Source organism: Planobispora rosea, from assembly GCF_014648175.1.
GTDB classification, from domain to species: domain Bacteria; phylum Actinomycetota; class Actinomycetes; order Streptosporangiales; family Streptosporangiaceae; genus Planobispora; species Planobispora rosea.
The window spans coordinates 57,278-114,948 of the sequence record NZ_BMQP01000021.1 but is presented as its reverse complement, the minus strand read 5'-3'; the positions used below and the strand labels follow the sequence as shown (position 1 = coordinate 114,948).

47 protein-coding genes and 1 pseudogene (1 of these 48 cut by a window edge) are annotated in these 57,671 nt (G+C 71.9%); 21 read left to right on the top strand and 27 right to left on the bottom strand.

Annotated elements, in window-relative coordinates; all coding sequences use genetic code 11:
• Positions 1–45 precede the first annotated feature (45 nt).
• Positions 46–660, bottom strand: coding sequence for a MarR family winged helix-turn-helix transcriptional regulator (locus IEZ08_RS21480; RefSeq protein WP_203863437.1), 615 nt, complete (start codon positions 658–660; stop codon positions 46–48).
• A gap of 260 nt (positions 661–920) precedes the next feature.
• The gene (locus tag IEZ08_RS21475; protein ID WP_189242791.1) at positions 921–2,768 is read right to left on the bottom strand and encodes a gamma-glutamyltransferase family protein; all 1,848 of its coding nucleotides are present in this window, start codon (positions 2,766–2,768) and stop codon (positions 921–923) included.
• 162 nt (positions 2,769–2,930) lie between these two features.
• Between IEZ08_RS21475 and IEZ08_RS40790 the strand changes: the two genes are divergently transcribed.
• The 5 genes from IEZ08_RS40790 to IEZ08_RS21450 all read left to right on the top strand — a co-directional run bounded on the left by IEZ08_RS40790 (position 2,931) and on the right by IEZ08_RS21450 (position 8,195).
• Entirely contained in the window at positions 2,931–4,043 is a 1,113-nt protein-coding gene (locus tag IEZ08_RS40790) for a sensor histidine kinase (protein WP_084779595.1), read from the top strand.
• 79 nt (positions 4,044–4,122) lie between these two features.
• Positions 4,123–4,770 carry a response regulator gene (locus tag IEZ08_RS21465; RefSeq protein WP_189242790.1) on the top strand — a complete coding sequence of 216 codons (648 nt, stop codon included), beginning with the start codon at positions 4,123–4,125 and terminating at the stop codon, positions 4,768–4,770.
• A 76-nt stretch (positions 4,771–4,846) separates the two neighbouring features.
• Positions 4,847–5,470, top strand: a complete 624-nt coding sequence (locus IEZ08_RS21460; protein WP_229803375.1) for a Uma2 family endonuclease — start codon at positions 4,847–4,849, stop codon at positions 5,468–5,470.
• 124 nt (positions 5,471–5,594) lie between these two features.
• Complete coding sequence (locus IEZ08_RS21455) at positions 5,595–6,641, top strand: sulfite exporter TauE/SafE family protein (protein ID WP_068921534.1); 1,047 nt, start codon at positions 5,595–5,597, stop codon at positions 6,639–6,641.
• A gap of 84 nt (positions 6,642–6,725) precedes the next feature.
• Positions 6,726–8,195, top strand: coding sequence for a tetratricopeptide repeat protein (locus IEZ08_RS21450; protein ID WP_068921533.1), 1,470 nt, complete (start codon positions 6,726–6,728; stop codon positions 8,193–8,195).
• 76 nt (positions 8,196–8,271) lie between these two features.
• On the opposite strand, the gene ald is transcribed toward IEZ08_RS21450, so the two are convergent.
• Both ald and IEZ08_RS21440 read right to left on the bottom strand, forming a co-directional pair.
• Positions 8,272–9,387 (bottom strand): alanine dehydrogenase, encoded by a 1,116-nt coding sequence (gene ald / locus IEZ08_RS21445; protein WP_068921532.1) that lies wholly within the window; start codon positions 9,385–9,387, stop codon positions 8,272–8,274.
• A 67-nt stretch (positions 9,388–9,454) separates the two neighbouring features.
• On the bottom strand, positions 9,455–10,849 hold the full coding sequence (locus IEZ08_RS21440; RefSeq protein ID WP_068921531.1) for an aspartate aminotransferase family protein: 1,395 nt from the start codon (positions 10,847–10,849) through the stop codon (positions 9,455–9,457).
• A gap of 277 nt (positions 10,850–11,126) precedes the next feature.
• Here IEZ08_RS21440 and IEZ08_RS21435 point away from each other — a divergent pair, with 277 nt between their 5' ends.
• The 4 genes from IEZ08_RS21435 to IEZ08_RS21420 all read left to right on the top strand — a co-directional run bounded on the left by IEZ08_RS21435 (position 11,127) and on the right by IEZ08_RS21420 (position 14,096).
• A complete protein-coding gene (locus IEZ08_RS21435; RefSeq protein WP_141703621.1) occupies positions 11,127–12,476 on the top strand; it encodes a M20/M25/M40 family metallo-hydrolase in 1,350 nt (449 codons plus the stop codon).
• Between the two features lie 171 nt (positions 12,477–12,647).
• A complete protein-coding gene (locus tag IEZ08_RS21430) occupies positions 12,648–13,280 on the top strand; it encodes a TetR/AcrR family transcriptional regulator (RefSeq protein WP_189242778.1) in 633 nt (210 codons plus the stop codon).
• Between the two features lies 1 nt (position 13,281).
• Complete coding sequence (locus tag IEZ08_RS21425; protein ID WP_068921528.1) at positions 13,282–13,737, top strand: acyl-CoA thioesterase; 456 nt, start codon at positions 13,282–13,284, stop codon at positions 13,735–13,737.
• Positions 13,731–14,096, top strand: a complete 366-nt coding sequence (locus tag IEZ08_RS21420; protein ID WP_068921527.1) for a hypothetical protein — start codon at positions 13,731–13,733, stop codon at positions 14,094–14,096. The genes IEZ08_RS21425 and IEZ08_RS21420 overlap by 7 nt, the downstream gene beginning before the upstream one ends.
• 57 nt (positions 14,097–14,153) lie before the next feature.
• Here the strand turns inward: IEZ08_RS21420 and IEZ08_RS21415 are convergent, their stop codons facing one another.
• Entirely contained in the window at positions 14,154–14,669 is a 516-nt protein-coding gene (locus tag IEZ08_RS21415; protein WP_068928409.1) for a cysteine dioxygenase family protein, read from the bottom strand.
• Between the two features lie 84 nt (positions 14,670–14,753).
• On the opposite strand from IEZ08_RS21415, the gene IEZ08_RS21410 reads away from it, so the two are divergent.
• A complete protein-coding gene (locus tag IEZ08_RS21410; protein WP_068921526.1) occupies positions 14,754–15,680 on the top strand; it encodes a LysR family transcriptional regulator in 927 nt (308 codons plus the stop codon).
• A gap of 80 nt (positions 15,681–15,760) precedes the next feature.
• On the opposite strand, the gene IEZ08_RS21405 is transcribed toward IEZ08_RS21410, so the two are convergent.
• Positions 15,761–16,126, bottom strand: a complete 366-nt coding sequence (locus IEZ08_RS21405) for a PIN domain-containing protein (RefSeq protein ID WP_068921525.1) — start codon at positions 16,124–16,126, stop codon at positions 15,761–15,763.
• Positions 16,127–16,174: 48 nt separating this feature from the next.
• On the opposite strand from IEZ08_RS21405, the gene IEZ08_RS21400 reads away from it, so the two are divergent.
• Positions 16,175–16,855: a LysE family translocator gene (locus IEZ08_RS21400; RefSeq protein ID WP_068921524.1), complete on the top strand. Its 681-nt coding sequence runs from the start codon at positions 16,175–16,177 to the stop codon at positions 16,853–16,855.
• A 73-nt stretch (positions 16,856–16,928) separates the two neighbouring features.
• Here IEZ08_RS21400 and IEZ08_RS21395 read toward each other — a convergent pair whose 3' ends face one another.
• The 4 genes from IEZ08_RS21395 to IEZ08_RS21380 form a co-directional block, all read right to left on the bottom strand.
• Positions 16,929–17,237, bottom strand: coding sequence for a hypothetical protein (locus tag IEZ08_RS21395; protein ID WP_189242777.1), 309 nt, complete (start codon positions 17,235–17,237; stop codon positions 16,929–16,931).
• 129 nt (positions 17,238–17,366) lie between these two features.
• On the bottom strand, positions 17,367–18,524 hold the full coding sequence (locus tag IEZ08_RS21390) for a GDSL-type esterase/lipase family protein (protein ID WP_189242776.1): 1,158 nt from the start codon (positions 18,522–18,524) through the stop codon (positions 17,367–17,369).
• 127 nt (positions 18,525–18,651) lie between these two features.
• Complete coding sequence (locus IEZ08_RS21385; RefSeq protein WP_068921521.1) at positions 18,652–19,542, bottom strand: SRPBCC family protein; 891 nt, start codon at positions 19,540–19,542, stop codon at positions 18,652–18,654.
• Positions 19,535–20,101 (bottom strand): ArsR/SmtB family transcription factor, encoded by a 567-nt coding sequence (locus tag IEZ08_RS21380; protein WP_189242775.1) that lies wholly within the window; start codon positions 20,099–20,101, stop codon positions 19,535–19,537. Before IEZ08_RS21380 ends, IEZ08_RS21385 begins: the two co-directional genes overlap by 8 nt.
• A 96-nt stretch (positions 20,102–20,197) precedes the next feature.
• On the opposite strand from IEZ08_RS21380, the gene IEZ08_RS21375 reads away from it, so the two are divergent.
• On the top strand, positions 20,198–20,806 hold the full coding sequence (locus tag IEZ08_RS21375; RefSeq protein ID WP_068921519.1) for a hypothetical protein: 609 nt from the start codon (positions 20,198–20,200) through the stop codon (positions 20,804–20,806).
• A gap of 58 nt (positions 20,807–20,864) precedes the next feature.
• Here the strand turns inward: IEZ08_RS21375 and IEZ08_RS21370 are convergent, their stop codons facing one another.
• The 5 genes from IEZ08_RS21370 to IEZ08_RS21350 are packed head-to-tail and all read right to left on the bottom strand — an operon-like array spanning position 20,865 to position 27,124.
• Positions 20,865–22,451 (bottom strand): acyl-CoA synthetase, encoded by a 1,587-nt coding sequence (locus IEZ08_RS21370; protein ID WP_068921518.1) that lies wholly within the window; start codon positions 22,449–22,451, stop codon positions 20,865–20,867.
• Between the two features lie 55 nt (positions 22,452–22,506).
• A complete protein-coding gene (locus IEZ08_RS21365; RefSeq protein ID WP_068921517.1) occupies positions 22,507–23,655 on the bottom strand; it encodes a thiolase family protein in 1,149 nt (382 codons plus the stop codon).
• 3 nt (positions 23,656–23,658) lie between these two features.
• Positions 23,659–24,678 (bottom strand): thiolase family protein, encoded by a 1,020-nt coding sequence (locus IEZ08_RS21360; RefSeq protein ID WP_189242774.1) that lies wholly within the window; start codon positions 24,676–24,678, stop codon positions 23,659–23,661.
• 9 nt (positions 24,679–24,687) lie between these two features.
• Complete coding sequence (locus IEZ08_RS21355; protein ID WP_189242773.1) at positions 24,688–25,584, bottom strand: Zn-ribbon domain-containing OB-fold protein; 897 nt, start codon at positions 25,582–25,584, stop codon at positions 24,688–24,690.
• On the bottom strand, positions 25,574–27,124 hold the full coding sequence (locus IEZ08_RS21350) for an acyl-CoA synthetase (protein WP_189242772.1): 1,551 nt from the start codon (positions 27,122–27,124) through the stop codon (positions 25,574–25,576). Before IEZ08_RS21350 ends, IEZ08_RS21355 begins: the two co-directional genes overlap by 11 nt.
• Positions 27,125–27,500: 376 nt before the next feature.
• On the opposite strand from IEZ08_RS21350, the gene IEZ08_RS21345 reads away from it, so the two are divergent.
• The 4 genes from IEZ08_RS21345 (at position 27,501) to IEZ08_RS21330 (ending at position 34,235) form a co-directional block, all read left to right on the top strand.
• Positions 27,501–28,916: a hypothetical protein gene (locus tag IEZ08_RS21345; protein ID WP_189242771.1), complete on the top strand. Its 1,416-nt coding sequence runs from the start codon at positions 27,501–27,503 to the stop codon at positions 28,914–28,916.
• A gap of 7 nt (positions 28,917–28,923) precedes the next feature.
• Positions 28,924–29,583, top strand: a complete 660-nt coding sequence (locus IEZ08_RS21340) for a class F sortase (RefSeq protein ID WP_229803373.1) — start codon at positions 28,924–28,926, stop codon at positions 29,581–29,583.
• A 112-nt stretch (positions 29,584–29,695) separates the two neighbouring features.
• Entirely contained in the window at positions 29,696–30,511 is an 816-nt protein-coding gene (locus IEZ08_RS21335) for a crotonase/enoyl-CoA hydratase family protein (protein ID WP_229803371.1), read from the top strand.
• Positions 30,512–30,686: 175 nt separating this feature from the next.
• On the top strand, positions 30,687–34,235 hold the full coding sequence (locus IEZ08_RS21330; RefSeq protein ID WP_203863439.1) for an NIDO-like domain-containing protein: 3,549 nt from the start codon (positions 30,687–30,689) through the stop codon (positions 34,233–34,235).
• Between the two features lie 174 nt (positions 34,236–34,409).
• Here IEZ08_RS21330 and IEZ08_RS21325 read toward each other — a convergent pair whose 3' ends face one another.
• Complete coding sequence (locus IEZ08_RS21325) at positions 34,410–35,525, bottom strand: NAD(P)H-dependent flavin oxidoreductase (protein WP_068921510.1); 1,116 nt, start codon at positions 35,523–35,525, stop codon at positions 34,410–34,412.
• 190 nt (positions 35,526–35,715) lie between these two features.
• Positions 35,716–36,639, bottom strand: a complete 924-nt coding sequence (pgfA, locus tag IEZ08_RS21320) for a cell envelope lipid trafficking protein PgfA (RefSeq protein ID WP_068921509.1) — start codon at positions 36,637–36,639, stop codon at positions 35,716–35,718.
• Between the two features lie 143 nt (positions 36,640–36,782).
• Between pgfA (IEZ08_RS21320) and IEZ08_RS21315 the strand changes: the two genes are divergently transcribed.
• Both IEZ08_RS21315 and IEZ08_RS21310 read left to right on the top strand, forming a co-directional pair.
• Positions 36,783–37,988, top strand: coding sequence for an acyltransferase family protein (locus tag IEZ08_RS21315; protein WP_229803369.1), 1,206 nt, complete (start codon positions 36,783–36,785; stop codon positions 37,986–37,988).
• 73 nt (positions 37,989–38,061) lie between these two features.
• Positions 38,062–38,829 (top strand): class I SAM-dependent methyltransferase, encoded by a 768-nt coding sequence (locus IEZ08_RS21310; RefSeq protein ID WP_068921507.1) that lies wholly within the window; start codon positions 38,062–38,064, stop codon positions 38,827–38,829.
• 33 nt (positions 38,830–38,862) lie between these two features.
• Here IEZ08_RS21310 and pgfA (IEZ08_RS39700) read toward each other — a convergent pair.
• From pgfA (IEZ08_RS39700) to IEZ08_RS21280, 8 genes and pseudogenes are all read right to left on the bottom strand, one after another.
• Positions 38,863–39,747: pseudogene (gene pgfA, locus IEZ08_RS39700) on the bottom strand (cell envelope lipid trafficking protein PgfA); the annotation flags it as partial.
• Complete coding sequence (locus IEZ08_RS21305; RefSeq protein WP_068921506.1) at positions 39,744–41,546, bottom strand: glycosyltransferase family protein; 1,803 nt, start codon at positions 41,544–41,546, stop codon at positions 39,744–39,746. The pseudogene pgfA (IEZ08_RS39700) and the gene IEZ08_RS21305, both read right to left, overlap by 4 nt.
• Complete coding sequence (locus IEZ08_RS21300; protein WP_189242769.1) at positions 41,537–45,670, bottom strand: alpha-(1->3)-arabinofuranosyltransferase; 4,134 nt, start codon at positions 45,668–45,670, stop codon at positions 41,537–41,539. The genes IEZ08_RS21305 and IEZ08_RS21300 overlap by 10 nt, the downstream gene beginning before the upstream one ends.
• The gene (locus IEZ08_RS21295; RefSeq protein ID WP_229803365.1) at positions 45,667–46,920 is read right to left on the bottom strand and encodes a glycosyltransferase family 4 protein; all 1,254 of its coding nucleotides are present in this window, start codon (positions 46,918–46,920) and stop codon (positions 45,667–45,669) included. The genes IEZ08_RS21300 and IEZ08_RS21295 overlap by 4 nt, the downstream gene beginning before the upstream one ends.
• Positions 46,921–47,175: 255 nt before the next feature.
• A complete protein-coding gene (locus IEZ08_RS40305; protein WP_255529966.1) occupies positions 47,176–47,307 on the bottom strand; it encodes a hypothetical protein in 132 nt (43 codons plus the stop codon).
• 133 nt (positions 47,308–47,440) lie between these two features.
• Positions 47,441–49,084 (bottom strand): MmpA family trehalose lipid delivery protein, encoded by a 1,644-nt coding sequence (locus IEZ08_RS21290; RefSeq protein ID WP_229803364.1) that lies wholly within the window; start codon positions 49,082–49,084, stop codon positions 47,441–47,443.
• A gap of 82 nt (positions 49,085–49,166) precedes the next feature.
• Positions 49,167–51,425, bottom strand: a complete 2,259-nt coding sequence (locus IEZ08_RS21285; protein ID WP_068921504.1) for an acyl-CoA dehydrogenase family protein — start codon at positions 51,423–51,425, stop codon at positions 49,167–49,169.
• A 54-nt stretch (positions 51,426–51,479) separates the two neighbouring features.
• Positions 51,480–52,274 (bottom strand): hypothetical protein, encoded by a 795-nt coding sequence (locus tag IEZ08_RS21280; RefSeq protein WP_068921503.1) that lies wholly within the window; start codon positions 52,272–52,274, stop codon positions 51,480–51,482.
• Positions 52,275–52,331: 57 nt separating this feature from the next.
• On the opposite strand from IEZ08_RS21280, the gene IEZ08_RS21275 reads away from it, so the two are divergent.
• From IEZ08_RS21275 to IEZ08_RS21265, 3 genes are all read left to right on the top strand, one after another.
• On the top strand, positions 52,332–52,931 hold the full coding sequence (locus tag IEZ08_RS21275; RefSeq protein WP_189242768.1) for a hypothetical protein: 600 nt from the start codon (positions 52,332–52,334) through the stop codon (positions 52,929–52,931).
• An 85-nt stretch (positions 52,932–53,016) separates the two neighbouring features.
• Positions 53,017–54,567: an AMP-binding protein gene (locus IEZ08_RS21270; protein ID WP_084780885.1), complete on the top strand. Its 1,551-nt coding sequence runs from the start codon at positions 53,017–53,019 to the stop codon at positions 54,565–54,567.
• 18 nt (positions 54,568–54,585) lie between these two features.
• Positions 54,586–55,677: a S1C family serine protease gene (locus tag IEZ08_RS21265; protein WP_068921501.1), complete on the top strand. Its 1,092-nt coding sequence runs from the start codon at positions 54,586–54,588 to the stop codon at positions 55,675–55,677.
• Between the two features lie 15 nt (positions 55,678–55,692).
• Here IEZ08_RS21265 and IEZ08_RS21260 read toward each other — a convergent pair whose 3' ends face one another.
• Together IEZ08_RS21260 and IEZ08_RS21255 are read right to left on the bottom strand one after the other, a co-directional pair.
• Entirely contained in the window at positions 55,693–56,826 is a 1,134-nt protein-coding gene (locus tag IEZ08_RS21260) for a C45 family peptidase (RefSeq protein ID WP_189242767.1), read from the bottom strand.
• 187 nt (positions 56,827–57,013) lie between these two features.
• Positions 57,014–57,671, bottom strand: partial view of an isocitrate lyase/PEP mutase family protein gene (locus IEZ08_RS21255; protein WP_068921499.1) — the 3' portion only. Its footprint extends 179 nt past the window's final position; the window shows 658 of its 837 coding nt (coding positions 180–837); the start codon falls outside the window, past its right edge — the gene reads right to left on this strand; its stop codon occupies positions 57,014–57,016.

Sequence of the window (57,671 nt, the reverse complement as noted above, 5' to 3'; positions counted from 1 at the left end):
GCCGGGCTCATGGGCAGCCGGGCTCGCGGTCAGGCGGGCTCGCGGTCAGGCGGGCTCGTGGTCCGGGCAGTCGAGACGGAGTTCTCCGTCGCCGAAGGGCGCGTCCGCGAACATGCAGTGATGCGGCCGTTCCGGATCCTCCGGATGCGCGTCGGGACGGTAGAAACGGCAGGTCACACACATCCGGGAGATCGGGATCGCCCGGCGTTCCTGCAGCTCTCGCATCATCGTGGCCGCCCCGCGCAGCATCGCCGCGAGATCGCCGGGATCCAGCGCGGCCACGGCCGCCCGCAGCGGTTCCGGAACGACGCTCAGCCGAGCCGCCTCCTCCCGCCCCGCGTCGGTGAGAGTGAGCACGAAGGCCCGGGCGTCGGCCGCGTCCCTGGCCTTTCCCACCAGCCCTTTGCCGGTGAGGGCCCGCATGGCGTCGCTGACCGTCGGCGCGGTCGAGGCCAGAGCCGCGACGACCTCCCCCTGCCGCCGGGGGCGATCGTCCCCGGCGAGGAACGTCAGGATGTCGGCTTGGAGGGGTGTCAGTCCATAGGGCCCCGCGTTGCGCCAGGCGCTCATCCGCACCGCCTGTCCCAGCCTCGCCAGCCCCGTGAGCAGCTGCTCGTCGCGTGGCGGCCCCGGCACCTCCACGGGCTGACCCACGTCCACCGGTTCACCTTCCCCCGGAATCCTCAGCGGTGCGGACTCCCGGAATCCTAGGCGTCGCGCCCCGCGGACGGGCACCCGCCGTACGGCGGCGCCGAAAACGCCGCTCCGCCTCCCACCGTACCGGCGCCGGCGGAGGAGGGCCCGGGAGCCGGATGATCGCCGGGCCGGTGCGTCCGGGAACCACCTCTGGAGGTCCGGGAACCACCTCCGAAGAAGGGGTCGCCTCTCCGGGGCGGCGCCGTACCGCCCCGGAGAGGCGGTCACCGGGCGGGGACGACGACCAGGGCGCTGCCGCCTCCGCGGCGGGACGGCTCGGCGACGGCCTGGAGCCTGCCGCGGCCGAGGAACTCCACGGCGGTGGCCGCGCCGATCTCCGGGTTGAGGGTGAAGCTGTGCCCCCTGGCGGTCAGCTCGGCGCCGTAGCGGTCGAGGAAGCCCTGCTCGGCCTGGGTCTGGGCGGTGTTGCGCTGGGTGGCCCGGGGGGCGGCGAGCGCCTCGGGCAGGGACATGCCCAGCTCCCAGCGGTTCACGAGGATCTGCAGCACGGTCGTGATGATCGTCGAACCGCCGGGCGAGCCGAGGGCGAGCAGGGGCCTGCCGTCGTCGAGGACGATCGTCGGGGCCATGGACGAGCGGGGGCGCTTGCCCGGGCCGGGCAGGTTCGGGTCGCCCGGGGCCGGGCCGAAGGTGAAGTCGGTCAGCTCGTTGTTGAGCAGGAAGCCCCGTCCGGGGACGACGATGCCGTTGCCGCCGGTGGACTCGATGGTGATGTTGTAGGCGACCACGTTGCCCCAGCGGTCCGTCACGACCAAATGGGTGGTCTCCGGCCCTTCGGGCGGCGTCTCCGCACCCGTCTCCGGGGATGCCGGGGAGTCCGGGGAGGCCGAAGGCCCGGAAGCGGCCGGGCACGGCTCGTAGGCGCCGTCGGGGTTGCCGGGCGGAGCCGGGTGCGGCATCGCCCGCTCGCCGATCAGGCAGGCGCGCTCCTTGGCGAACCCGTCGGACAGCAGCTCACGCAGCGGCACGCCGGGGACGTCCCCGACGTACTTGCCCCGGTCGGCGAAGGCCAGCCGGGACGCCTCCAGGTATTCGTGCACGCCGACGTCGGGCAGGGCCTCCAGGATGTTGAGCGCCTCGCCGACCGTCGAGCCGCCCGAGGACGGCGGCGCCATGCCGTACACGTCCATGCCCCTGTAGGTGATCTTCGTGGGCGGGCGTTCCAGGGCGCGGTAGGCCGCCAGGTCCCGCATCTCCATCAGGCCGGGCCGGACGTTGCGGGTGGAGCCCGGGGTGACCGGCGGGTTCTTGACCGTGGCCACGATCTCGGTGCCGAGGCCGCCGCGGTACAGCCAGCGCCCGCCGTACCGGCCGAGCAGGCGGTAGGTCTCGGCCAGTTCGGGGTTGCGGAAGGTGGAGCCGACCGGGGGCGGCGCGCCGCCGGGCAGGAACAGCTTCGCGGTCGAGGTGAAGTCCGCGAACCGGGCGGCGTTGGCGGCGGTCTGGTCGTGGAAGGTCTGGTCGACCGTGAACCCCTCGCGCGCCACCTGGATCGCGGGCTGCAGCGCCTGCTTGAGCGAGATCGTGCCGAAGCGGCGCAGCGCCAGCTCCCACTGCGCCACGCTGCCCGGGACCCCGGCGGAGAGCCCGCTGGTGACGGCCTCCTCGAACGGGATGCCCTCCAGGGAGGTCGCGGTCATCGCCCTGGGCGCCGTCTCACGGCCGTCGATCGTGTGGACCCGCTCCCGCCGGGCGTCGTAGTAGACGATGAACCCGCCCCCGGCCAGTCCCGCGGAGTAGGGCTCGGTGACGCCGAGCGTGGCCGCCGCCGCGACCGCCGCGTCCACCGCGTTGCCCCCGCGCCGCAGCACCTTCAGCGCCGCCTCGCTCGCGTCCAGGTCGACGGTGGAGACCGCGCCGCCGTACCCCTCGGCGACGGGGACCTTCTCCCGCTGCCCGCCCCCGGCCGGCGTCGCGGGCGGGGGCGGACCGGCCAGAGGTACGGCGGGCGATGTGACGGGTGGTGTCACCGCCGTCGCGGGCGATGCGAGCAGGACGGAGCTCCCGGCCAGGACACCGGCGAGCGGTACCGCGAAGCGATGAGCGATCATCATGACCTCCTGCGGACAGCTTTACCCAGGTTGTCAGGTTTGTCAGCCCTATACCCGTGGCCACCCCTATACCCCTGGGCACCCCGATACGCCCGGGGATGTAGCGCACCCTGCCTCGCAGGGCGGACGCCCGGGCCCGCGGGCGGGCGTAGGGTGCTTGGCGTGCGCACCCGCCCCCGCCTGACCGACCGGATGCTCCCGCTCATCGTGGGAGCCGCCCAGGTCGTCTCCCACTACGGGGCGGAGGAGAACCAGCCGGACCGCCTCCCGGTGGACCCGCTCGGCGTCGCCCTGCTCCTGGTCGGGCCGCTCGCCCTGGCCATGCGGCGCACCCGCCCGGTGCTCACCCTGGTCGTCACGCTCGCCTCGACCTTCGCCTTCATCATCCGGGGCCACTCCTACGGCCCGATCTTCTTCAGCCCGATCATCGCGCTCTACTTCACCGTCGTCCTCGGCCACCGGCGCGTCGCCTGGACCGCCTCGGCCGTGGCCTACGTGTTCCTCGTCGTCTACACCAACTGGCTGGCGCCCGTCCCCAGCCCCGGACTGTGGCACACCATCGCCATCGCGGCCGTCATGGGGATCGCCCTGGCCGTGGGCGAGTTCGTCCGGGCCAGGAGGGAACGGGCGGCCGAGCACGCGCGGGTGACCGAGGAGGAGTCACGGCGGCAGGCCAGCGAGGAGCGGCTGACCATGGCCCAGGAGCTGCACGACGTGCTCGCCCACAACATCTCGCTCATCCACGTGCAGGCCTCCACCGCGCTGCACCTGATCGACGACCATCCCGAGCAGGCCCGCACCGCGCTCACCACGATCAAGCAGGCGTCCAAGGAGGTGCTGACCGAGATGCGCTCGCTGATCGGCGTGCTCCGCGACGGCGCGCCGCGCTCCCCGGCGGGCGGGCTGGACCGGCTGGACGAGCTGGCCGGGCGGAGCGGCCTCGACGTCACCCGGCGCGTCACCGGCCGGGTCAGGCCGCTCCCGTCCGGAGCCGACCTGGCCGGATACCGCATCGTCCAGGAGTCCCTCACCAACGTCGCCCGGCACGCCCCCGGCTCCGCGGTCGAGATCCTGCTGGAGTACGGCCCCGACGAGCTGCTGATCCGGATCACCGACTCCGGCGACGGGACCCCGGCCGAGAGCCTGGGCGGGGGCAACGGCATCCCCGGGATGAAGGAGCGGGCCGCAGCCCTCGGGGGGACGCTGACCGCCGGGCGCCACGGGCGGGGCTTCCGCGTGGAGGCCCGGCTGCCGATCCCGGAGGAGACCCCATGACCTCGGGAGGAGATCCCATGACCTCGGGAGGGGCCCCGACGCCTCGGGAGGAGACGACGTGGTCACCGGAGCGAACGACATGATCAGCATTGTTCTCGCCGACGACCAGGCCCTGGTCAGGGCCGGGTTCCGGGCCCTGCTCGACGCCCAGCCCGGGATGACCGTGGTGGGCGAGGCCGCCGACGGGGCCGAGGCCATCGCGCTGGCCGGCGAGCACCGGCCGGACGTGATCCTGATGGACATCCGGATGCCCGGCATGGACGGGCTGGAGGCCACCCGGCGGATGCCCCCCGGACCGAAGATCATCATTCTGACCACGTTTGAGCTGGACGAGTACGTCTTCGAGGCCCTGCGCAACGGCGCCAGCGGCTTCCTGGTCAAGGACACCGAGCCCACCGAGCTGATCCAGGCCGTCCGCGTCGTCGCCGCCGGCGACGCCCTGCTCTCCCCCGGCGTGACCCGCCGCCTCATCGCCGAGTACGCCAGCCGCGCCAAGCGGCCGGAGTCCTCGCTGGACCTGTCGCCGCTCACCGACCGGGAGCGCGAGGTCCTCGCCCTGGTCGGCACCGGCATGACCAACGACGAGATCGCCGGGAAGCTCTTCATGAGCCCGGCCACCGCCAAGACCCACGTCAGCCGCACCATGATGAAGCTGCACGCCCGCGACCGCGCCCAGCTCGTCGTCATCGCCTACGAGAGCGGCCTGGTCCGCCCCGGCTGGGCGTGAATCCGTCGCGATCCGACCAGGCGTTTGCGATACTGACCGTGTTCACGGGAACACGAAGGGACACGTGATCATGGTCATGACCTCGCGGCGAGAGCACGCCGACCTGCGGCCCACCCCCGAGACCGCGTCCCGGCCCCTGCCCAGCACCGCGCGCGAGCTGTTCGACGCGCTCCCGCAGCTCCCCGGGCTGCGGACCGAAGTCATCAACGGAAGTCTGATAGTGAGTCCGGTAGGCACCCCCGAGCACGGCTGGACCGCCACACTGATCTACGACGCTCTTCGAGCATTGGTCATGGATCGTGACTGGCGCGCATATCCCGGCAACGTCGACGTCTGCATCGACGGCTCCCGCGAGCCGGTCGAGCCGGACTTCGTCCTGGCCCCGGCCGACTGCCCGCGCTGGGGCACGCGCGAGCTCCTCTCCTCCGGCCTGATCATGGTCGCTGAGATCGTCTCGCCCGGCAGCGTCATCGACGACCGCGAACGGAAGCCCGACCTCTACGCCATGGGCCTGGTCCCCGTCATGCTCCTCATCGACCCCGTCGCCACCCCCGCCACCGTGACGGTCTTCAGCGCCCCCAAGGGGGGCGAGTACCAGACGGTCTCCCGCGTCGCCGTGGGCAGCGAGCTCCACCTCCCCGCGCCCGTCGACTTCACCCTCGACACCTCGATCTTCGAGAAGGCCCTCAAACGGACCTGAGCTCCCACGGCCCGCGCAGGCGCCGGTGCCGTCGGGTGATGAGAGTGTCACTGTTCGCTCCCGGCGGGGGCGGCTACCGTCGAGCCGTGGGGACCTGGATCGCGATCCCGGCCGCTCGCTGAGCGTGGGGCCGGTCGCGCTGTTCGTCGGGGGGCTCGCCGCCGGGCTGGTGGCGGGCGCCGCCTCGTGTACGGCCGTGCAGGGCGGCCTGCTCGCGGGCCTGACCTCCGGCCCGAAGGTCGTCGGCCTGTTCCTCACCGGGCGGCTGGCCTCCCACGTCGTGGCCGGGGCGCTGCTGGGCCTGCTGGGCTCGGCCGTACGGCTGGCGCCCGCAACACGCGCGGCGCTGCTGGTCGCGGCCGGGATCGTGGTCGCCGGATTCGGCCTGCGCCTGCTCCTGCGCGGAGCCCGTGCGTGTCCGCCGCGCAAGACACCGCGCCTCGCCTCTGGGACCGCCCCCGCCCAAGGGACCGCCTGCGCCGAAGGGACCGCCTGCGCCCAGGCGACCACCCCCGCCGAAGGGGTCTCCCCTGCCGAGGGGACCCCTCCTGCCAGGGGGATCGTTCACGCCGCGAGGACCGTGCCGATCGGCGGGCGGGCGGTGCTGCTGGGAGCGGTGACGGTCCTGCTGCCGTGCGGGGTCACCCTCAGCACCCAGACGGTCGCCGTCTCCAGCGGGTCCGCGCTGGGCGGGGCGGCGGTCATGGCGGGGTTCGTGGCGGGGACGGCGCCCGCGTTCGCCCTGCTCGGCCTGGTCGTACAGCGGATCGCCGCGACCCGGCTGGCGGCGGTGGCGGGGGTGCTCGCGCTGGCCGCCGGGCTGTGGACCGCGTCCTCGGGGCTGCGCCTGGGCGGCTGGCTCCCCGATCCCTCCGGACCGCCGGCCGTACAACCGGCCGCGGGACGGCCGGGTGCGGCGGACGGTGTGCAGCGGATCGACGTCTGGGCGACGGACCGCGGTTACCGTCCCGGCATCGTGACCGCCCGCGCGGGCGTGCCCGTCGAGATCGCCTTCCACGTGGCGGGGAACCCCGGCTGCGCCCGGACGCTCACCGTCGACGGGCGTGACGTGGCGCTCCCGGCGGTCGTGCGGCTCGGCCCGCAGCGTCCGGGATCGCTGCGCTACGTCTGCTCGATGGGGATGTACACGGGCTTCATCACTTTCGCCTGAGCGCTCCCAACAAGCGAACGCCCGATTACCCTCCGCATTCGCGCGATCACGTGCCACTCTTGCAGGTGGCGAGGAGGATGAGACATGGGGTGGTGGCCAGGCGATCCGGAGGCGGCCGCGGTCCTCGTACCCGCTCCCCGGGGAGCCGCGCACGAGGCGGGCGTGGAAGGACATGCCGAGTTGATGGAGGCTGCGCGCAAGGGTGACGCGAATGCCGCGCACCTGCTCGGCCGCCATCACGCGCAGTGCGGAGACCGTTCGGCGGCGCGGCACTGGTGGGAGCGCGCCGCCGCGGCGGGCAACCTCGACAGCGCCTACAACCTCGGCATCTGGCACGAGAAGCACGGCAGCCTCGACGAGGCCGTGCGGTGGTACGAGCTGGCCGCCGAGGCCGGTGACGCCGAGGCCGCGCTGAACCTGGCGACGTTGCTGCTGGAGCAGCGCGGCGACCTGAGGACCGCCCGGCGGTGGTTCGAGTCGGCCGCGCAGGCGGGGTTCCGGCCCGCGGCCCGGCGGCTCGCGCTCATCCACGAGGAGAGCGGAGACGTCCAGGCGGCCCGGGAGTGGCACCGCAGGGCGGCCCTGGACGGCGATGCGGCCTCCGCCCACGACCTGGGGTTCCTCGCCTACGGTTCGGGAGAGGAGAACGAGGCGCTGCTGTGGTGGGAGCGGGCCGCCCAGGGCGGTCACATGGACGCGGCCTACCATCTGGGGCTGCTTCTGGCGGCCAATCGCGACCCCGAGGGCGCCGAGGCCTTCTACCGGATGGCCGCGGGCAACGAGCACGCAGGAGCCGCCTCGCAGCTCGGCGGGATCGCGCTGTCACGGGGCGACCTGCGCACCGCCCGCGCCTGGTTCGAACGGGCCGCCCGGGCGGGCCGGGTGGAGGACCAGCGGACCGCCGGGTTCGTGTGCGTGGAGCTGGGAGACGTGCAGGGGGCCGGCCACTGGTTCGGCCGGGCCGCGGCCGGCGGAGACCCGGAGTCCGCGTTCCACTTCGGCCTGCTGCTCATCGCGGAGCTGGGTGACCTGCGGGGCGGGGAGCACTGGTTCCGTCAGGCCGCGCGGGCCGGGCACCCGCGGGCGGCGGCCGAACTCGGCTCGCTGCTCGCGGTGACCGGGTCCCCGCACGAGACTCCCTGCGTCGGCTCCACCCGCGAGACTCCCCGCGTCCCCGAGCCCCGTGCGGGCGAGTCCGGGCCGCCGTCGCCGCCGGCGCCGGTCTGGGAGCGGATCGCCGAGCCCGAGCTCGTCGCCCGGGCCCGGCTGACGGCCGCCGCCGTGGCCCACCGGGACGGCGCTCCGCTCAAGGTCGCCGACCTGACCGAGATCCTCGCCACCTGGGACCTCGTCACCCGGCCGCTGCACGAACGGGCCGGCGCCGTCGACTGGCTGACCGCGCGGAGCGGGCTGTACCGGGGGGCCGTCGAGCACCTGGGCGCGGTGTGGACGGCCCTGCTGCGGCCGGGCAACGCCCCCTGGCCCACCCCGGCGGAGATCGAGCACGTTCTGGCCACCGCCCGCGAGCTCCGGACCCGTCTCGGCTTCCAGTGAGACCCCGCCTTCACGGGCGGGCGGTGACGCGGGCGATGACCAGCTGGTGACCAGATAGACGGCGACCAGGCGGCGATCAGGCGTCCAGCACCGCGGAGACCGGCGTGAACGGCAGGCCGAGGGCGACCGCGACCGGCTCGTTGGTCAGCAGGCCCGCGTGGGTGTTCAGGCCCGGCGCGAGACCGGCGTCCTGCCGGAGGGCGGCCTTCCAGCCCAGGTTCGCGAGCTTGACCGCGTACGGCAGGGTCGCGTTGGTCAGCGCGTAGGTGGAGGTGTTGGCCACCGAACCCGGCATGTTGGCCACGCAGTAGAAGATCGAGTTGTGGACCGTGTAGGTCGGCTCGGCGTGCGTGGTCGGGCGGGAGTCCTCGAAGCAGCCGCCCTGGTCGATGGCGATGTCGACGAGCACGGAGCCCGGCTTCATGCGGGAGACCAGATCGTTGGAGACGAGGGTCGGAGCCTTGGCCCCCGGGATCAGCACCGCGCCGATGACCAGGTCGGCCTCCAGGACCTCCTTCTCGATCGCGTAGGAGGTCGAGACGAGGGTCTTCAGGCGGCCCTGGTAGATGGCGTCGATGTGCCGCAGGCGGTCGATGTTGAGGTCGAGGACGGTGACGTCCGCGCCCATGCCGACCGCGATCTGCGCGGCGTTGAGGCCCGAGACGCCGGCGCCGATGACGACGACCTTGGCCGGGGCCACGCCGGGCACGCCGCCGGGCAGCACGCCCCGGCCGCCGTTGAAGCGCATCAGGTTGTAGGCGCCGACCTGCGGGGCGAGGCGGCCCGCGACCTCGGACATCGGGGCGAGCAGCGGCAGGGTGTTGCCGACCTGGACGGTCTCGTAGGCGATGCCGGTGACCCGGCGCTCCAGCAGGGCCTCCGCGCACGCCTTGCCGGCCGCCAGGTGCAGGTAGGTGAAGAGCACCTGACCGGAGCGCATGCGGTGGTACTCCTCCGCGATGGGCTCCTTGACCTTGAGGATCATGTCGGCCTCGCCCCACACCTCGTCGGCGGTGTCGAGGATCTTGGCGCCGGCCGCGAGGTAGTCCTCGTCGGGCAGGTGCGAGCCGAGTCCGGCACCGCGCTGGATGACCACCTCGTGGCCGTGGCGGACCAGCTCGTGCACGCCCGCGGGGGTGGCCGCGACGCGGTACTCGTGGTTCTTGACCTCGGTGGGCACACCGATCTTCACGGAGGTTTCCTTTCAGGAGCTCTCGGTAGAGAGAGGGGGGTGGGGAGCCTTCAGGGCTTTTTGGGCCCTAGAGCCGGTTCCATGCCTCGGTCAGCACGGAGCGGAGCATCGACTCGATCTCGTCGAACTCCTTGGGCCCGCAGATGAGCGGGGGCGCGAGCTGGATCACGGGGTCTCCGCGATCGTCGGCGCGGCAGTACAGGCCCGCGTCGAAGAGGGCCTTGGACAGGAAGCCGCGGAGCATGCGCTCGGACTCGTCGGCGGTGAACGTCTCCTTGGTCGCCTTGTCCTTGACGAGCTCGATGCCCCAGAAGAATCCGGAGCCGCGCACGTCGCCGACGATCGGCAGGTCGTGGAGGCGTTCGAGAGTGGAGCGGAAGACGGGCTCGTTACGGGTCACGTGGCCGAGCAGGTCCTCGCGCTCGAAGAGGTCGAGGTTGGCCAGGGCCACCGCCGCGGAGACGGGGTGACCGCCGAAGGTGTAACCGTGGGCGAACATCTCGGTGGGCTGCTTGAACGGCTCGAAGAGACGCTCAGAAGCGATCATGGCACCGATCGGCGAGTAACCGCTGGTCATGCCCTTGGCGCAGGTGATGATGTCGGGGACGTAGTCGAACTTCTGCCCGCCGAACATGGTGCCGAGGCGGCCGAAGGCGCAGATGACCTCGTCGGAGACGAGCAGCACGTCGTACTCGTCGCAGATCTCGCGCAGGCGCTGGAAGTAGCCGGGCGGCGGCGGGAAACAGCCGCCGGCGTTCTGCACCGGCTCGACGAAGACGGCGGCCACGGTGTCCGGGCCCTCCATCTCGATGGCGCGGGCGACGCGCTCGGCGGCCCAGTAGCCGTACTGCTCCGGGGTCATGCCGGCCACGCCGGTGATCTCGTCGGCGCGGTAGTGGTTGGTGTTCGGCACCCGGACCGAGCCCGGCACCAGCGGCTCGAACATCTGCTTGAACAGCGGGATCCCGGTGATCGACAGGGCGCCCTGCGGGGTGCCGTGGTAGGCGATCTGGCGGCTGATGACCTTGTGCTTGAGCGGCTTGCCGGTCATCTTGAAGTACTGCTTGGCGAGCTTCCACGCGGTCTCGACGGCCTCACCGCCGCCGGTGGTGAAGAAGACCCGGTTGAGGTCGCCGGGGGTCTGCTCGGCCAGCCGCTGGGCGAGCTCGGCGGCCTTGGGGTGGGCGTACGACCACAGGGGGAAGAACGCCAGCTCCTGGGCCTGCTTGGCGGCGGCCTCGGCCAGCTCGCTGCGGCCGTGCCCGGCCTGGACGACGAAGAGTCCGGCGAGGCCGTCGAGGTAGCGCTTGCCGTGGACGTCGTAGACGTAGGCGCCCTCGCCTCGCACGATCATCGGCACCTCGGCGTCCTGGTAGGCACCGTGCCGGGTGAAGTGCATCCACAGGTTGTCCTGCGCGGCCTTCATGACCGACGCGACGTCGGTGTTTTCCGGATAGGTCATAAAAATCTTCCCTCAGTGAGCTGGCTTCCCACAGTGTGCATGCCAACCGTCCTTTTGCCAAGTGAAAGCGTTGATTCATGATGTAAGAACCTTGGAATCCGCAAAACGCTCATGTAACAACGACGAAATCCGCGACACTGATCGGGCAGTGATCAGGTCGCTTCCGGGGGGCGGCCCCGAGCTCCGGAATCATGGGGTAAGGCGCCGGACACGGACGTGGCGCCTCCCCGCCTGTGCTGCAATAGGGGGACCACATACTGAGATGCGAGGGAACGTCGTGACTCCTGACGAGATCGAGGGCGCCGTCGCCGCGGGCATGCCCCGGGCAGTCGAAGACCTGAAGCGGCTCGTCTCCATTCCCTCCGTGGCCTTCCCCGGCCACCCGGAGGAGCCCGTGCACGCGGCCGCGGCGGCGACCGAGGAGTTGCTGCGCGACGCCGGACTGCCGCACGTCCGGCAGATTCCGGTCGAGGGAAGCTTCCCCGCCGTCTACGCCGAGGCCCCGGCCCCTCCCGGCGCTCCGACCGTGCTGCTCTACGCGCACTACGACGTCCAGCCCGCCGGCGACCCGGCCCTGTGGCGCACCCCCGCCTTTGAGCCAACGGAGATCGACGGCGCGATCTACGGCCGCGGCGCCGCCGACGACAAGTCCGGCGTCATCTCCCACGTCGCCGCGCTCCGCGTCTTCCAGGGCCGGTTCCCGGTGGGGATCAAGGTCGTCATCGAGGGCCAGGAGGAATACGCCGGCGAGCGGCTGGAGGCCTTCGTCGAGCGCAACCCCGAACTGTTCCGGGCCGACACCATCATCGTCGCCGACACCGGCAACCCGCGCGTGGGCGACCCGTCGGTGACCACCTCGCTGCGCGGCATGGCCGCGTTCACGATCGAGGTCCGCACCCTGAAGGAGTCCGCGCACAGCGGTTCGTTCGGCGGCGCCGCCCCGGACGCCCTCGCCGCGCTGATCCGGATGCTGGCGGCCCTGCACGACGACAACGGCGACATCCGCGTGCCCGGCCTGCCCCGCGGCACCTTCCTGGGCGCCGGGCCGTCCGAGGAGGAGTTCCGCGAGACCGCCGGCGTGCTGGACGGCGTCTCGCTGGTCGGCTCCGGCTCGCTGGCCGACCGCCTCTGGGCCTCCTACGCCATCACCGTCACCGGTCTGGACGTGCCGACCGTCTCCGGCGCGATCAACGCGGTCCAGTCCGTCGCCCGGGCCCGCGTCACACTCCGGGTGCCCCCGGCGGGCGACCCCAAGACGACCGTGGAGGCCGTGGTCGACTTCCTCGACAAGGTCACCCCGTGGGGCGCCCAGGTCGCCTTCACCGACTACACACTCGGTTCGGGCTTCCTGTCCGACACCGGCGGCACCGCCCGCTCGGCGCTGAACCGCGCCATGGAGCGGGCCTACGGCCGGCCCCCGCGCGACGTCGGCGCCGGCGGCTCGATCCCGCTGGTCTCCACCTTCGTCCGGCAGTTCCCGGCGGCCGAGATCCTGCTCTTCGGCGCCGAGGACGAGGGCGCCTCGATCCACGCGCCCAACGAGCGGCTCGTCATCGACGAGCTCCGCCGCACGATCGTGTCCGAGGCACTCTTCCTGCAGGAGTACGGCACCGCCGCCGCGGGCTGACCCGCCTCCCCGGTCCGCCTCCCCGGTGCGTCGGCCGCCCGGTCCCGGCGACTCGGCTCCGAAAGGCCCCGCCCTTTTTGGGCGGGGCCTTTCGTCGTCTCCGGGGCTCCGGCGAGCGCGGATGGCGCCTGCATACAGATAAACGACCGGTCGTTCATATAGTGTGTCTGTATGACACAGGACGGACGCAGGCGAAGAGGACTGCGCAGCCGCGAGGCCATCCTCGGGCAGGCGGTCGGCCTGGCCTCGGTCGAGGGCCTGGACGGCCTGTCCCTGGGGCGGCTGGCGACCGCGACCGGGATCAGCAAGTCCGGCTTCTTCGCGCACTGGAGCGGCAAGGAGGAGCTGCAGCTCGACGCCGTCGACTGGGCTTCCCGCCAGTGGCGGGAGCACATCGTCGCACCGGCCCTGCGCGCCCCGGCGGGGGTCAGGCGGCTGTTCGCCCTCCACGAGGCGCGGCTGAGGTTCTACGCCGAGCGCGTGCTGCCGGGCGGCTGCTTCTTCCTCGCCGTGCAGGCGGAGTTCGACGACCGCCCCGGAGCGGTCCGGGAACGCGTCGCGCAGGCCCTGCACGACTGGGACGCGTTCATCCGGCGTCTGGTGCGGGAGGCGGTCGAGCTGGGCGAGCTCGCGCCGGGCACGGACCCCGCGCAACTCGCCTACGAGATCGAGGCCCTCGGGGAGGCGGCCGTCATCCGCTCCCGGCTGCTCGACGGGCAGCACGCCCTCACCCACTCCCGCCGTGCCGTACTGCAGCGCCTGCGCGGGCTCTGCCCCGACCCCTCACTGCTCCCGGAGGACTGACATGACCGATCCCGATATGACCGGCGGCGGACACCTCGAGCCGGTCCAGGTGCACTTCGACGACCTCGACGCCATGGGTCTGCTGCACAACTCCCGCTACGCCCTGCTGGTCGAGCGCGCGATCACCGCGTACTGGCGCAGGCTCGGCTGGGCGCCCGATCCCGCGGTCTCGTCCTTCACGGACGTGTTCCTGGCCGTCCGGGAGTTCAAGGTGACCTACCACGCGCCGATCGTCGGCGTGGGCGAGCCATTGGTGCACTTCTGGATCGAGCGCATGGGGCGGACCAGCGGGGTGTACGGCTTCCGCGTGCTGTCCGCCGACCGCTCGGTCGTGCACGCGGAGGGGTACCGCGTCAACGTCAACCTGGACCCCGGCACGCTGCGGCCCACGCCGTTCAGCGACGAGCTCCGCGCCGCCGCCGGACCGCTGCTGCTGATGGCGGCGGCCCCGTGCTGAGGTCGCGGTGGATCGCCGGCCCCGCCGCGCCGGAACCGGGCCCGTTGCTGGTCAGCCTGACCGATTTCCAGCTGGACCGGCTCCTGGACCTGCCGGGCGCCGCACGCCGGGGCCTGGCGCTGAGCCGTCTGTGGCCGTCGCTGCCCGGCGCGGTGGGCATGTGGCTGTGGACGGACCCGCCGGCCCGGCGGGTGGGCTCGCTCTCGGTGTGGCGCGGCGAAGCCGATCTCGCGGGGTTCGTGCGGCTCCGCGAGCACGTGCAGATCATGCGCGCCTACCGGGACCGGGGCACCCTGCGCTCCCGGACCTGGGAGATCGACGCCCTCGACCACGCCGCCGTGTGGCGGGCGTTCGGCTGACGGGCATGCGGACCGCCCCCGGGCAGGGCGCGGCCGGATGACCCCGCCGTCCTCCGCTCATCTGATGGGCAGGTGGTAGGTGCGGCGGACGCTGGTCGGCTCGGCGCTCAGGTCGGCGCCGTAGACGTGCAGTGAGATCGCGGTGATGTCGCCGATGTTGTGCACCTTGTGGATGTCCCCGGGCGGAGCGAACCCGCTGACGTCGCCGGTGCGGTTGGCGACGCGGCCGATCTCGGTCAGGTGGTCGCCCTCGTCGCGATAGAGCGTCTCGTACTCGATCCCCTGAAGGACGCCGAAGACGCACCAGGCGATGTGGTCATGGGGCCGGGTCTGCTGGCCGGGCCGCCAGACGACCGCGATGATCGAGAAGTCCGGCTCGGTGTGGAGAGTGTGCCTGACGTAGGTGTCCGGGTCTCCGGCCCGCTCCTCCTCGGTGAGGATCTCCGGCGTGGGCAGCCGTTCGCGCAGCACGCCGGCGACGGCGAAGGCGGTGGTACGGGGCTCGGCGGGGTGACTGACGGCCTCCCGCACTCCCTCGACGAGTTCCGCCAGGCCGGGGCGGACAAGCGTCATGGTTCCCATACTTCAAGCCTGCTCCGGATCAATACATAACGTCCAATGCCTATCTTCCCGGTGATTCATAGATAGGGTTGATACATGCTGGATATCGTGCGGCTCCGTGTGCTCGCCGCCGTCGCCCGGCACGGCTCGGTCACCAAGGCGGCCAGGGAGCTGCACTACTCTCAGCCCTCGGTCAGCCACCACCTGGCCAAACTGGAGGCCGAGACCGGGGCCAAGCTCATCCAGCGCGCGGGCCGGGGCATCCGGCTGACCGAGGCGGGACGGCTGCTGGCCGAGCGGGCCATCGAGATCGTCGGCCGCGTCGACTCCGCCACCGCCGAACTCTCCGCGCACGTGGGCCTGCGCGCCGGGCGGGTACGGCTGGCCGCCTTCCCCTCGGCGCTGGGCACGTTCGTGCCGGCCGCCGCCGCGCTGCTCACCCGCGAGCATCCCGGGCTGGAGCTGGGTCTCACCGAGACCGAGCCGCCCGAGGCGCTGCGCATGCTCCGCGCGGGCTACGTGGACGTGGCGGTCATCTTCCGCTACGACGACACCGCCCCGGAGGACAACGGGATCCGCCTGGTCCACCTGCTGGACGACCCCAGCTATCTGATCGTCCCCGAACGGCCCGCCGGGGATCCCGTCACGGAGCCGGGCGATCCGACCATCACGGAGCCGTGCGATCCCGATCCCGCCAGCCCTCTGCTCTCCCACCGCGGCACCCGGTGGATCGCGGGCTGCGACCGGTGCCGGAGCCACCTGCTCGACCTGTGCGCGCAGCAGGGATTCGAGCCGGAGATCTCCTTCACCAGTGACGACATCGTCGCCGTCCAGGCCCTGGTGGCCGCGGGGATGGGGGTGACCGCCCTGCCCGGTCTGGCACTGCAGGCGCATCGTCACCCCGGCGTCGGCGTCATCGAGATCCCCGGCTCGACCCGTCACGTCTACGCCGCCGTCTACGGCGAACCCCCCGACCCGCCCGCCACCGCCGCTCTGCTGGCCGCCCTGGCCGCCGTCGCCTGAGCTCCGGTGAGATCACCGCTCCGGCCGGGTACCACGCCTGCGGGGACAGTCATCGGCCGGCACCTGTCAGGGGGTGCGTGTCAGCGTGGAATCACCTCTGCGCGGACTCCCGGCAGGTCGTCGAAGGCCGCCGACGCGTCCATCGTGATGATGACCCGTGCGGTGGCCGCCGCGGTCGCGGCGATCATCAGGTCGTACGCGCCCCGTGTCTTCCCCGTACGCCTCACGTGCGCCATCAAACGAGCGTGCACCCGGGCGACGTCGGTGGTGCACTCCTCCAGCGGGATCAACGCGAGCACCTCGTCGACGAACGCCTGCCGGCCGGGACGGCGGGCGTCGTCCGCCAACTCGACGCCCGTCAACAGCTCCGCGACGGTTTTTGGCGAGCGGAGGAGAAGCACGCTGAACGGCCGGTATTCATTCATGCCGGTCGGCCGCTCCCGCATGCGGAAAACCTGAGGCGGCCGAGGGGCGGGTGTGCCTACGATCCCGGCATGCCGGATCTCGCCACCCTCGCCCTCTTCGCCGCCGCGACCCTCGCCCTGCTGGTCGTGCCGGGCCCCGCGGTCGTGTACATCGTGACCCGGAGCGTCGCCCAGGGCAGGAGCGCCGGTCTCGTCTCCGTCCTCGGCATCCACCTGGGCTCCATGGTCCACGTGGCCGCCGCCGCGCTCGGTATCAGCGCCCTGCTCGCCGCCTCGGCGACGGCTTTCACGATCGTGAAGTACCTCGGCGCGGCCTACCTGATCTGGCTGGGCGTCCGCAAGCTGATGAGCGGCCGCAACGGTGCCGAGGCGGCCGAGCCTCCGATGGCGAGCCGTACCCGGATGTTCTGGGAGGGCTTCGTGGTGAACGTGCTCAACCCCAAGACGGCGATCTTCTTCCTCGCCTTCCTCCCCCAGTTCGCCGACCCGGCCGCGGGGCCGATCGCTCCGCAGATCGTGCTGCTGGGCATGATCTGGATCATTCTCGGCCTGGCCAGCGACGGCGCCTTCGCCCTGCTCGCCTCCGCCCTGGCCGGCCGCCTGCGCCGCTCCGCCCGCGCCCGCCGCCGCCTGGACGTCACCAGCGGCGTCGTCTACCTGGGTCTGGGCGCCGCCGCCGCGTTCGCCGGAGAGGGCGCCGCGTCCCACAGTTCCATGCCGGCTTCTGGAATCGCCGTGGCCGGAGCCTGAGGAACGGCACCTCGCAGAACGGCCACCGGCCACCGGGCCGGTCCGCCGCCCGCGTGACCGCCGCCGCCCGGAGTCAGGGCCGCGGGGAGATCCTGGTCCAGCCCTTGCTCCAGCCGCGGCCGGAGCGGCCCCGCCCGGCCGCCGCCTGGCACCTCGGGCACACCCGTCGCACCTCGTCCGCCGCCCCGCCCGACTCCGGGAACGTGTCCGTCCACGGCACGTGGTGGAACCGGCGCAGGTGCGACCGGCTCAACGCCAGGCCGCACAGCGTCTGGTTCGTCCCCGGCCGCCAGGCGTGCACCTCGCCCGCGGGCATGCGCACACCGTCATCGTCGATCCACTCCCCCGAAGCCGCGACCGAGGGCTCGCCCTTCACCGGCATCTCGCGCCTCCCCTCGAACCGGCGGCGTCTCCCGGCTCGGGACCCGCCGTCGCAGGCATCCTGCCCCGTTGCGCCGTTCCCATTCGACCGCGCGGGGAACGGCGCGGAACGGTCGGCGGCGGAAGACGATCAGAGGCGGAAGGCCGTGGCCAGATCCGCCCGCTCGCGGACGAGCGCGGTGAAGCGTTCGGCCATCAGGTCGTAGCCCTTCTGGTCCGGGTGGAGGTCGTCGTAGAGCCGTTCGGCGTCCGACGGCCCGAGCAGTTCCAGGCCGTCGAGGAAGTGCAGGCGGGGGTCTGTCGCCGCGCGCTCGGCGGCGACCTGCTCCAGCAGGCGGCGGGTCATGGCGAGGGTGAGCGCGCCGGTGTCGAGGTCGAGGCTCCGGCGCGCCGCGCGGAACCGGACCCCGTCGTGGACCGTCGGCCCGGGGGTGTCCTCGTGGATGGGGCAGGCGATGGCCGAGACGAGGACGATCGGGGTGGACGGGTGGCCCTCTCTGATGGTGTCGAGGAACCCGTGGACGGCGGGCACGAAGGTACGGGCGCGCATGGTGTCGCCGTTGACGATGTTGATGCCGACCTTGAGGGAGATGACGTCGGCCTCGACGTCCCTGATGGTCCGCGCGGCGAAGGGGTCGAGCATCGCGTTGCCGGCCAGGCCCATGTTGGTCAGCCGCAGGCCCAGGTTCCGCGCGGCGGTCTGGGGCCAGGGGCCGAGCGGGCCGTCCGCCTCCAGGCAGTGGCTGATCGAGCTGCCGTAGTGGAGCCAGTGGGTGGCCGACGACGGCGCCGGGGAGAGCGGGGCGTCGGAGGCGGCGCCGTACAGCTCGACCTGGGCGGTGTGCGGCAGCCAGATCTCCACCGTGCGCGCCCGCCCGTCGCGGGGCCGCCCGAGGTCGAACCGTACGGCCGACACGTCCCCCGCTTCGAGCCGGATCCCGTCCTCCCGCATCCGGATGACGTCACCCTCGTCCAGGTCGGCGCGTCCGGCGGTCTCGCCATCGACGACGGCGACGAAGCTCGCGGGATACTCGCGGGAGTCGGGTCCTTCCGGGAGGGCGCGAGTGATCTTGACTTTCAGCGCGATCCAGGAGGCGCCGGTCAGCACGCGGACGTGCACCCCGGCAGCCGCGGACGCGACCCCCATGGCGGCGTTGGTGGGCTCCTGCGCCCGGCTCCGCCGGGACAACCGGAGCGGGATGACGCCCGAAGGCGTCGGTTCGACGTCGACGGCGCCGACGAGGAGACCCGTCAGCCCTTCCGCGTCAAGAGTGTGCTCTCCGGCCATCCATCGGCTCCAATCCCGGGTGAGCGCCTGGAAGCAGGCGCCGGTAGCCATGATCGTGCCGAAATGGTCGCATATTAGAAAACGATTCGGGGAGCCACGCCTCGCATGGTGAGACGTGACCCCCGGGCTACGCGTCCTCGCCGATGGTGAGGAACCCTTCGGGCATCCCCTCCACGTAGGTCGCCAGCCAGATCGGGCGCCAGGGACGCAGCTCATGGAAGCGGCGCAGCTCGGCGATGCCGCTGAGCCAGCCCATCCACGCGCCGTACGGCGGGTTGCCCTCGTCGAAACCGCTCTGGACGAAGGTGAGCTTCGTCCCGCCGCCGGACTCCTCCAGCTCCCAGGAGGCGACCAGGCCCTCCTCCCACAGCAGGGACATCCTGCGTCCGGGTTCCAGCTCGGTGATCCTGGCGGGGGACGGCTCCGCCTCGAAGCTCCCCATCGCCCAGCGCCCGCCGACATGCGGCTCGATCTCGACCTTCGCCCCGAACCACCGGGCGAACGTCCCGGGATCGACGATCGAGTCGTACACCGCCTGCGGCGAGGCGGCGATGAACACCTCCTCGCGCATCACCGGAGAGGTGAAGTCGCACTTCGGCGTGGGCTCCCGGCCCTCGACGTGGTCGACGAGGTTGGCGAGCGCCACCGCCCAGAAGGTGTGCGCGAGGCTCAGGACGCCGGTCTCGGCCACCATCTCCTCGAAGGAGGGGAGGCCGGTCTGCGTCAGCGTCAGCTCGGTCTCCTCCGGCCCCCGCTCCTCCAGCCGGATCTCGACGACGGTCTCCTCGCCGCCGAGCGGCCAGGCGAATCGCAGCGTGCGGTCGTCGGCGTGGAGCAGGCGCTGGCGGGGCGCGTCCCCTTCGAGGGTGTGGCGGCCCCAGAAGGCATAGCGGTGCGGCAGGTCGACCTCGGCGTGCTCGTCCAGCCAGACACGCATCGCCGTGGGGTCGGTCAGGGCGTGGTACACGGCCTTGGCCGGTGCGCCCGCGCGGATGCGGATCATCATCGGCTCACTCATCGGGTTCCCCCCCAGGATGGTCGGGATAGCAGGCCACGGCGATTTTGAACGCGTCTCCTTCGGCGCCGCCGTAGCGGGTGAACAGGTCCTGCAGCGTGGTCCGCAGCTCGTCGAGGAAGCGCTGGCGCTGCTCCGGCGGCACCCGGATCCGGCCGGAGACCCCGATCGACGGCAGCTCCGGCGCGGCCCGGTCGAGCGCGGCGATGTCGGCCTGGACCTCCTCCACCAGGTCCAGCAGGTAGCCCAGGCTCAGCTCGTCCCGCACCCGGCGCCGGCCGATCCGGCCGACCAGGCGGGGCGAGAGCCAGTAGGAGCGGGCACCGGCCTGGTAGACGCCCTCGTTGATGCCGCGCACCCGGCGCTCGGCCACCTGCTCGGCCAGCCCCGCCTCGACCAGGCGTTTGACGTGGTAGTAGACCCGCTGCGGGGTCTGGCCGAGCAGCGCGGCGACCTCGGTGCAGGTGCGGGGCTCGGCCAGGCGCCGCAGCACCTCGATGCGCTGCGGCTTGAGCAGGGCCTCGGCCTGCTCGATCTCTTCCAGGTACAGGACGTCTCTCATCTCAAAAACAATCTTTTACATAAAAACTCTTTCTGTCAATGGCTCATCGTACGGTCTCGGAACGGATCAACGCCCCCACGAGTACTGATTTTCGTGATGCCACATCCGACGCACCGACGATGGATCGGCGCCCTCCTGCTCGCCGGGACGGCCGCCGCCTGCACTCCCGGCGACGCCTCACCCCGGCCCGCGGCGGCACCCGCCACGCCGACGCCGTCCATGGACGCGCCGTCCACGCCCGCGCCGTCCTCCTCCACGGCCGTGACGGTGGGACCCGCCCCGGCCAGCCCCGGAACGGGCTCCTGCCCGGTGACCCGGCCCGCCGAGAGTCCCTCCGAACCACCCCCGGCCCTGCGCGAGTGGCTGCGTTCCGAGGGTGCGGATTCCCAGGGATGGTTCGGCGGCGGGGACCTGTGGGCGCTGCCGGCGACCGCACGACACGGCTATCCCGACGGCAGGGGGAAATGGAGCCTCAAGATTCCATGGTGGCGGGGGCACGACGAGCCCCTGAGGATCCGCGCCGTCTCCCTGAAGACCGGGAAGACGGTCGACGGCCACGCACCCCGCGGCTACGCGGCCCCGGGCTTCCAGGCCGGCGGGGTGGACCTCCCCCACCTGGGATGCTGGCGCATCACCGGCGAACTCGGCCCCACCCGGGTGCGCTTCGTGGTCGACGTCGTCCCAGCCGAAACCACCCCGAATTAGCCGAACCCTCCGTGTCCGATCAGCAGAAGATCTTCATCGGCGGACCGTACGGGATCGGTCAGGACCCGGTGGCCTGGACGGTCTCGCGAGCCCAGCGGTAGTCGGCCTTGCCCGCCGGGGAGCGGACCATCTCGTCGACGAAGGCGAAGGCCCGGGGGACCTTGTAGCCGGACAGCTGGGTACGGCAGTGCGCGTCCAGTTCCTCCGGCGACGGGGACATGCCGGGGCGCGGCTCGATCACGGCGGCGACCTTGTTGCCCCAGCGCTCGTCCGGCACCCCGGTGACCACCGCGTCGAAGACCGCCGGATGCCCCTTGAGAACCGCCTCGACCTCCTCCGGGAAGACCTTCTCCCCGCCGGTGTTGATGCAGACCGAGCCCCGGCCGAGGATCCCGATCGTGCCGTCCTCCTCCACCGTGGCCATGTCCCCGGTGAGCAGCCAGCGGGTCCCGGCCGCGTCGGTCACGAAGGTGCGCCGGGTCTTCTCCTCGTCCTTGTAGTAGCCGAGCGGGATCCGGCCGCTCCTGGCGACCGTGCCGATCTCCTCGGATCCGGGCTTGACCTGCTCCAGCACCTCGTTGAGCACGACCAGGCCGGAGGTGGCGTTGGGCTGGTAGCGCAGCCCGGACTCCGGCGAGGAGCCCTGCACCGCCGAGGCGGTGTAGCCGGACTCGGTGGAACCGAAGTTGTCCAGGAACATCGTGTTCGGGAGCAGTTCCTGGAGGCGGTCGCGGACCGCGCCGGTCAGGATCGCCCCGGTGGAGCTGAGGATCGCCAGCGACGACAGGTCGTAGTCGCCGGCGGCGAGCTCTTCGGCGAGCGGGCGGGCCATCGCGTCGCCGGTGATGTTGATCGTGAAGACCTTCTCCCGCTGGATCGTCCGGAGCACCTCGGCCGCGTCGAACTTGCGGACGTAGACCATGGTTCCCCCCATCCACCAGGTGATGAAGGTGGCCATCTGGGCAGCGCCGTGCATCAGCGGGGGCGCCGCCATCATGATCATCGGTCCGGAGGCGCGGGCCTGCTCGACGACGGCCTCGGGGGTGGGCAGCGGGTCGCCGTACGGGTTCCCGCCGCCGAAGGCGAAGAACAGGTCCTCGGTCCGCCACATCACGCCCTTGGGCATGCCGGTGGTGCCGCCGGTGTAGATGATGTAGACGTCGTCGCCCGACCGCCCGGGGAACCCGCGCGTCTCCGGCTGCCCGGCCAGCGCCTCCTCGTACGGCACCGCCCCGGCCACCTCCGACGGCCCGCCCACCGCGATCAGGTGCCGCAGCTGCGGGGCCTGCGGCGCGACCGCCGCCACCCGCTCGTCGAACTCCACGTCGAACAGCAGGGCGACGATGTCGGAGTCCCGGTAGAGGTAGAGCAGCTCGGCCTCGACGTAGCGGTAGTTGACGTTGATCGGCACAGCCCGGAGCTTGAGCGCCGCCAGGATCCCGGCGATGTACTCGACGCCGTTGTAGAGCTGGATGCCGACGTGCGCGCCCGGCCCGACCCCGCCCGCCGCCAGGTGGTGCGCAAGCCGGTTGGCGTGCGCGTCCAGTTCGGCGTACGTCATGCGGTGTTCACCGCAGATGACGGCGACGCGGTCCCCGATCGCGTCCGCGAGCCCTTCGAACAGATCTGCGTGGTTGAACTCCATCGGGGGGCTCCTGTCTCGCAAGGGGCTCCGGGTGCTCCGGGCGCCGGGAGGGGTTCTAGGGTTTGTCTCTGCCGACCATCCACATCGCGAAGAACTGCGCGCCTCCCCCGTAGGCGTGCCCGAGGGCCCGCCGGGCCCCGTCCACCTGGCGCTCCCCCGCCATCCCGCGGACCTGGAGCGCCGCCTCGGCGAACCGGATCAGCCCGGACGCGCCGATCGGGTTGCTGGAGAGCACGCCGCCGGAGGCGTTCCACGGGATGTCGCCGTCCAGGGCGGTGGCGCCGGACTCGGTGAGCTTCCAGCCCTCGCCCTCGGCGGCGAAGCCGAGGTTCTCCAGCCACATCGGCTCGTACCAGGAGAAGGGCACGTAGACCTCGGCCACGTCGATGTCCCGGCGCGGGTCGGCGATCCCGGCCTGCCGGTAGACGTCCGCGGCGCAGTCCTTGCCGCCCTGCGGGTTCACCGTGTCGCGCCCGGCCCGGAAGATCGGTTCGGAGCGCATCGCCGTACCGAGGACCCAGGCCGGGGTCCCGGTCACCGCCTTCTCCGACGACAGGACCATCGCGCAGGCGCCGTCGCTCGACGGGCAGGTCTCCAGGTAGCGGATCGGCTCCCAGAGCATCGGGGTCGCCTCGACCATCTCCCGGCTGATCTGCGGGATCTTCAGGTGGGCGTAGGGGTTCTTCAGGGCGTTGAGCCGGTCCTTGACGGCGACCAGCGTGCCGATGTGGTCCGGCGCCCCGGACCGGCGCATGTACTCGCGGATGTGCGGGGCGAAGTAGCCGCCCGCGCCGACCACCAGCGAGGCGCTGAACGGCAGGTGCGTGGACAGGGCCCAGGTGGCGTTGGACTCCGACTGCTTCTCGAAGGCGACCACCAGAACCCGGTCGTGCACGCCGCCCTGGATCAGCGAGGCCCCGACGAGCGCGGTGGAGCCGCCGACCGAGCCCGCGGTGTGCACGCGCATCATCGGCTTGCCCGCCGCGCCGAGCGCGTCGGCCAGGTACGCCTCCGGCATCATCACGCCCTCGAACAGGTCGGGGGCCTTGCCGATGACGACGGCGTCGATGTCCTTCCAGGTCAGCCCGGCGTCCTCCAGCGCGCGGACCGCCGCCTCGCGGACCAGCCCGGCGATGGAGACGTCCCGGCGCTTGGTCGTGTAGTGGGTCTGCCCGACCCCGATCACCGCGCAGCGGTTCCCCATGGGTCAGCCCTCCATAACCGTAACGAGGTTGTGCTGCAGGCACGGGCCGCTGGCGGCGTGCCCGAGGGTGCGGCTCGCGGTGCCGTCCATGATCCGTGAGGCGGCCTCGCCGATCCGGATGAGGCCGGTGGCCATGACGGGGTTGGCGGCCAGCGGGCCGCCGCTGGGGTTGACCACGGTGGAGTCGGGCAGCTCCAGCGCCTGGCGGAGGATGCGCTCCTCGTGGCTGAACTGCACGTGCAGCTCCGCCACGTCGAGGGAACCCTTGCCGACCCCCGCCGCACGTGCGGCTTCGGCGGCGGAGGCCGACCGGGCGAGATCTCTCATGCCCAGATAGTGAGGGTCTATGCGGTGGGCGATGCCGGTGATCCAGGCGGGACGCTCGCACACCTCCCGGGCCAGGTCCCCGGCGGCCAGCACCACCGCGGCGGCGCCGTCGGTGATCGGGGCGACGTCGTACGGCCTCAGCGGCTCGACCTCGTAGCCGTCGCCCGACGGGTCGGGCAGGTCGAGGGCGTAGGGGTTGTCCCGGCCGGCGGCGCGGCTGCGCCGTACCACCTCGTCCAGCTCGGCCCGGTCGGCGCCGCACGCCGAGGCCTGCAGGGCGGCGTAGGAGACCTGGTCCAGGCCGAGCGGGGCCAGGTAGTAGGGGTCGAGCTGGAGGGTCATGATCTCCCGCAGGTCGCCCTGGGAGGACTTGCCGAAGCCGTAGATCAGCGCCGAGTCGACGTCGCCGTGCTGGAGCCGGACCCACGCCTCGTACAGCGCCCAGGCGGCGTCCATCTCCACGTGGCTCTCGGAGATCGGCGGCCAGGCGCCGAGCGCGTCGAGCGCGGAGACGAACGAGAACGGCGCCCCGGCCAGGTAGTCGCAGCTCCCCGAGCAGGTGAAGCCGAATTTCCGCAGACCCGATCTCTCCCGGACCTCGTCGAGCACCGGCAGGATCAGCTCGGGCTCGCCCAGTCCCTCGTCGACCGCGCTGTGCCGGGTCTGCGCGAACGCCACGACCGCTATCTCACGCAAGCTACGCTCCTACAGCTCGACGTCCGGCTCGCCGGTCGGGGCGAACCATCGGATGTTGGACATGGACGCGGTCCGCTCCTCCTCGGGGACCCAGACGGCCCGCACGCGCATGCCCTGCCGCACCTCGTGCGCCGGGACGTCGCCGACGAGGGCGATCATCGGGATGTCCGCGCCGTCGAGGAGGATGTAAGCCGAGACGAACGGCACCTCGGGGGCGCGGGGGTCGGGGAGGTTGTTGATCGCGAAGGTGGTGATGGTCCCGGTGTCCGGGAGCTCCGTCTCCTCGGTGATCGCGACACCGCACTCCGGGCACGACAGACGGTAGGGCACGTAGACCTTGCCGCAGGAGCCGCACCGGCAGCCGAGGAAGATCCCGCGCTCGATGCCCTCCAGGAAGCGGGCCAGGGACTTGCCGGGCCTGACGCGGTACTCGGTGCGGACCGGGGAGACGATCCTCGTCACCTCGGGGACGAAGCTCTCGATGTCGGTGATGTGCCCGGTGCGCCCGGTCCGCCAGCGGGGGCGGACCCGCAGGCCGGGGCGCATGGCCCGGACGTCGCCCGCGTCCACCGCGTGGACCAGGGCGGTGTCCGCGCCGTCCAGCCGGATCAGCGCCCAGGCGAACGGCCGCTCCAGCGGGTGGCCCGCGCGGGGCTCGCTCACCCAGGCCCAGCCCTCCACCGTCCCGGTGGGGCCGACCTCGGTGAACTCGCCGGTGACCGCCTCACCGGTGTCCGGGTCGTACTCCAGCGGGGGGACGAGGGTACGGCCGCCGGCCGTGCGGACCCCGACGATGCGGCCGTCCCTCAGCTCGGTGAGGAAACGCCCGATCACCGGCCCGGTCGTGCGGGTGTAACCGCCGGGGAACTCCAGCACGTGCTCGGCGATCAGTTCCTCAGATGGCACGGTCGCGGTCCTTCCAGTAGGGGTCGCGCAGCTTGCGTTTGAGGAGCTTGCCGTTGGGCTCGCGCGGCATCTCCTCGATGAAGTCGACGGACCGGGGCCACTTCATCTTCGACAGGCGGCCCTGGAGCGAGTCGAGGATCTCGGCGGCCAGTTCGGGAGAGGGAGCGATGCCCGGCGCGGGCTCGATCACGGCCTTGATCTGCTCTCCCCACTCCTCGTCCGGGATGCCGAACACGGCCACGTCGGCGACCTTGGGGTGGACCATCAGCTCGTTCTCGATCTCGGCGGGGTAGATGTTGGCCCCACCCGAAATGATCATGTCGGCCTTGCGGTCGCAGAGGAAGAGGAAGCCCTCCTCGTTGAGGTAGCCGATGTCGCCGACGGTGAAGTGGTCCTTGAGCCGGTTGGCCTCGGTCTTGGCCCGGTCGCCCTTGTACTCGAAGGTGGCGCCCGCCATCTTCATGTAGATCGTGCCGGGGGTGCCGGTCGGGACCGGTTCCAGGTTGTCGTCCACGATGAGCAGCTCGCTGATCGGCCAGGCGGTGCCGACGGTGCCGGGGTACTTCTTCCAGCCCTCGGGGGTGGCGAGCGTGCCGCCGCCCTCGGTCGCGGCGTAGTACTCGTAGATGCAGTCGCCCCACCACTCGAACATCGCCCACTTGACCGGGACCGGGCAGGGGGCGGCGGCGTGGATCATCCATTTCAGGGAGGAGAGGTCGTACTTGCGCTTGACGTCGTCGGGGAGGGCGAGCAGGCGCTTGAAGTGGGTGGGGACCATGTGGGAGTTGGTGACGCGGTACTTCTCGCAGAGCCGCAGCAGTTCCTCGGAGTCCCACTTGTCCATGTAGACGAGGGTGTGGCCCATGTGCAGCGCCGTACCGCCGAACTGGGTGACCGCGGTGTGGTAGTTCGGCGAGGTGACCAGATGGGCGTTCTCCTTGCCCGGCGTGATGCCGAACATGGCCAGCAGGAACGTCATCAGCTCGGCCGCGTCGTCGGGGTCCAGGCCGTTGAGCGGGCGGCGCACGCCCTTGGGCCGGCCGGTGGTGCCGGAGGTGTAGTGCATGGTGGCGCCCGCCGTACGGCCCCCGGGGGCGGTGTCCGGCTGCCCGTCGGTCAGGTCGGAGACGGGCCGGGCGCCCTCGACCCGGCCGAAGCCGAACACGCGGTCCGGCGCGATGCCCGACTCGGCGGCGCCGCGCATGCCCTCCTCGGCGTGGCGCTCGGCGACGAAGAAGGCCCGAGCTTCGCTGTCGGCGACGATGTAGCCGATCTCGGGGCCGGTGAGGTGCCAGTTGATCGGCGTGTAGTACCACCCCGCCTGCAGCGCGGCCAGGTAGAGCACCAGGCCGTCGGCGCCGTTGGGGACCAGGCCGCAGATGCCGTCGCCGGACTGGAGGCCGAGCCCTCGCAGGCCGTGCACCAGACGGTTGGCCCGGGCGAGGAGGTCGCCGGCTCGATGTTCCGTCCCGTCCGGATCCACGGCGGCGATCCAGTCCGGATCCGCCTGCGCGAGCCTCCAGAAGCCGAGCGTACCCATCGGACATCCCTCCAGGTCGAAAGGCCCCGGGCCGCCGGAGTGAGGCACGTCCATCGGAGCGCGGGACTCTGGCGGCGCGGAAGGTGGCGGACGGGAACGGGCTCCCGTTCGCAGAGGCAGACTAACCCCGGCGCACCATACCGAGCAAGCGCTTGATTACGAGAGGATCGCCAGGTAGGGGCTTTACCTTCCCATCACTGCGAGCGCCCCGGCCGTTACGCACAGCTCATGGAAGGTAAGAAAAAAGTCAAGTTTCGTCACGAATAATGCTATATGTCCTAAATAAGGTTTTTACTAAGCCAGGATGACTAGCGCGAGACGGTGTTTCCGAGTTGGGCTCATGTTGGCCCTCCGCCGTCTCCCACTGGGGGAGATCATGCGTTTCACCAAGTCCCTGGCGGCCGCCGGCGCCCTCAGCCTTGCCGTGCTGACCGCCTCTCCGGCCTTCGCCGACGGCGCCGAGGACCCGTCCGCCGGCTCCGCGACCACCGTGCCCGAGGTCCAGGACCTCGGCGGCGCGACGGAGCGCGGCCCCGAGGCCGAGACCGGACCGGTGCGGGGGACCGAGCCCGAGTCCACGCCGGAGTCCCCGGCCGAGCCCCGGCCGGAGCAGGAGCCCGCACCGGAGCAGCAGCCGCAGCCCGAGCAGAGGACCGAGGAGAAGCCGCAGCCCGACCCCGGACCCGAGCAGGAGCCCGCACCGGAGCAGCAGCCGCAGCCCGAGCAGAGGACCGAGGAGAAGCCGCAGGCGGAGGAGAAGCCCGACGCCCCGCTCAGCGGGGTGACCTTCGAGCTGAGCCCGGGTGCCGTGTACGCGGGCGAGAAGGTCGGCTACGAGGTCACCGCCGAGGAGCCCCGCGCCACCGGCGCGCGCGTCAGCTCCCCCGCCCTCTCCAGCGTGCACACCGTCGTCCTGTCCAGGGGCCGGGCCACCGGCGCCGCCGCCGTCCGGGACGACCTCAGGCCCGGCGCCTACCCGGTCACCGTGGAGATCCTCCTCGGAGAGAAGGTCATCGGCACCGCCAAGCGCACCCTGACCGTCAGGGACCCGCGCCCCGTCGTCAAGCCCGCCGCCCGCCTGGACCTGCGGCTGGAGCCGCGCAAGGTCCTGCCCGGGCAGAGCTACTACGCCGGCGTCACGACCGAGAACGTCGAGCCGGGCACCGTGGTCACCGTCAAGGACCCCGGCGGCAGGCACCACCGGGTCCGGCTCGACCACTGGGGTACCGCCCGGGTCGAGCTGACCGTGCCCGGGGACACCGACCCGGGTCCCTACAGGGTCGTGGCCTACCTGCACGGCGGGCCGTCCGACGCCGCGACGCTGACCGTCGCCGTCCCCCCGAAGCCCGTCCCGGCGGGCCGGCTGCACCTGGCCCTGGACCCGCACACGGTCGTGGCGGGCGGCGAGTTCACCGCCGTCGTCTCGACCCGGTACGTGGCTCCGGGCACCCCGATCGCCCTGACCGACCCGGCGGGCAAGACGTTCACCGTCTGGACCGGTAAGGACGGCGTGGCCGCCAAGCGGTTCCACGTCCCCTCCAGCACCGGGGCGGGCGCCTACTGGTTCGTCGCCAAGCTGCCCACCGGCCAGAAGAGCGCCGCCCGGCTGACGGTCAAGGCACCGTACCGGCCCAGCGGCGACTTCACCCCCCGGGGCGGCGCGCAGACCGGCGGCGGCCTCGCCGAGGCGGGAAGCCCGGCCTCCGGTCTCGGGGCCCTGGCCCTGGGCGGCGTCCTGATCGCGGGCGGCTCGGGTCTGGCCCTGTACGGCCGCCGCGGCCAGGAGGGCTGACCCGATCGTGGCCGGCCGTCCCGCGTCCGTGAGCCGCGCCGTCGCCGCCGGCGGCGCGGCCCTGGCCATCTTCTGCGGCGTCCTCGCCGCCGGGTCCGCTCTGTCGGGCGGGCCCGTCGGCGACGGGCCGACCCCGGTCCCGTCCGTCTCCGCGGACACCGCCCGGCCCGCCGGCAAGCCGGCCTTCGCCGTCGTCCCCGGCAGGGCGATGGCCGCCTCGAAGCCCGTCCGCCTGGACATCCCGGCGATCGGGGTGAAGGGCGCGCCGGTCGAGCCGGTGGGCCTGAACGCCGACCGGACCGTCGAGGTCCCGTCGCTGGAGCGGCCCGGACTCGTCGGCTGGTACCGGCACCGGCCGACCCCGGGTGAGAAGGGCCCCGCCGTCCTCCTCGGGCACGTGGACGCGTACGGCAAGCCCGCGGTCTTCGCCGAGGCCCACCGGCTGGAGCCGGGTGATGTGATCAAGGTGAGGCGCGCGGACGGCACGGTCGCCTCCTTCACCGTCGACGGCCTGGAGCGGGTGGACAAGGACGAGTTCCCCACCGCCAAGGTGTACGGCGACACCGCCGCCCCCGAGCTGCGGCTGATCACCTGCGGCGGCGCCTTCGACGCGGCGACCGGGCACTACGAGGACAACGTCATCGTCTACGCCCATCTGGCGGCCTGAGCCGTACTCCGGCGGCCCGGGCCGTAGTCCATCTGGCGGCCCGGGCCGTACCGGACCTAGGATGACCTAACAAGCGCTTGGCTAATTAATGGCTAACCAGCGGAGGTCGTCCGTGGAACTGCTGCCGATCAGCACGCCGCACTGCCGGATCGAGCGCGACGGTCACGTCGTCGTGGTGACCATGAACCGGCCGGAGGCGAAGAACGCCCTCTCCTCGGACATGTTGATCGGTCTGGCCGAGGCGTGGGCCTACGTCTCGGCCGAGCCGGAGGTCCGCGTCGCCGTGCTGACCGGCGCGGACGGCACCTTCTGCGCGGGCGCCGACCTGAAGGCCATGGGCACCCCCTCCGACGACCCGCGGGTCCGGGAGCGCGCCGCGCAGATCCCCGACTTCCACTGGAAGGGCCTGCTCCGGGACCCGGACGCGCTGCCGAGCAAGCCGATCGTCTGCGCGGTGGAGGGCTACGCCGTGGCCGGGGGGACCGAACTGCTCGTCGGCACCGACCTGCGCGTGGTCGCCGAGTCCGCCACCCTCGGCCTGTTCGAGGCGCGCCGCGCGCTGTTCCCGATGGGCGGTTCGGCGATCCGGCTCCCCCGCCAGATCCCCTACGCCTTCGCGATGGACATCCTGCTGACCGGCCGGTCGATCACCGCCCGGGAGGCGCTGGCCATGGGCCTGGTCAACCGGGTCGTCCCCGACGGCCAGGCCCTCGCCGCCGCCCTGGAGGCCGCCGCCCAGATCGCCGAATGCGGGCCGCTGGCCGTCCAGGCCATCCTGCGCACCTACCGCGAGACGCTGGGCATGCCCGAGGCCGAGGCCCTGAAGGTCTCCGACGCCGTCGGCTGGCCGGTGATCGGCTCCGAGGACGCCAAGGAGGGCTCCCGCGCCTTCCGGGAGAAGCGTCCCGCGGTCTACCGCGGCGAGTGAGACGACGTCACGGAATGCAGCCTGCTTTTTCGTGACATGTCGCATTGCAACCTGTCAACACCTTGAAAAGGCAACAGGCGCGATTCATGATCCTCCACATGGGCGGTAAAGATCACGTCCATCCCACGTCACCCTGCCCGGCGGTGCACCGCCGCCCCGACGTGAAGGAGATCATGTGTCCCCCACCCCCCGGCGCCGGAGGACGGCCCTGATCTGGGCCGCCGTCCTCGCCCTCATGATCCCGCAGGGCGTGGCCCAGGCCGCGCCCGATCCCGACAAGATCGACAAAGCCGTCCTGGCGGACCTGGCCGCCGACGACAAGGCCACCTTCTGGGTGCGCATGAAGAGCGGCGCCGACCTCAGCGCGGCCCGCGAGGCGACGACCAAGGACGAGAAGGCCAAGCGGGTCTACCGCGCCAAGACCGAGGTCGCCGCCTCGTCGCAGGCCGGCCTGCGCAAGCTCCTGGCCGCCGAGAGCGCGGGCTTCACCCCGTTCTGGATCGTCAACGCCGTCCGGGTGACCGGCGACGCCAAGCTGGCCGCCGAGATCGCCAAGCTGCCCGAGGTGGAGCGGGTCGAGCCCACCCGCGTCGCCGCGGTGCCCGAGCCGCAACCCGGCAAGGAGGCCGCGCGGGTCGACGCGGTCGAGTGGAACATCGACCGGGTCAACGCCCCCCGGGTCTGGGACGAGCTCGGCAGCCGCGGCGAGGGCATCGTGGTGGCCAACATCGACACCGGCGTACGGTTCGACCACCCGGCGCTGGCCGACCGATACCGCGGCAGGAACGCCGACGGCACCCTCAGCCACGACTACAACTGGTTCGACCCCGCGGGCGTGTGCCCCGCCGCCGAGCCCTGCGACAACAACGACCACGGCACCCACACCATGGGCACCATGGTCGGCGGTGAAGGCGCCAACGTCATCGGCGTCGCCCCCGGCGCGCGGTGGATCGCCGCCAAGGGCTGCGAGAGCAACACCTGCAGCGACGCCTCGCTGCTCGCCGCCGGGCAGTGGATCCTCGCGCCCACCGATCTCGACGGCCGCAACCCCCGCCCCGACCTGGCCCCGCACATCGTCAACAACTCCTGGGGCGGGGCCGGCTTCGACCCCTGGTACAAGGAGGTCGTCGAGGCGTGGGTGGCGGCGGGCATCTTCCCCGCCTTCGCCAACGGCAACCTCTCGGGCGCGGGCTGCAACTCCAGCGGCTCCCCCGGGCAGTACGTCTCCAGCTACAGCGCCGGGGCCTTCGACTCCGCCAACGCCATCTGGAGCTCGTCCACCCGCGGCGCCGGCGAGAACGGCGAGATCAAGCCCAACCTCGCGGCGCCCGGCGTCAACGTGCGCTCGGCCGTGGCGGGCGGCGGCTACGGGGCCTTCTCCGGCACGTCGATGGCCTCCCCGCACGTGGCGGCCACCGTGGCGCTGATGTGGTCGGCCTCCCCCGGCCTGCAGGGCGACATCGCCGCCACCCGGGCGCTGCTCGACCGCTCCGCGATCGACGTCGACGACACCCGGTGCGGCGGAACCGCCGCGGACAACAACGTCTGGGGCGAGGGCCGGCTCGACGCGTTCGCGTCGGTCCAGGCCGCCCCCGACGACCCGCTCGGCACGCTGACCGGCACCGTCACCTCCGGTGGCTCGCCGGTGCCCGGGGCCGCGGTCACCGTCACCGGGCCGCTGAGCCGCACGGTCGCCACCGGGCCGGACGGGACGTACACGCTGCCCCGCCTGCTGGCGGGCGAGTACCGGCTCACCGCCGGGAAGTTCGGGTACCGGGAGACCACCGCCACCGTCACCGTCGTGGCCGACCGGACGGTCACCGAGGACGTGACGCTGACGGCGCTGCCCGCCAGCACGGTCTCGGGAACGGTCACCGTCGGCGGCGCGCCCGAGGAGGGCGCCACGGTGGCCGCGGCGGGCACCCCGGTCAGCACGGTCACCGACGCCGCCGGGCGGTACCGGCTCACGCTGCCGCACGGCGAGTACGAACTGAAGGTCACCCCGGCCTCCCGGTGCGCCGGCAACCTCACCGTGCCGGTCACCGTGAGCGCCGATCTGACCAGGGACGTCGAGCTGCCGCGCCGTACCGACGCCTTCGGGCACACCTGCGCGAGCGCCGCGCTACCGTACGTGGCGGGCACCGAGAAACACCCGCTCACCGGCGACGACGCGGCCCAGCCGGTCACGCTGCCGTTCGCCTTCCCCTTCTACGGCGCCACCTACACCGGCGGATGGATCAGCAGCAACGGGTTCGTGAGCTTCGCCGCCTCCAGCACCTCGGCGGGCAACGGGGCCCTGCCCTCCACCGGCGCGCCCAACACGGCGGTCTACCCCTACTGGGACGACCTCGTCCTGGACGCCCAGGCCGGGGTCTACACCGCCACCGCCGGGACCGCGCCGGAGCGCACCTTCGTCATCGAATGGCGCAACGCCCGCTTCTACGCCGACTCCGCCCAGCGCATCTCGTTCTCGGTGCTGCTGGGCGAGGACGGCTCCATCGGCTACCGCTACCGCGACGTCAACAGTGAGCGCGACTCCGGGATCGGCGCCACGATCGGCATCGAGGGCCCGGACGGCGCCGACGCGCTGCAGTACTCCCACGACACCGCCGCGATCAGCGAGGGACGGGGCCTGACCTTCACCCCGAGCCGGCACGGGCTGCTGAGCGGCGTCGTCACCGACGCCAACGACCGCGAGCCGCTGGCGGGCGCGACGGTGAAGGTCCGGACCGCGGCCACGGCCCTGCTCACCCGGGAGGCCGACGAGGTGGCGACCTTCACCACCGGGCCGGACGGCGCCTTCCTCGGGCAGGTCCCGGCGGGCGACTACCAGGTCGAGGTCTCCAAGGAGCACTACGGGACCTCCACCCGGGAGATCACCGTCACCGCCGGCGCCAGGACCCGGATCGACGTCGCCCTGGCCACCGGCCGGGTGACGGCCTCATCCGGCGAGCTGGCCCTGGTGATGCCGGCCGAGGCCACCCGGACCGGCACGGTCGGGCTGAGCAACCTGGGCGGCGCCACGGCCTACACCGTCGTGACCGACCCCGCCCAGTCCTGGCTCAGCGTGACCCCCGCCGCCGGCGAGCTGGGGCCGGGGGCGTCGGCGACGCTGAGGGTCACCGCCTCCAGCGCGGGCGTCCAGCCGGGCACCGTCCGCACCGGCAGGCTGCTGGTGCGCTCGGCGAGCGGCCGGAACCCGCAGATCGAGATCATCGTGAAGGTCGTGGTGCCCAAGCACCAGGTCGCCGTGGACGCGGGAGGCACCAGGGCGGTCACCGACGGCGTCGGTGACCGGTGGACCCCCGACCAGCGGTACGGCACGGGCGGCCACGGTTATGTGGGCAGCGGGACCGGCACCTCCACGACCAGCAGGACGATCGCGGGCACCACCGAGCAGGAGCTGTTCCGGCGGGCCCGTGAGGGGATGCTGGAGTACCGGTTCGACCAGGTGCCCGACGGCGTCTACACCGTCGAGATGGGCTTCGCCGAGATCCGGAGCATGCGCGAGGGGCGGCGCGTCTTCGACGTCATCGTCGAGGGCCAGCTCGCGATCCCCGCGCTGGACCTGGCCCTGGAGGCGGGCGCGTACACCGCCGTGACCCGTCAGTACACGGTGAAGGTCACCGACGGCCAGCTCAACGTGCGCTTCGCCAAGCGGACGGGGAACACGATCGTCAGCTTCGTCCGCATCTCCGAGCGCCCCGACAGGACAGTGCCGTAGCGACGTGGACCGGTCATCGGCCGTGGCGCCGCCGACCGGTCCCATCGCCTCGGAGCGCACCGGCCTCCGCCGCCCCCCGGGGGCCGGGCCGCCGTCACCCGGCAGCGAGGTTTCCCGGGGAGGCCGTCGTGAGCATCCGACACTCGGTACCGTTCACGGCGGCGCCCCTGAGCCTCAGCCCTCGGTCAGGCGGCTCAGGCGCTCCATGGCCTCGACATACTCCTCGACCATGCCGAACACCACGTCCCCGGCCGGTTTGACCTGGTTCATGGCGCCGATGATCTGACCGGCGGGGAAGGTCGCCAGCTCGGCGGCGTCGGACCGGCCGATCCTCCGCAGCGCGTCCGAGACCAGCATGAACTGCAGCGGCATCGGCAGCGTGCCCGGCGACTCGGCCGACTCCCAGGCGTCGGTCCACTCGTTCTTCAGCAGCCGGGCCGGCTTTCCGGTCCACGAGCGAGAGCGGACGGTGTCGCGGGAGGTGGCCTCCAGGATGCGCCGCCTGGCCATCTCGGGGGTGTCGGCCTCCTCCACGGTCAGCCAGATCGATCCGGTCCACACGCCCTCGGCGCCCAGGGCCATGCCCGCCGCCATCTGGCGCCCGTTGCCGATGCCCCCGGCCGCCAGCACCGGCACCTCGACGGCGTCGACGACCTGCGGGATGAGCACCATCGTGGAGATCTCACCGGTGTGCCCGCCCGCCTCGGTCCCCTGCGCCACCACCACGTCCACGCCGACCTCGACCTGCTTGACCGCGTGCCGGGGGGTGGAGGCCAGCGCGGCCACCTTGACGCCCTTGGCATGGGCCATCTCGACCACGTCGGCGGGGGGCGGGCCGAGCGCGTTGGCCAGCAGCGCGATCGGGTGCTTGAGCGCGACCTCCACCTGCGGCCGGGCGGTGGCGTCGGTCCAGCCGAGCAGCACCTTGCCCGCGTCGGCCTCCTCCGACAGCGGCGGAACCCCGTGCGCGGCCAGCAGGTCGTCGACGAACTTCCGGTGGCCTTCGGGAATCATCCCCTGCAGGCGTCCCACCAGGTCCTCGGGGGAGTCGACGCCGAGGTCGGCCCCCGCGTAGGAGGCGGGCATGACCACGTCGACGCCGTACGGCCTGCCGTCGACGTGGTCGTCGATCCACTTGAGCTCCATCTCGAGCTCTTCCGGAGTGAAGTAGAGCGCGCCGAGCACGCCCATCCCGCCGGCGCGGCTGACCGCGGCGACGACATCCCGGCAGTGGCTGAACGCGAAGATCGGAAACTCGATTCCGAACATGTCCGTGACACGTGTCCGCATGGATTCACCGTACGGCGCACGCCAAGCAAACTGCAACGCGTTCTACTCTAGAATATTCTGTCGGTATCCACGGGAAGCAACAACAAGAACACGTTTCAACGCGACAGTCGGCGCCAGACCGCTCCGGGCAGCACGCGGACGGCCGCCGGCGGGTCCGCCGGCGGCCGTGCGATCATTTGCTCCTCCGCCGTCACACCTTGCGGCCGGCGCCGCGGAGCGCCAGGAACCCTCCGGCCAGCAACAGAAGGCCGACCAGGAGCAGGACCAGCGGGATCGTCGTCTTGATCATGGTGATCTGGCTCTTGCTCTCGCGAGCGTTGTTCACCAGCTGGTTGACGGTCTCGGGGGTCATCTTGGCGACGGCCGTCAGGGCGGTGACAGGAGTGCCGGTGCCGTCCTGGGTCTTCAGGACCTCGTTGCGCTGCTGCTCCTGACGGACCGGAGAGCCGGTCGTGGGCTCGATCCAGTACGTGTTCTTGCCCTCGTAGACGCGGTCCACCTGGACGTCACCGGTCGTGCCGGTCAGACCCATGATCGAGGCGGGCACGGTCCGGGTCTCGGTCTTGGTGGGCGGAACCGTCTGCTCGAACTTGTAGGCCAGCAGGCCGTTGACCTGCTCCTCAGCGACGAACTTGGCGTCGAACGCCATGCCCGCGGTGGAGTTGAAGACCTTGTAGGTCTTCTTCTCGACGTCGAAGGGCCACTTGTAGATCTGGCCCTCCAGCTTGACCGGCTTCTTGTCGATGTTCACCGCGCAGCAGGTGATGCCCTCGCCGGTGAACTTGTTGAAGGCGCTTCGCCGCTCGGTGATCGAGATGCCCGGGTTGTTGTTCGTCACGTCGTTGACCACGGTGAACTCGTCCCAGACGACCCGGTCGCCGTCGGCCTGGCTCACGTCTCCGCGCGTGGTGACCGTGATGCCGAGCTGCCCGGTCATCACCTTGAGGTCCTTGGCGCTGAAGTACTGCGCCCCTTCGGCCTCCAGCGTGCTGACCCCGTACTGGTCGGCCGGCGCCGCGATGAGGCTGCCCCCGATCTGGAACCGCACGAGCGGCGCCAGAACGATGAGGAACGCCCCGACAGCTATAAGGACAATTCCGACCACTCGGCGCATCGATCCTCCTGAGGGTCCCGCTGATGCAGGTTTGCATGGGGGGTGAAATCTACTTAAATGAGTTGCTACCGGCCAGTATGTTAGTGACGCCGATCACTCACGTCACCGAGGGATGCGGAAAAGTGACCGAAACAAGTTCTAGATTGGAACCCGGCACCCGGCGACCACCGGGTGCCGATGACTATCTGGACGCCCTCGACGGCATGCGCGCCGTCGCCGCCCTCACCGTGCTGCTCTACCATGTGGCGATCGAGTCCGGCGAGGCCCTCAAGGACACCTACATGGGAGCGCTGCTCTCCCGGGGTGACATCGGCGTCCCGATCTTCTTCACTCTGTCCGGTCTGCTGCTCTACCGCCCCTTCGCCGTCGCCGCCATCACCGGGGGTCCCGGCCAGAGCGTCCGGACCTACCTGCGCAAGCGCGCGCTGCGCATCCTCCCCGCCTACTGGCTCGTCGTCGTGGTGGCGATGTTCGCCTGGTCACGCGACCATGTGACGGACGTCGGCACCTGGCTCTACCTGCTCCTCCTGGGTCAGAACTACAACCCCGATCCCTGGTGGTTCGGGCTCGGCCCCAAGGGACTGGCCCAGATGTGGAGCCTGTCCGTGGAGATGAGCTTCTACCTCGCGCTCCCCGTCATCGCCGCCGTCCTCGGCCGGTACGCGCGCCGGGCCGGGCCGGCCCCCGGCGCGCGGGCCCGGCGGTTGCTCAGAGGACTGGCCGCCATGGCGGCGATCTCCTACGCCTGGGCCGTGTTCTCCTTCGTCCCCTTCTACCAACCGCACCTGAACCTCTGGCTTCCCCGATCGCTGGCGTACTTCGCCGGCGGCATGGCGCTGGCCGTGCTCATCGTCTGGGCCCGGGCCGAGCCGGAGGGACCCGCCTCCCGGACGGCCCGCGCCGTCACCGCCTCCTGGGGATCGTGCTGGTCGGTGGCGGCGATCGCCTTCGGGTTCGCCGCCTCCCCGGTCACCGGGGTGCGTTTCCTGGGCGTCGAGAACCTCTGGACCGGCCTGTTCGAGCTGGCGCTGTACGGCATCGTGGCTGTGGCCCTGGTCGCCCCGGTAGCGCTGTCCGCCCCGGACGACACCCCGCTGAACAGGTTCCTCTCCGGCCGGATCATGCGCTATCTGGGCAAGATCTCCTACGGTGTCTTCCTCTGGCAGTTCGTCGTGCTGTTCCTCTGGTACGAGATGACGGACCAGGAGCCCTGGACCGGGAACTTCCCGGTCAACCTGGTGGCCGTGACGTTCTTCACGGTGGTGCTGGCCGATCTCACCTACCGGTTCGTCGAGGAACCCGCCCGCCGGCTCGGCTCACGTCGCCGCCTCCCGCGAGCGCCCGTGTGAAGGGCCCGCCGCGACGCAGTGGAACAGGCCAGAACCATCACAACGATCTTACGGCAGTGAGGACCCCATCCCGATGACCGACGTCCCTTCCGCGGAGACGGCGAAGACCGCCGCACCGTTCCGTGCCGACCTGCGCCGGTCGGTGCGACTGTTCAGCGCCTTCCGCAAGGAGCAGACCGACCCCGACTTCTTCTACGGGCTGCTGGCGAGAGACACCGTCGCCCAGCTCGCCGCCTACACTCCGCTCGACGGCAGGCTCGTGCTGGACGTGGGCGGCGGTCCGGGCTACTTCGCGGACGCCCTGCGTGAGGCGGGCGCGCGACCGGTCTGCGTCGACTGCGACGCGGGCGAGATGAGCATGAGGGACGGTTCTCCGCCGGAGGGCGCGATTCTGGGAAGCGCGCTGGACCTCCCCCTCGCCGACGGCACGATCGACGTCTGCTTCTCCTCGAACGTGCTGGAGCACGTTCCGGACCCGTGGCGGATGACCGACGAGATGGTCCGGGTCACCCGGCCGGGCGGCCTCGTCTACCTCTCCTTCACCAACTGGCTCTCGCCGTGGGGCGGCCACGAGACCTCTCCCTGGCACTATCTGGGCGGTCACCGGGCCGCGCGACGCTACCAGCGCGTCCACGGCAAGCGGCCCAAGAACGTCTACGGCGAGAGCATGTACGCCGTCTCCGTGGGTGCCGCACTGAAGTGGGCCAGGTCGTGCTCAAACGTCGAGATCGTCGACGCGCTTCCCCGCTACCACCCGCGCTGGGCGAGCACCGTGATCCGCCTCCCCGGCCTCCGGGAGATCGTCACCTGGAACCTCCTGCTGATCCTGCGCCGCCGTTGAACGCCCGCGCCGGCCCGGCAGGACGACCGCGATCAGCGAGAGCAGCCCGAGGCCGGCGAGGATCGCCGGGATGATCGTCTCGATCATGCGCGCCCGGGCGGCGAAGGTCGCCGCCGCGTCGACGAGCATCGCGACGTCCCCGTCCACCGTGCGCAGTCTCGCCTCGAACGTCACCAGCCGTTCCTGATCGTCAGGGGTCCTCAGGGTCTCGCGGGCATACTCCTCGACCTTGACCGGCAACCCGCTGCGGGGCTCCACCCAGTAGACGCGGGACGATTGCGCATACTTGACGACCCTGACGGCGCGTCCCGGGAATCCGACGAGAGAGCCGGGCAGCGGGTCCGCCACGTCCTCGATCTTGACCGGCGGGGTGTCCTGCTCGTAGCGGTAGACACGCAGCCCGCGCAGCGTCTCCTCCCCGGTGTAGCGCATCCGGGCGTCGCTCAGCGTGACGGGATCGAAGAAGGGGTAGGCGACCGGACGGGCGTCCACGGGCCACCGGAAGGCCAGGCCGTTCTGCCGGATGTCGCTCCGGGTGCCGACATACCCCTCACAGCAGTCCTTGGCCAGACCCGTCCGCCGGTCGAAGGCGACCCTCCGTTCCTGGTAGGCGATCCGCGCCCCGTTCCTGTCACTGGTCGTGGCCAGTTCGGTCCAGACCGAGGTCTCGTCGTCCCCCTCGAAGGAGCCCGCCTGCAGAACGACGGTCCGGTGGACCGGCTCACCCGTGTGGAGCCGGAGCCTCGCCCAGTCGAAGTAGACGGCCCGGTCCGCGGCCAGATGAGTCGTCGACGGGTACGGCTCCCGCGGATGGAGCGCGCTGTCCGGGTAGACCTGGAAACGCAGCAGTGCCGCCAGGATGAGCGTGAACGAACTGACCGCGAACAGGACGACCTGGCGGTTCTTCACGGTTCTCATGGCGCGGGCACGGCCGTTCCGGCCTTGACGTCCCCCAGGCAGACCGTGTTCCCGGACGGGACGCCGATGACCTCGATCTGCCGCACCGGGGCGGGAAGCGGCACATAGAGCTGGCCCAGCCCCTCGGACAGGGTGACCGTGTACTTGGCGTCGCCGGCCAGCACGCTCACCTCGGTCCGCTCCTCGGTCCACGTGCCCAGGCGCACCAGGCTTGCGGTGTCCCCGCCGCCGGGAATCGGGACCGTGACCCGTCCCTGCCGCCTCGGCCAGCACCCGCCGGGAGGATCCTGCTTGACCCCGTTGACGTCCACCGGCCGCAGCCGGCCGTCCGGACCGAAGACGAGTCCTCCGGTCGCCGCCGTGGGCGTGCGCATCCGCTCGCGGAGGTCTCCGTCCGCCAGCGGCGACAGCAGGCGTGAGGTGAGGCCGTACTTTCCATACCCCTGAGAGAGCATGAAGTCCGGCACCGGGGAGTCGAAGACGACCTGCCCCCGCTTGACACCGGCCAGCGCCTCGCGCGCAGCGGTGAGATAGTCGACCTTGTCCCGGGCTCCGAGGTGCGCGGCGAAGCCGTTGATGGACACCAGCGAGGCCACCGTGAATCCCCCCACGAGCAGGCCGCCCGCCGCGTACACCGCCTCCGCCCTGGGAAGCGGCCGCAGCCAGGGCCGGTCCTCGCCGAGGAGCGGCATCACCAGCAACCCGGCCGTCAGGGCCAGGACCGGCAGGGCGTCGGCGACGTACCGGGTGTCCATGCCGAGGAAGCTGCCCGCCAGGTAGACGCGGCCGTACAGCGGCGGCGGAACGTCCGCCAGAAGCACCCACCCCAGCAGGATCGACCAGGCCGCGAGCGCGCGGCGCCGGTAGCGGAGTGTCGCGAGGAAAAGCGCCGCCACGACCAGCGCGCAGACCCCGACCAGCGGCCAGGGGGGTGCCGCCACGGCTCGGTCCGGGCCGGCGAACCAGCCCCAGGGGCCGCCCAGCGCGGTGGTCAGGAACGTGCGGCCGAGCAGATTTCCCACGAAGCCCAGCCCGTCCTCCAGCGACGGGAGCCCTCCCATGCCGGGACCCGCGTTGAGGGAGCGCACCAGATACAGGCCGACGAACGCGGCGAGCATGCCGCCGTAGGCGAGCCACAGCCGGATCCGCCCGCGCAACCCGCCGAAGTAGGCCCATGTCAGCGCGGCGAGCAGCACGGGGATGACCGCGGCCTTGACGAAGAAGAGCATGCCCAGGAGGATCCAGCCGATCGCGGCCGCCGCGTACCGGTTCCGCCCCGTCCGCAGGAAGCGCACGTGCGCGGTCACGGCCATCGGCAACGCGATCTGCAACGGGACGGTGTTCAGCGCCGCCGCCCACCAGGTGAGCACGGGCACCGAGGCCGGGGCCAGGACGAACAGCGTCAGTGGGACGAGCACCAGCAGACGCTTGCCGAACAGGGTGGTGAGCATGCGGTGGACGGCCAGTCCCGCAAGCGTGTGGGCGGTCACGACGAGCGCGGCCACCAGGGTCCAGTCGTACGGCGCCAGCCGCACTATGACCCAGTCGAGCGCGAACCCGCCGGGCATGAACTGCCCGAGGTAGGTGGTCGTCAACCAGGCCGGGTCGGGCTCGGCCTCCATCGCCCTGGCCGCGTAGGCGAAGTCGTCCTCCTTGAAATAGGCCTGGGCGACGATCACCGCTTTCAGGACGGCCTGCACCAGCAGCAGGACGAGCGCGCCGGCCAGCACGCCACGGCCGGGCCGCGGCACCGCCGCTGTGCGCGTCTCCGCGCCTCCCTCCGTCTGCATCACGTCCATGAGTACTCCGGTCTCGATCCGGAATCGGATACGGCCGCGGCACGCTCGAGCGCGGGCCTCCCCAGGTTGCGCCGGGCCGCAACGGGGTGCAAGCCCGACGCCAGCACGGCGAGCGCGACGAGCGCGGTCCACTGGCCCGTCCATTCCGGAAGCCCGGCCGCCAGCCCGGCACCGGCCGCGGAGAAGAGCGCCGCGGGCACCAGAGGAGATCTGATGGCGTCGGCGGCCCGCCTGAGCCAGCCGTCGGCGAGGTGCTCGGCTCCCGCCACCTGCTGAGCCCAGACGGCCAGGAGGAACGTCAGGAGCGCAACCGCCGCGCCGGCCGGGCCGAGGACCCAGAACCCGAGCACCGGCACCACCAGAGCGGCCGAACGCGGGGCGGCGGGAAGTGCCGCGGGCCGGAGCGGCCGGCCCCGTCCGGGCCAGAGCGCGAGGCCCACCACGAGCAGGGCCAGTCCGGCACCGGCCAGGAGCGCGGTGCGGTAGGGCCCATCGGGGGCGTAGTTCATCGTCACGGTGCCGGAGACGTTGGCGGGAAGCAGCCACGCCTGCCGCCAGCCGTCGAGGCGGATCGCCGTCAGCTCCCTCCCCTGCAGGGTGGCCCGCCAGCCGCTGTTGAAGTTCTCGTTCACCACGAGGTAGGACACTCCGGAGGTGGTGACCCGCACCTCGCGGGTGCCCGCGTCCCAGCGTTCGGCCCGGACCGGTGCCATCGTGACCGGGTCGGACTGCACCCGGCTGCCGCGGATCACCACCGACCGCACCCGGAACGGGTCATCGTGCTCGGCGGTGACACGGACGCTGCCCGGGACGACCGAGACCCGGGTGCAGGCCCGGTAGATGACCTCCCTGCCGTTCAGCACGTCGCCCAGCGTGCCCTCGACGACCTCGGTGGGCACTTCGTTGCCGTTCACGGACAGCGTCGGGCCGAACCCGCACGGCAGCTGGAGCGGGAAGGCCTCCAGGTCGGGCACGCTCGCCACGCCGGGGATCGAGACGTCGACGAGTTCGAGCGGGCGCGACACCGTCGTCTCGAACTCGATCTTGAGAAGCTTCGCCCGTACCGGAGCGATCTGGAGCCAGCCGCTGGACCCCGGCCAGCCGGAGCGGACCACGCCGCGGTCCGTCCGGACGGTGACCCGGACGGGCGGGAGACCGAGATACGAGTCGGGGAAGTCGAACTTGATCCGCGAGATCGGCGTGGTCCGTCCCAGGTCCACGGTGAGCTCGGGCCGCCGGTCGAGCGGGTCGGCGTACCAGATCGTACGGTTGTCACCGTCGAACGCGGCCCGGCCGAGAACGGCCGGGTGGTCGACGATCGTGGACGACGCGGTCACCTTGGGATAGGAGTCGGGGAGCGTCACCAGCCGCTCCGCGGTCGTCGGATCGCTGAGCAGCGCCCGGCCGGTGATCTCCCAGTCACCGGTCTCCTCGCTCACCACCCTGCGGTTGAAGCCGTACCCGTCCTCCCCCTGAACCTCCAGCCGTTCGTCGCAGGTCCAGGCGAAGGAGCCCCGCATGCACGGAGAGACGTCGCCGGTCCTGGTCAGTACCGTGGTCTCGCTACGGCCCTCGCCGAGGGGCTGTACAGCGATGGTCCGGCCGGCCTCGATCCCCGGGATCGTCACCTCGGACAGCCCCACCCTGCCGGCGAGCGGCCCCGCCCGCTCGCCCTCCACTCCGGTGATGCGGATCCTGACCCGTGAGGTGGATCCGGCAGGCACGGCGAGCCGCTGCTCGTCGGCCGATGTGACCGCCGATACGGTCCTGCCCGTGTCGGTCTCCACCGCGACCTGGGTGACCGGCGGTCCGATCGCCGAGCGTTCGAAGCGCACGGTGATCTGGGGCACCGTGACCGCCTCCGTGAGGCGGACCTCCCACCACTCGCCGACGGGACCGCTCCACCCGTCCGAGCGCCAGCTCGTCCGGGGATCCCCGTCGATCGCCGCGAACGGCTGGCGGCCCGGATCACGCATGCCGGGCAGCGCGCTCGCGGAGCTCTCGGCGGAGGAGGATGAGAGCCCGGCGATACCGGTGTACTCGGCCTCCGAGGTGTACGGGGTCCAGGCGGGGTCGACCACGTCGGCCGCGGCGGCCGGGCGGACGGGGTCCTCCGACTCCGTGAGCGTGGCCGAGGACGATCTCCTCAGATCACTGAAGACGGTCTCGCGACGGCGGAGCGTGTCGGTGGCGATCGTGTTCACACCCGACACCGGGTAGGCCGCCGGGTCGTTCCCGATCACCACGGGCCGGTCGTCCCCCAGCAGCCCTTCCTCGGCGAGGGCGAGGACGGACTCGGGTGCTCCGGTGACCCGCATCGTGTTCTCCGCGGGCAGGATCCCGGCCCTCATCGGTGAGCCCGCGACCCGGTAGATCTCCAGAGCGTCATAGGGCTGGTCGAGCCAGGTCGCGGCGATGTTGCTCTGCTCCTGCCCGACCTGGCGGCCGAAGCCGCGCACCCGCGAGAGGCCGGGCGACTCCTCCAGCGTCTCATGGACCCGGGCCGGCCAGGCGTCACCGATCGTGGCCCGGTCGAGGTCGTTGCGGACCAGGAGATAGCCGACGCCCATCCGCCGGAGCGTCATGCCGAGTCCGAGTGATCCCTTGCCCGCGCTGAACCGCTCGTCCAGGGCCTGCAGAGTCCTGGCGATGCCGGGGGATCCCCAGGGCACGTTGGTGTGGCCGGCCCATCGCACGCCGTCCAGGAGCGGCTGAAGCGGTTCGTCGACGGGCCGGCCCCAGTCGTACTCACCCCGCCGGGATCCGGGGACGACCAGCACCATCTGATCGGCGGCGTTGGTGTTGAGCCAGGTCACCGCTTCGCGCCAGTAGGCGGGCACCTCCCAGAACGAACCCCCGGGCGACACTCCGGACAGTGCGACCGGGGCGAAGCTGAGCCCGGTGACGGTGATCACGGCCGTACGGAACGGCATCCGCGCCCGCACCCGCGCGCTGAAGAGGGCGGCAAGCCCCAGGACGATGGGGAGCCGGATCAGCGCGTCGAACTTGTGCAGGTTACGGAAGGGCGCGAGCGGCCCGTCGAGCAGTTCCCGGGTGAACCCCGCCAGCGGGCCGGCGTGGCCGGCGGAAACGACGATCACGCCGACCAGCAGGGTGAGCACCAGGAACAGGCGCTCCGGCGTGCTCCGGCGTGCCAGGCCGGCCAGGCCGAACGCGGCCACGAGAGCGGTCACCACGATGAGCCAGGGCTGGGTCGCCTGGGCGAAGGCCGCCTCCACCCACGGCCTGCCGTCGGTCTGCAGGAAGCTGAGCCAGCTCGACGTCCCCCTGACGACGTTGGTCAGCGAGGTCACCTTGCTGGTCGCCGTGGCCGTCTCGATGAAGGGCAGGAACGAGAAGATGTGGCGGCCCATGATGAGCAGCGGAGCCAGCCACCAGAAGGCCGCCATCCCGACCAGCGGTAGCCACCAGGCGAGCAGCCTGCGCTTGAGGGGGCCGGCTCTCCTGGTGAGCAGATAGAGGAAGGGGACGACCAGCACGGCGAGCTCGGCCGCCGCGTTCACTCCGCCGCACAGCAGCAGCGCGGCCGCGGAGAGCGCGGCGGCACGGCGTGGGGTGGTGCGGCCGCTCGCTCCCCTGATGAGGGGCAGGAGGATCCACGGCAGGACGGCGCTGGGCAGGAACTCCGAGGAGTTGACGCCGATCAGCGCCTGGGCGTGCGGTGCGAGGGCATAGGCGAGACCGGCGAGGATCCCCGCCTCCGGCGAACCGATGCCCAGCTCGCGGACCACCCGGACCACGCCGAGGAAGGCCGCGATCAGGACAGCGGACATCCACAGCCGCTGGACGTTCCACGCGGGCATGTCGAGGGCGAGCCAGAGGCTGTAGAAGGGCCCCATCGGGAACAGGTATCCGTACGCCTGGTTCTGCAGGTGGCCGAAGAACGTCCCGTCCCACAGGTGTGTCGCCCGCGCGAGGAACCCGAGGGGATTGATCGCCATGTCGAGCTTCGTCTCGGCGATGATCCTGTCGGGCGCCGTGTTGAAGGCGATCGCACCGAGGAGGAGGCAGCCGGCGAACTGCTGGATCCAGCGCCGAAGTCGGGAAGACTCAGACTCCGCAGGGTGAGCCGTCCGAGAACGGTTCCGTGCGTCAAAGGTCAACGGGTACTCAGCGGGGTTTCAGGCTCGTTCCGGACGAGACACGGGTCAATGCAAGTCGTAGGATTCTGCCTCGACGCGTCAGCGTACCCGCTTTTGGACATTTCCGCGCGAATCACCCCGGCCATCAAGGCGCCGGTCCGACCCCACGTGAACTCACCCGCCCAGGTCCGGCACGCCTGCTGGATCTCCGCACGCCGGACCGGGTCGGCCAGCTCCCGGATCGCCCGGTCGACCACGCCGGAGAGCGACTCGCCCTCCCGGACCAGCCAGCCCGTCACCCCGTCCCGGACCGAGTCGCGCAGTCCCGCGACGTCGTAGGCGACCGTGGGCACGCCGAAGGACGCCGCCTCGATCACGGTGAGGCCCCAGCCCTCGAACTCCGAGGCCGTGACGTTCAGCAGCGCCGCGCCGAGGACGGCGTTCTTGTCCTGCTCGGAGAGGAAGCCGTGCAGGTGGACGCGGCCGGAGATGCCCCGCTCGGCCGCGTAGGCGGCCAGCGGCCCGGACTCCGGGCCCCGGCCGACGACGTGGACATGCAGACCCGGGTGGGCGTCCTCCAGCTCGGCGGCGAGCCCGACCACGCGCTCGACGCGCTTGTGGCCGACCAGCCGGCCGAGATAGACCACGGCGGGATCTCCCTCGATCCGCCGCCGCGCCACCGAGCGGGCCGCCGGGCTGCCGTTGGGCACGACCTCGATCGGCGCCAGCCAGCGCAGACGGGTCCGGAGATCCTCGCGGGAGGAATCGGAGACCGTGATCGTCGTGCGGCGGCGGTAGAGCAGGCGGGCCACCGGGCCCTCGACGAAGCAGCCGATCCTGGCCAGCCAGCCGGGGAAGAACGCGTGGAACTGCCGGTCGTGCACGTGGTGGACCAGGCAGATGACCGCGGTGCGGCGCCGCACGACCAGCGGGGAGAAGAACGGGATGCCGTTCATCGAGTCGATGACGACGTCGAACGAGCGGCGGCGGAAGAGCAGCCAGAGCGGGACCAGCAGGTAGACGAGGTAGCGGTTGCCCATCCGGTGGAGCGCGATGCCGTCGACGTGCTCGGACCCGGCCTGGCCGGGCTCGCGGCTGGTCACGAAGTGCACCGTGGCGCCCTGCGCCACCAGGTAGCGGCTGACCTGCCAGGCGTATTCCTCCGCGCCGCCCGCCACCGACTGCCGCGGCTCCCGGAAGTTCAGCACCGCCACCCGCACTCCGGCCAGCGGCGCGTCGTGCGCTCCCGGGGATCCGCCCAGGGATTCCACGCTCAGGGATTCCACGCTCAGCCGGGGCCCTTGGGAGGCCTGAGAGGCCGGGGTGCGCGGCGCGGACTCAGCCCGTCCACCGGATAAGACCACGGTCTCTCCTTCACTGCGATTTCCCTGCGATGGCCGCCGCAGCCGGATCGGGGCGTCCCGGATCAGGGCATGGCGAAGCCAGACTCCGTGCGATCAATGACGTTCCGGCCTCACGGGGCCGGTGGAGAAGTGATCCGAGGGGCCGTCAGGCGGCCCCCCGGATCACTTGTCGCCGTAGTTGTACAGCGGCCGGTTGGGCGGCTCCGGCGTCGGCGCGGCTACGTTGACAACTGCCACGGAGGCGCCGACCGCAAGAACCGCTCCGACGGCCAGTGCTGCGAGAACTCGTATCACTGGACCCTCCCTCCCAAAATCGGACAGTGTGCCGAGAGTAGAACGTGATCCACCTCATAAGCCATAGGCTTAGTAAAACCGTGACAAAGAAAGTTACCCTCCGGTACCTCTCTGAAGTGGGCATACACCCAGCTCAGGAGGGGGGATCGAGCCGGACCAGACGCAGCTCCCGCCCGTGGAACACGGTGACGCCGCCGGCGAACACGTTCTCGCCCGGATGTTCGAGGACATAGCGCACGCCCAGCCGCGCCAGGGCCGCCGCGCGCCCCTCCGGCCGGCCGCGCAGGACGGTCGCGGCCCGCACGACCAGGGGGTCTTCCGCGGCGACCCGGATCCGGCCGCCGCCCGGCAGTCCCACGAGCAGTTCGTCGTTCCAGATCACCCGGCGCGCGAACGCCTTGGTCGCCGGGTCGAGGATCACCCGCCCGCCGTTCCACCGGAACGCCCGGTGCGCCCCCCACGGCAACGACAGCAGCGCCCCCGGGGCCGGGTCGGCGTTCACGATCGCCTGGACCCGCCGCCACTCGTCCGGGTAGTCCACGGCGGCCAACCGGCCGAACGCCCCCAGCGCGAAGGTCGGCAGCACCAGTACCGGCGCGACCACCGCCACCGCGCCGGTGATCCACGAGGCCGGGCGCGGGGCGACCGGGGCGGGAGCCGGGCCCATGACGGCGGAGGCCAGGCCCACGGCCTGGAGCAGGGCGAAGGGCGCCAGGTGCAGCTGCCCGTCCCGGATCGGCCCGAACCCCGGCCACTCCACGATCAGTGCCTTGACCAGGCCGGGAGCGAACACTCCCAGGCACGCGATCACCAGCCCCGCCCCCGCCGCCACGGCCAGTCCCGTCCAGTACGGCGGAGCGTCCCGGCGGCGGAGCCGTACGAAACCCCAGACCGCGACGGCGGCGAGCACCAGCCTGACGCCCCCCGACCACCAGGAGCCCTGACCGGGCACCGTTGCGTGCGCGTTCCAGATCCCGCCCAGACCGAGCAGGCTGCCGAGCACCCCGAACGGACCGTCGGCCCGGGCCGCGAACGCGTCCACTCCGGCGGGGTCGGTGGTGGCCCCGCTGAGCAGCGCGGGAACCAGCCAGGGCAGGCTCAGCCCGCCCAGGATCAGCGCCGCCTCCCCCGTCGCGCGCACGCGGGAGGACACCGGCCCGAGCGCGGGGGCCGACCCGCGCGGACGGGCCGTCGCCGCCGTGGCGAGTACCGCCGGAGCGGAGACCAGCATCGCCTGGAAACCGCCCACGGCCGCCGGGAGCAGGGCGGCCACCAGACGGAGCCGGCCGCCGAGCGCCGCCGCGCGCACCGCCCAGGGCAGCCCGGCCACGCCCAGCAGCAGCGCCCACTGCCCGAGCAGGAACCGCTGGGCGAGGTAGGCGTTCCAGGCGTAGAAGGCCGCCGCGGCCAGGCGCGGCCCGAGCCGCCCGGAGGGCACGAGCGCCGCCGCCCCCGACGCGGCCAGCACGAAGATCCCGAGCAGGATCGCCTTCTGCACCACCTGCTCGGGCACGACCCGGGAGAGCAGCGCGACCACCAGGTCGCTGGGGACGGCCCGGGGGAAGCCCTGCCCGGGAAGCGTGAGCGGCGGGTCGGGCACGAACACCATGTCGTAGCGGAGCACGAACCCCGGCCCCAGCGCGGGACCGAGCGCCAGCAGCCCGAGCAGCAGTCCGAGCACGGCGGGCGCGGCGGCCTCAGCGGCCGCCATCCCGCGCCGCTCACGCGACGGACCGAGCGCGAACCACCTCGCCGCTTTTACCCGTTCCGTCCGCATATCGCGCACTTTACGACAGTCGTATGGAGTTCCGGCGGCCCCGGACGATCCGGTGCCGCCGTCTCACGGGACTCTCACGGGGCTACTTGCCCGGCTCGGGGTCGCGGGGCAGGCCGAGCATGCGCTCGGCGATGATGTTGAGCTGCACCTCGGTGGTACCGCCGTAGATCGTCATGGCGCGGGTGGCGAGCACGGCGCGGTTCCAGTAGCCGGGGTCGCCGAGCTTCATGTCGGCCGCGGTCACCGCGGAGGCGCCGAGCAGGCCGACCGCGCACTCGGAGACGTGCTGGGCGTGCGAGGTGGACACCAGCTTGCGGACCGAGGCGTCGGCGCCCGGCTCGCCGCCGGTCAGCTGCTTCAGCGTCACCCGCAGGCCGAGGGCGTTGATCGAGTGCCCCTCGCAGACCACCCGGGCCAGCTCCTGGCGCTCGGCCGGGGTCAGCTCGCGGCCGAGCCGCCCGGCCAGGCCGATCAGGTCGGGGACGGAGGCGCCGGTGCCGCCCGAACCCGAGGAGAGCGAGACGCGCTCGTTGGACAGGGTGTTGCGGGCGACCTTCCAGCCCTGGCCGACCTCGCCGACGACCAGCTCGTCCGGGACGAACACGTCGTCGAGGAAGACCTCGTTGAACAGGTTCTCCCCGGTCATCTCGGTCAGCGGCCGGACGGTGACGCCGGGCGCCTTCATGTCCACCAGGAAGTAGGTGATGCCCTCGTGCTTGGAACCCTCGGAGGAGTTGCGGGCGATGCAGATGCCCCACTCGGCGACGTGCGCCACCGAGGTCCAGATCTTCTGGCCGTTGAGCTTCCAGCCGCCCTCGACCTTCTCCGCCTTCATCTGCAGCGCGGCGAGGTCGGACCCGGCTCCCGGCTCGGAGAAGAGCTGGCACCACATCATCTCGCCGCTGAGCGTCTTGGGCAGGAAGCGCTCCTGCTGCTCGGCGGTGCCGTACATGGCGATCGACGGCACCACCCAGGCGCCGATGATCATCTGCGGGAGCTTGACCTTGGCGGCCTTGAGCTCCTGGAAGATGAGGACCTGCTCCAGCGGCCTGGCGTCGCGGCCCCACGGCCGGGGCAGGTGCGGCATGACGAACCCGCCGGAGGCCAGCGCCCGCTTCTGCTCCTGGCCCGAGAGCTTCGCGATCTCGGCGATCTCCGCGCGGATCGACTCGCGCAGCGCGGCGGCGTCCTCGGGGAGGTCGATCTCCATCTCGCGGGTGACGCCGTCCAGCGCGAGCGCGGCCACCGACTCGGCCCACTCGGCGCTCGGGCCGAGCAGGGCGCGCAGGGTGAGCGCGCGGCGGTAGTAGAGGTGCACGTCGTGCTCGTAGGTGTAGCCGATGCCGCCGAAGATCTGGACGGCGTCCTTGGCGCACTGCACGGCGGCGTCCGGCGCGACCACGCCCGCGATCGCCGCGGCGTAGTCGAGCTCCCGGTCGGCGCCCGTGGTCGCGCTCGCCGCCCCACTCGCTCCGCCCGCTGCGTTCGCTCGCCGCTCCGCGGCGCGGGTCGCGTCCCAGACCGTCGCGCGGGCCTGCTCCAGCGCCACGAGCATGCGCGAGGCCTTGTGCTTGACGCCCTGGAACTGGCCGATCGGGCGGCCGAACTGCACGCGCACCTTGGCGTACTCGGCGGCGGCGGTCACGCACCAGGACGCGACGCCCGCGGCCTCGGCACCCAGCAGGATCGCGGCCAGGTTCAGTACGGCCGGGCCCTGCAGCCCGTCCAGGACCCGCCCGGCCGGTACGGCCACCGCGTCGAGCTCGACCTTGGCCACGCCGCGGGTGATGTCCAGCGACTTGATCGGCGTCACGGTCGCCGCGGAGGCGTCCACCGCCACCCATTCCTCGCCCCGGTCGGTGCCGACCGGGACCACCAGGACGTCGGCGAGCGCGCCGCCGAGCACGTACTCTGCGGTGCCGGAGACCGTCAGCGCGCCGTCCTCGCCGCGGGTTCCGGTGATCGAGCCGGACAGCGCGACCGCTCCGGTCAGCGTGCCGTCGGCGAGACCGGGCAGCAGTTCGGCGTGGGCCTTGCCGTCGGAGGCCAGGATCACGGCGCTGGCGAACACCGTCGGGACGTAGGGACCGGGGGCGACGCGCTCGCCGAGGGCCTCGACGGCCACGGCGGTCTCCAGCAGGCCGTACCCGCTGCCGCCGTGCTCCTCCGGAATGTGCAGCCCGAGCAGGCCCTGGTCGGCCAGGCCGCCCCAGAAGCCGGGGCGCTCCTCCCGCTCGGCCGCGATGACGGCCCGTACGACCTCGGACGGAATGTTGCGCTCGGCCCAGCCGCTCACCGACTCGCGGAGCGCCTCGTGCTCCTCGCTCAACCCGATCGCCATGACAGCCTCCAGAAACAGTTCAGTGGCAGAACCATATTCTAGAAGGTACTTCCGTCACAACGCTCGCACACTGGTCACCAAGGGGGCGATGTCCGCCCAGAGTTGCTTGCGCGTGTCCGGGACGGTCACGAAGAACATGGCGGGCTTGCGCTGGCCGATGTCCAGCAGCGCGAGCGCCGCGTGGGAGACGCGCTGCCGCCCGTCGACCTGGTAGGCGACCCGGTACCCGAGCACCCAGCCCTTACCGGTCGCCAGCCGCTGCGAGGCCGTCCAGGTGACCTTGCTGTCCGCCGGGTGGTAGTTGCGGATACTCCATCGCACCGCGGTCAGCGCCGCCTTCTTGTAGTCGGCGTCGGTCTCCAGTTCGGCCCTCGGCTTCTCCCCGGGCAGGAGCGCCGAGACGGCCAGCGTACGCGGCAGCGTGTTCCCGCCCACCCGCTGCCCCTTGGAGAACGGCGGCAGCGACGCGACCGACCACGGCCTGCCCAGCCTGGCGTAACTGATCGCGGCCTTCCCGTCGACCACGGTGCCGACCACCGGGCTCGCCGTACCGGGCAGCGTCTTGAGCGTGATCGCCTTCGGGAGCGCGGGCAGGACGATCGGCGGCACGGTGGGTGTGGGCGCCGTCGGCGAGGACGCCCGCGCCGAGGGCGCGGCGGCCTGGGTCTCACCCGCCTGCGAGGGATCCCGGGGCACGTCACCGGAGAAGAGAGCGAAGATCAGGAAGATCGCCAGTGCCGTGGCCAGGGCGGCGCCGGCAACGTAGATCGTCCTCATCGGGATGTCCCCGACCCGCAGCAGCAGCCTGCCCGCGACACCCGGCCTCCGCGCCGAGTTCGCGGAGCTCACAGCTCGTGCAGGTCTGACAGGACGCGGGCGGGCCTGCGGGACGGGCGGGCTTCCGACATGGAACCGGCCGCCGGAGACAGCGGGGACATCGGGGGCGTCGGGGACATCGGGGGCGTCGGGGGCGTCGGGGACATCGGCACCGACGACCTCGACGACCTCGACGGCAGGGTCATCGGCGGCCTCGCAGCCGTCGGCACCGGGAGCCTCGGTGACATCAGCGCTGGAAGTCTCGGAGCCGTCGGCACCGGAGGCCTCGACGTCATCAGTGCCATCAGTGTCATCGACGCCGGAGGCATCGTCACCGGAAGCCTCGGCGTCATCGAGGCCGGGAGCCCGGGAGACCTCGGAGACCTCGGGAACCCCGGGGGCGTCGGGGGCGGAAACGATCGGGAACATGCCGGCCGATGGGAGCCGGGGCACGAGCACGGTCTCGTCTCCGTCCTCGCCTGGGGAACTGCCGACCACTTGAGGAGTGATCACCGTGCCGTCACCGGGACTGACGGAAATGACGGGAATCGGCGCCGTAGGAGTATCACAGGGGGGAACATCTCCATCTCCAGAACGCCCGGGAGGGGCGGTGCCGCCTTCCGCCATGGCGTCCAGGCTATGTCACCTGAATGGATACATGCACCGCGCATCCCCATACTTTTCTCATGAGGGATACATCCCACAACCAGCCATATTGCCCCTTCCGCTCCCCTCCCCTTCCCTGAACAGAACCTAGTTCTGTATGGTCCCGCTCATGAGGGGCTTCTACGAGATCGCCACCGCCGACCCCGGACGGACCGCCGTCATCGAGACCGCCACCCGGAGCGCCGGGAGCACCCAGAGCACCGAGAGCACCACCGGAGACATCGAGGACGCCGCCGGAGCCGGCCTGCCGGAATCCGGCCGGATGTCGTACGGCGAGCTGCACGAGAGGGTCAACCGGGTCTCCCACGGCCTGATCGCGAGAGGCGTCACGCCGGGCGAGGCCGTGGTGACGGTCCTGCCCAACGGCATCGACGCGATCACGATGATGCTCGCGACCTACCAGATCGGCGCCTACCACGTCCCGGTCAACTGGCACTACACCGCCGAGGAGATCGGGTACATCATCACCGACTGCGCGGCACGCGCGGTGATCGGCTGCGAGCGGTACGCCGGCGCCGTACCGGGCGGGTTCGAGGAGGTGGACGCGGTCGCCGGGGGGCAGCCCGCCACCCCGCCCGCCGAACGCCGGGCCGGGTCCATGATGCTCTACACCTCGGGCACCACCGGCAAGCCCAAGGGCGTGCGGCGGCGCCTGATCGATCTCTCCCCCGAGGACCTCTACCCGATCCTGATGCGCAAGAGCTGGCGGCACTTCGCGCTGCCGTCCGACGGCGTGCACCTGGTGCTGTCCCAGCTCTACCACTCCGCCCCGTACGGCCAGGCCATGATGGCGCTGCAGTACGGCCACACGGTGGTGCTGACCGAGCGGTTCGAGGCCGGGGAGGTGTTGCGGCTGGTCGAACGGTACGGGGTCACCAACGCGTTCATGGTTCCGACGATGTTCCACCGGCTGCTGGCGCTCCCCGCCGAGGTCCGGAAAAAGTATGACCTGTCGTCCTTGACGCACCTGTACCACGGCGCCGCGCCCTGCCCGCCCGCCACCAAGCAGGCGATGATCGACTGGCTCGGCCCGGTGGTGTGGGAGTACTACGGCTCGACCGAGGCCGCCGTGGCGACGATGGTCTCCTCCGAGGAGTGGCTGGCCAGACCCGGCACGGTGGGCCGGGCGATCGACGGCATGGAGTTCGTCATCGTCGGCGACGACGGCGGGGAACTGCCGCCGGGCGAGCCCGGCCTGGTCTACATCGGCGGCGTCAACCGCTTCGAGTACCACGGGGATCCGGACAAGACCGCCTCGTCGATGCGCGGGCGTCTCTACACCCCCGGCGACATCGGCTATCTCGACGAGGACGGCTACCTGTTCCTGTGCGACCGCCGTACCGACCTGATCATCTCCGGCGGGGTGAACATCTACCCCGCCGAGATCGAGGCGGTGCTCCTGGAGCACCCAGCGGTGGCGGACGTGGCGGTGATCGGTGTGCCGGACCCCGAGTGGGGGCACAAGGTCGTCGCGCTCGTCGAGCCCGCGCCGGGCACGGAGCCCGGACCGGGCCTCACCGCCGCCCTGCTGGAGCACTGCACCGGCCGCCTCGCCCGGCTCAAGCACCCGCGGGTCGTCGAGTACCGGGAGCGGCTGCCCCGCACGCCCACCGGCAAGCTGAGCCGTACCGGCCTGCGGGAGACGTATCTTTCGCCGTGAGCGGGGAACTAGCCACGCATGGAGAGACCACCGGTACCTCTCACGCTGCTCGCCGCCGCCGTCCTCGCGCTCACGGGCTGCAGCGCGGACGCGGGGGCGCCCCGCACGGCCGCCGTCTCGCCCAGCGCCACCGCCTCCGCTCCCGCGCAGAACGAGGCGGGCATGGGACCGGCGGCCCTGGAGTCGGCCTACGAGCGGGTCATCTCCAACGTGCTGCCGTCCATCGTGCAGATCAACACCAGGACCGGCCTGGGCTCGGGCGTCATCTATGACGCCTCCGGGCACATCGTGACGAACGCCCACGTGGTCGGACGGGCCACGGAGTTCCAGGTCACCCTGGCCACCGGGGGCGCCCCACGCCGGGCGCGTCTGGTCGAGTCCTTCCCACTGGGCGACCTGGCCGTGATCAAGGTGGACGACCCGTCCGGCCTCAGACCCGCGAAGTTCGGCGACTCGGGCAGGCTGCGGGTCGGTCAGATCGTCCTGGCCATGGGCAACCCGCTCGGCCTGGGCAGCAGTGTGACCGACGGGATCGTCTCGGCGTTGGGCCGTACGGTGACCGAGCCCTCGGAGTCCGGTTCCCCCGGCGCCACGATCACCAACGCCGTCCAGACCTCCGCCGCGATCAACCCGGGCAACAGCGGCGGCGCGCTGGTCAACCTCGCGGGTGAGGTCATCGGCATCCCGACCCTCGCCGCGACCGTCCCCGAGCTGGGCGGCGGCGCGGCCCCGGGCATCGGCTTCGCGATCCCGTCCAACACCGCCACCGACATCGCCCGCCAGATCGTCGAGAACGGCAGCGTCACCAACACCCGCAGAGCCGCCCTGGGCGTCTCGGTGCGGACGGTGATCGGTGCCGACGGCAGGCCCGCGGGCGTCGGCGTCGTGGATGTGAGCGAGGGCGGCGGGGCCGCGCAGGCGGGAATCGAGCCCGGTGACATCATCACCTCGGTCAACGGGACCCAGACCCCGTCCACCCAGGCCCTGTCCGAGGTGCTCGCCACCCTCCGGCCCGGCGGTCAGGCCGAGGTGGGGCTCCTGCGCCTCGACGGTTCCACCGCCACCGTCACCGTCCGCCTGGGCGAGCTGCCCACCAGCACCTCCGAGTGAGGCGCCTTCGAGAGATCAGCGGCCGGCGGCGAAGACGATCTCGTCGCTGTAGCGGACGCCGCCCTGTGCGTCCTCCCCGAGGTAGAACCGGGTCGTCATCGTCCGCTCCTCCGGCTCGAAGACGCTCCGCCAGAGCGTCCGCCACGGTTCTCCCTCCTCGGTGAACGCGACCGTGTCCAGGGTGTCACGGAGTTCCGTCCCGGACAGGCCGTCCCGGATCAGACCGGCGAGGGTCCGGGACCTCTGGTACGTCCGGAAGGAGTGCTCGTTGTCCTCCGGCAGGGCGGACACGTCGGGGTGGCGGTGGAGGAGGTAGTTGGTCACGCACATCGCTCCTTTCCCTGCCTCGACGACATGCCGGGAACCGTCGTCGCCCCGCTCCCAGACGAACGCCCGCCCGGAGGCGTCGGCGATCAGGTAGTGGCAGGCGACGCCGGTGACGTACTGTTCCGCGTCGAGCAGCGTCTTCCTGGCCTGCTCGGCGTCTTCACAGGTGTCGAGGACGAAGCGGGGAAGCTGGACCTCGTTCACCCCGACCTGCGGCCCGGACATGACCGGGCCGGCGGCGGTGGCCTCGGCGTCGGCGATCAGCAGGGCCACGGTGAGGCCGGCCGCGTTGATCCCCTCCATGCAGCCGTCCAGCTCGTTCATGGTGATCACGGTGGAGGCCAGGCCGCCGTCCGGGATCGTCGCGATCACGTAGGGCTGCGAGGCCATCGGGGGTTCGTCCGAGGGTTCCGGCGAGCCTCCGCTGATCGACTGGATGAGCTGGGTCACGCCCATGGTGAAGAAGTCGTAGTTGCGGCCGATCCGGGTGCGGCCGTCGGGACCCGCCGAGGCGGGGGACCAGACGACCGAGCACCCGGACCCGCCGGGCAGCCCGGGCAGACCCTCCACGCGCGAGGTCGCCGGGTCCACCCCGAACACCTCGGCCACGCCGAGCAGCCGCTCGTGGTGCTGCGGCCAGTTCCGCTCGAACCAGGCCATCCGCCGGGCGTTCACCTCCGGGTCGGCGGGCTGCGGGACCCACCGCGAGACCGCCCGGGCCTCCTCGGCCAGCGCGCGGCCGATCTCCCGTTGGCTGCCGCGCACCGTCAGGTAGCGCACCGTCATGAACGCGTCCGGACCGCCGGCGATGATGCTCGTCATCTCGTTCTCCCTCTTCAGGCCGATGACCAGAGCTTCGGGGAGGCCGCTGACGAGTCTCGCACCATCGGCTGACACCGTCACCGTGCCCGGCCTGTCCCGCTCACCACACCGGATCCGCCCCGCTCACCACGCCGGATCCGTTCCGCTCAGCCCGGTGACCTCGGCACGGCGACCGCCTGGGGCGACGTCACCCCCGGCCGCTCATGAGGGTGTTGATCTGCACGAAGTCGAGATCCCCGGCCAGGGCCTCGTAGGTGCCCGCGCCGAACAGCTCCTGGGCCGCCCTCCGGGCGACGGCGTAGGCGGCCACGGCGATGGAGGCGCCCACGCTGACCCGGGCGACGCCCAGGGCCGCCAGTTCGCCCGCGGGCGGCGCCCCCGGTCCGGCCAGCACGTTCAGCGGCGCGCCGACCCCCTTGGCCAGCGACGAGATCGTCGCCGGATCGGTGACGCCGGGGACGAAGACACCGCTGGCCCCGGCGTCGAGGTAGGCGGCGGCGCGGTCCAGGGTGGCCTGGAGCCGGGTGCCGGGATCGCCGATCCTGCTCAGGTAGACGTCCACCCGGGCGTTGATGTACAGCGGGATCCCCATCGCGTCGGCGGCCTGGCGGGCGGCGGTGATCCGGGCCGCCTGCTCCTCGACCGGCCGCAGCGACAACATCTCGCCGCGGAGCGTGTCCTCGATGTTCACCCCCACGGCACCCGCCTCCAGCACCCCCCGGACGGTCTCGGCGACCCCCTCGGGGGTGCCGGCGAAGCCGCTCTCGATGTCGGCGGTGACGGGCACGTCCACGGCGGCGGCGGTCCGGGCGACGAGGTCGAGCGCCCGGTCCCGGTCGAGCCGG

Bases quoted from the DNA above. Each gene is read 5' to 3' on its own strand.
- IEZ08_RS21475 (WP_189242791.1), bottom strand. From the start codon at position 2,768: ATGATCGCTCATCGCTTCGCGGTACCGCTCGCCGGTGTCCTGGCCGGG.
- IEZ08_RS21465 (WP_189242790.1), top strand. From the start codon at position 4,123: ATGATCAGCATTGTTCTCGCCGACGACCAGGCCCTGGTCAGGGCCGGG.
- IEZ08_RS21460 (WP_229803375.1), top strand. From the start codon at position 4,847: ATGACCTCGCGGCGAGAGCACGCCGACCTGCGGCCCACCCCCGAGACC.
- IEZ08_RS21450 (WP_068921533.1), top strand. From the start codon at position 6,726: ATGGGGTGGTGGCCAGGCGATCCGGAGGCGGCCGCGGTCCTCGTACCC.
- IEZ08_RS21440 (WP_068921531.1), bottom strand. From the start codon at position 10,849: ATGACCTATCCGGAAAACACCGACGTCGCGTCGGTCATGAAGGCCGCG.
- IEZ08_RS21430 (WP_189242778.1), top strand. From the start codon at position 12,648: ATGACACAGGACGGACGCAGGCGAAGAGGACTGCGCAGCCGCGAGGCC.
- IEZ08_RS21425 (WP_068921528.1), top strand. From the start codon at position 13,282: ATGACCGATCCCGATATGACCGGCGGCGGACACCTCGAGCCGGTCCAG.
- IEZ08_RS21415 (WP_068928409.1), bottom strand. From the start codon at position 14,669: ATGACGCTTGTCCGCCCCGGCCTGGCGGAACTCGTCGAGGGAGTGCGG.
- IEZ08_RS21410 (WP_068921526.1), top strand. From the start codon at position 14,754: ATGCTGGATATCGTGCGGCTCCGTGTGCTCGCCGCCGTCGCCCGGCAC.
- IEZ08_RS21405 (WP_068921525.1), bottom strand. From the start codon at position 16,126: ATGCGGGAGCGGCCGACCGGCATGAATGAATACCGGCCGTTCAGCGTG.
- IEZ08_RS21400 (WP_068921524.1), top strand. From the start codon at position 16,175: ATGCCGGATCTCGCCACCCTCGCCCTCTTCGCCGCCGCGACCCTCGCC.
- IEZ08_RS21395 (WP_189242777.1), bottom strand. From the start codon at position 17,237: ATGCCGGTGAAGGGCGAGCCCTCGGTCGCGGCTTCGGGGGAGTGGATC.
- IEZ08_RS21390 (WP_189242776.1), bottom strand. From the start codon at position 18,524: ATGGCCGGAGAGCACACTCTTGACGCGGAAGGGCTGACGGGTCTCCTC.
- IEZ08_RS21385 (WP_068921521.1), bottom strand. From the start codon at position 19,542: ATGAGTGAGCCGATGATGATCCGCATCCGCGCGGGCGCACCGGCCAAG.
- IEZ08_RS21380 (WP_189242775.1), bottom strand. From the start codon at position 20,101: ATGAGAGACGTCCTGTACCTGGAAGAGATCGAGCAGGCCGAGGCCCTG.
- IEZ08_RS21375 (WP_068921519.1), top strand. From the start codon at position 20,198: ATGCCACATCCGACGCACCGACGATGGATCGGCGCCCTCCTGCTCGCC.
- IEZ08_RS21370 (WP_068921518.1), bottom strand. From the start codon at position 22,451: ATGGAGTTCAACCACGCAGATCTGTTCGAAGGGCTCGCGGACGCGATC.
- IEZ08_RS21365 (WP_068921517.1), bottom strand. From the start codon at position 23,655: ATGGGGAACCGCTGCGCGGTGATCGGGGTCGGGCAGACCCACTACACG.
- IEZ08_RS21350 (WP_189242772.1), bottom strand. From the start codon at position 27,124: ATGGGTACGCTCGGCTTCTGGAGGCTCGCGCAGGCGGATCCGGACTGG.
- IEZ08_RS21345 (WP_189242771.1), top strand. From the start codon at position 27,501: ATGCGTTTCACCAAGTCCCTGGCGGCCGCCGGCGCCCTCAGCCTTGCC.
- IEZ08_RS21325 (WP_068921510.1), bottom strand. From the start codon at position 35,525: ATGCGGACACGTGTCACGGACATGTTCGGAATCGAGTTTCCGATCTTC.
- pgfA (WP_068921509.1), bottom strand. From the start codon at position 36,639: ATGCGCCGAGTGGTCGGAATTGTCCTTATAGCTGTCGGGGCGTTCCTC.
- IEZ08_RS21310 (WP_068921507.1), top strand. From the start codon at position 38,062: ATGACCGACGTCCCTTCCGCGGAGACGGCGAAGACCGCCGCACCGTTC.
- IEZ08_RS21305 (WP_068921506.1), bottom strand. From the start codon at position 41,546: ATGGACGTGATGCAGACGGAGGGAGGCGCGGAGACGCGCACAGCGGCG.
- IEZ08_RS21290 (WP_229803364.1), bottom strand. From the start codon at position 49,084: ATGCGGACGGAACGGGTAAAAGCGGCGAGGTGGTTCGCGCTCGGTCCG.
- IEZ08_RS21285 (WP_068921504.1), bottom strand. From the start codon at position 51,425: ATGGCGATCGGGTTGAGCGAGGAGCACGAGGCGCTCCGCGAGTCGGTG.
- IEZ08_RS21275 (WP_189242768.1), top strand. From the start codon at position 52,332: ATGGAACCGGCCGCCGGAGACAGCGGGGACATCGGGGGCGTCGGGGAC.
- IEZ08_RS21270 (WP_084780885.1), top strand. From the start codon at position 53,017: ATGAGGGGCTTCTACGAGATCGCCACCGCCGACCCCGGACGGACCGCC.
- IEZ08_RS21265 (WP_068921501.1), top strand. From the start codon at position 54,586: ATGGAGAGACCACCGGTACCTCTCACGCTGCTCGCCGCCGCCGTCCTC.
- IEZ08_RS21260 (WP_189242767.1), bottom strand. From the start codon at position 56,826: ATGACGAGCATCATCGCCGGCGGTCCGGACGCGTTCATGACGGTGCGC.